This is a genomic window from Pandoraea sp. CB10b_02 (assembly GCF_002216225.1).
Lineage (GTDB): Bacteria > Pseudomonadota > Gammaproteobacteria > Burkholderiales > Burkholderiaceae > Pandoraea > Pandoraea nosoerga.
On sequence record NZ_NJGW02000002.1, the window covers coordinates 111995 to 168436 of the forward strand.

53 protein-coding genes, 1 tRNA gene and 1 other RNA gene (2 of these 55 only partly in view) are annotated in these 56442 nt (G+C 65.4%); 12 read left to right on the forward strand and 43 right to left on the reverse strand.

From position 1 onward, the window contains the following. The 4 genes from ispG to ndk all read right to left on the reverse strand — a co-directional run. On the reverse strand, positions 1 to 563 hold the 5' end (the start) of the coding sequence (gene ispG / locus CDN36_RS02275) for a flavodoxin-dependent (E)-4-hydroxy-3-methylbut-2-enyl-diphosphate synthase (RefSeq protein WP_150556948.1). The gene continues 718 nt to the left of window position 1, outside the view; 563 of the gene's 1281 nt are visible here — the first part of the coding sequence; its start codon is at positions 561 to 563; the stop codon falls past the left edge of the window. Positions 564 to 581: 18 nt separating this feature from the next. Then, positions 582 to 1640, reverse strand: a complete 1059-nt coding sequence (locus CDN36_RS02280; RefSeq protein ID WP_150556949.1) for a helix-turn-helix domain-containing protein — start codon at positions 1638 to 1640, stop codon at positions 582 to 584. A gap of 261 nt (positions 1641 to 1901) precedes the next feature. After that, positions 1902 to 3023 carry a dual-specificity RNA methyltransferase RlmN gene (gene rlmN / locus CDN36_RS02285; RefSeq protein WP_287495896.1) on the reverse strand — a complete coding sequence of 374 codons (1122 nt, stop codon included), beginning with the start codon at positions 3021 to 3023 and terminating at the stop codon, positions 1902 to 1904. Positions 3024 to 3082: 59 nt separating this feature from the next. Further along, positions 3083 to 3508, reverse strand: coding sequence for a nucleoside-diphosphate kinase (gene ndk, locus CDN36_RS02290; RefSeq protein ID WP_023596525.1), 426 nt, complete (start codon positions 3506 to 3508; stop codon positions 3083 to 3085). 403 nt (positions 3509 to 3911) lie between these two features. Between ndk and CDN36_RS02295 the strand changes: the two genes are divergently transcribed. Further along, positions 3912 to 4613 (forward strand): Bax inhibitor-1/YccA family protein, encoded by a 702-nt coding sequence (locus tag CDN36_RS02295; RefSeq protein WP_150556951.1) that lies wholly within the window; start codon positions 3912 to 3914, stop codon positions 4611 to 4613. A gap of 126 nt (positions 4614 to 4739) precedes the next feature. On the opposite strand, the gene rlmD is transcribed toward CDN36_RS02295, so the two are convergent. From rlmD to CDN36_RS02355, 12 genes are all read right to left on the reverse strand, one after another. Continuing rightward, entirely contained in the window at positions 4740 to 6314 is a 1575-nt protein-coding gene (gene rlmD / locus CDN36_RS02300) for a 23S rRNA (uracil(1939)-C(5))-methyltransferase RlmD (protein ID WP_287495897.1), read from the reverse strand. A 100-nt stretch (positions 6315 to 6414) separates the two neighbouring features. Beyond that, entirely contained in the window at positions 6415 to 7191 is a 777-nt protein-coding gene (locus tag CDN36_RS02305) for a 3'-5' exonuclease (protein WP_150556952.1), read from the reverse strand. Between the two features lie 93 nt (positions 7192 to 7284). Continuing rightward, positions 7285 to 8376: an RNA polymerase sigma factor RpoS gene (gene rpoS / locus CDN36_RS02310; protein ID WP_150556953.1), complete on the reverse strand. Its 1092-nt coding sequence runs from the start codon at positions 8374 to 8376 to the stop codon at positions 7285 to 7287. Between the two features lie 15 nt (positions 8377 to 8391). Beyond that, positions 8392 to 9069 carry a peptidoglycan DD-metalloendopeptidase family protein gene (locus tag CDN36_RS02315; RefSeq protein WP_287495999.1) on the reverse strand — a complete coding sequence of 226 codons (678 nt, stop codon included), beginning with the start codon at positions 9067 to 9069 and terminating at the stop codon, positions 8392 to 8394. Between the two features lie 85 nt (positions 9070 to 9154). Beyond that, positions 9155 to 10285, reverse strand: a complete 1131-nt coding sequence (locus CDN36_RS02320; protein WP_287495898.1) for a protein-L-isoaspartate(D-aspartate) O-methyltransferase — start codon at positions 10283 to 10285, stop codon at positions 9155 to 9157. Further along, entirely contained in the window at positions 10282 to 11043 is a 762-nt protein-coding gene (gene surE / locus CDN36_RS02325; RefSeq protein WP_150556956.1) for a 5'/3'-nucleotidase SurE, read from the reverse strand. The genes CDN36_RS02320 and surE overlap by 4 nt, the downstream gene beginning before the upstream one ends. A 124-nt stretch (positions 11044 to 11167) precedes the next feature. Next, positions 11168 to 11986: an ABC transporter permease gene (locus tag CDN36_RS02330; RefSeq protein ID WP_150556957.1), complete on the reverse strand. Its 819-nt coding sequence runs from the start codon at positions 11984 to 11986 to the stop codon at positions 11168 to 11170. Positions 11987 to 12007: 21 nt separating this feature from the next. Next, positions 12008 to 12145 carry a hypothetical protein gene (locus CDN36_RS02335; protein ID WP_174966464.1) on the reverse strand — a complete coding sequence of 46 codons (138 nt, stop codon included), beginning with the start codon at positions 12143 to 12145 and terminating at the stop codon, positions 12008 to 12010. A gap of 18 nt (positions 12146 to 12163) precedes the next feature. Then, on the reverse strand, positions 12164 to 12976 hold the full coding sequence (locus CDN36_RS02340) for an ABC transporter ATP-binding protein (RefSeq protein WP_150556976.1): 813 nt from the start codon (positions 12974 to 12976) through the stop codon (positions 12164 to 12166). Next, the gene (locus CDN36_RS02345; RefSeq protein WP_150556958.1) at positions 12976 to 14007 is read right to left on the reverse strand and encodes an ABC transporter substrate-binding protein; all 1032 of its coding nucleotides are present in this window, start codon (positions 14005 to 14007) and stop codon (positions 12976 to 12978) included. The genes CDN36_RS02340 and CDN36_RS02345 overlap by 1 nt, the downstream gene beginning before the upstream one ends. A 103-nt stretch (positions 14008 to 14110) precedes the next feature. Continuing rightward, complete coding sequence (locus tag CDN36_RS02350; protein ID WP_502920328.1) at positions 14111 to 15403, reverse strand: CaiB/BaiF CoA transferase family protein; 1293 nt, start codon at positions 15401 to 15403, stop codon at positions 14111 to 14113. Between the two features lie 295 nt (positions 15404 to 15698). Next, positions 15699 to 16424 carry a helix-turn-helix transcriptional regulator gene (locus tag CDN36_RS02355; protein ID WP_241013876.1) on the reverse strand — a complete coding sequence of 242 codons (726 nt, stop codon included), beginning with the start codon at positions 16422 to 16424 and terminating at the stop codon, positions 15699 to 15701. A gap of 379 nt (positions 16425 to 16803) precedes the next feature. On the opposite strand from CDN36_RS02355, the gene CDN36_RS02360 reads away from it, so the two are divergent. Continuing rightward, positions 16804 to 17241 carry a hypothetical protein gene (locus CDN36_RS02360; protein ID WP_287495900.1) on the forward strand — a complete coding sequence of 146 codons (438 nt, stop codon included), beginning with the start codon at positions 16804 to 16806 and terminating at the stop codon, positions 17239 to 17241. A gap of 23 nt (positions 17242 to 17264) precedes the next feature. Here CDN36_RS02360 and CDN36_RS02365 read toward each other — a convergent pair whose 3' ends face one another. From CDN36_RS02365 to CDN36_RS02395, 7 genes are all read right to left on the reverse strand, one after another. Beyond that, a complete protein-coding gene (locus CDN36_RS02365) occupies positions 17265 to 18596 on the reverse strand; it encodes a hypothetical protein (RefSeq protein WP_287495901.1) in 1332 nt (443 codons plus the stop codon). Between the two features lie 227 nt (positions 18597 to 18823). Next, positions 18824 to 19585 (reverse strand): peptidase C39, encoded by a 762-nt coding sequence (locus CDN36_RS02370; RefSeq protein WP_287495902.1) that lies wholly within the window; start codon positions 19583 to 19585, stop codon positions 18824 to 18826. 12 nt (positions 19586 to 19597) lie between these two features. Further along, the gene (locus tag CDN36_RS02375; RefSeq protein ID WP_241013875.1) at positions 19598 to 20308 is read right to left on the reverse strand and encodes a C39 family peptidase; all 711 of its coding nucleotides are present in this window, start codon (positions 20306 to 20308) and stop codon (positions 19598 to 19600) included. A gap of 55 nt (positions 20309 to 20363) precedes the next feature. After that, positions 20364 to 21743, reverse strand: coding sequence for a FapB/FapC family functional amyloid domain-containing protein (locus CDN36_RS02380; RefSeq protein WP_150556961.1), 1380 nt, complete (start codon positions 21741 to 21743; stop codon positions 20364 to 20366). Between the two features lie 30 nt (positions 21744 to 21773). Continuing rightward, positions 21774 to 22364 (reverse strand): FapB/FapC family functional amyloid domain-containing protein, encoded by a 591-nt coding sequence (locus CDN36_RS02385; RefSeq protein ID WP_287495903.1) that lies wholly within the window; start codon positions 22362 to 22364, stop codon positions 21774 to 21776. 41 nt (positions 22365 to 22405) lie between these two features. Beyond that, a complete protein-coding gene (locus CDN36_RS02390; RefSeq protein WP_287495904.1) occupies positions 22406 to 22918 on the reverse strand; it encodes a FapA family amyloid fibril periplasmic chaperone in 513 nt (170 codons plus the stop codon). A gap of 5 nt (positions 22919 to 22923) precedes the next feature. Next, the gene (locus CDN36_RS02395; RefSeq protein ID WP_287495905.1) at positions 22924 to 23541 is read right to left on the reverse strand and encodes a hypothetical protein; all 618 of its coding nucleotides are present in this window, start codon (positions 23539 to 23541) and stop codon (positions 22924 to 22926) included. Positions 23542 to 23612: 71 nt separating this feature from the next. Here CDN36_RS02395 and CDN36_RS02400 point away from each other — a divergent pair, with 71 nt between their 5' ends. Further along, entirely contained in the window at positions 23613 to 23909 is a 297-nt protein-coding gene (locus CDN36_RS02400; RefSeq protein WP_287495906.1) for a hypothetical protein, read from the forward strand. A 375-nt stretch (positions 23910 to 24284) separates the two neighbouring features. Here CDN36_RS02400 and CDN36_RS02405 read toward each other — a convergent pair whose 3' ends face one another. From CDN36_RS02405 to ffs, 5 genes are all read right to left on the reverse strand, one after another. Then, positions 24285 to 25643, reverse strand: a complete 1359-nt coding sequence (locus CDN36_RS02405) for a sigma-54 dependent transcriptional regulator (RefSeq protein WP_150556966.1) — start codon at positions 25641 to 25643, stop codon at positions 24285 to 24287. Between the two features lie 251 nt (positions 25644 to 25894). Further along, the gene (gene recR / locus CDN36_RS02410) at positions 25895 to 26494 is read right to left on the reverse strand and encodes a recombination mediator RecR (protein ID WP_150556967.1); all 600 of its coding nucleotides are present in this window, start codon (positions 26492 to 26494) and stop codon (positions 25895 to 25897) included. A gap of 39 nt (positions 26495 to 26533) precedes the next feature. Further along, positions 26534 to 26860: a YbaB/EbfC family nucleoid-associated protein gene (locus tag CDN36_RS02415; RefSeq protein WP_150556968.1), complete on the reverse strand. Its 327-nt coding sequence runs from the start codon at positions 26858 to 26860 to the stop codon at positions 26534 to 26536. 157 nt (positions 26861 to 27017) lie between these two features. Continuing rightward, positions 27018 to 28961, reverse strand: coding sequence for a DNA polymerase III subunit gamma/tau (gene dnaX / locus CDN36_RS02420; protein WP_287495907.1), 1944 nt, complete (start codon positions 28959 to 28961; stop codon positions 27018 to 27020). Between the two features lie 309 nt (positions 28962 to 29270). Next, an RNA gene (gene ffs / locus CDN36_RS02425) (signal recognition particle sRNA small type) lies at positions 29271 to 29369 on the reverse strand. A 292-nt stretch (positions 29370 to 29661) separates the two neighbouring features. Here ffs and trxA point away from each other — a divergent pair. The 3 genes from trxA (at position 29662) to CDN36_RS02440 (ending at position 32689) form a co-directional block, all read left to right on the forward strand. After that, positions 29662 to 29988 (forward strand): thioredoxin TrxA, encoded by a 327-nt coding sequence (gene trxA, locus CDN36_RS02430; RefSeq protein WP_150555127.1) that lies wholly within the window; start codon positions 29662 to 29664, stop codon positions 29986 to 29988. A gap of 190 nt (positions 29989 to 30178) precedes the next feature. Beyond that, entirely contained in the window at positions 30179 to 31441 is a 1263-nt protein-coding gene (gene rho / locus CDN36_RS02435) for a transcription termination factor Rho (RefSeq protein WP_023596554.1), read from the forward strand. Positions 31442 to 31678: 237 nt separating this feature from the next. After that, a complete protein-coding gene (locus CDN36_RS02440) occupies positions 31679 to 32689 on the forward strand; it encodes a hypothetical protein (RefSeq protein ID WP_287495908.1) in 1011 nt (336 codons plus the stop codon). A 191-nt stretch (positions 32690 to 32880) separates the two neighbouring features. Here the strand turns inward: CDN36_RS02440 and CDN36_RS02445 are convergent, their stop codons facing one another. Continuing rightward, entirely contained in the window at positions 32881 to 33936 is a 1056-nt protein-coding gene (locus tag CDN36_RS02445) for a Fe(3+) ABC transporter substrate-binding protein (protein WP_150555125.1), read from the reverse strand. A gap of 702 nt (positions 33937 to 34638) precedes the next feature. On the opposite strand from CDN36_RS02445, the gene CDN36_RS02450 reads away from it, so the two are divergent. Continuing rightward, positions 34639 to 35637, forward strand: coding sequence for a patatin-like phospholipase family protein (locus tag CDN36_RS02450; RefSeq protein ID WP_502920329.1), 999 nt, complete (start codon positions 34639 to 34641; stop codon positions 35635 to 35637). A 117-nt stretch (positions 35638 to 35754) separates the two neighbouring features. Here CDN36_RS02450 and CDN36_RS02455 read toward each other — a convergent pair whose 3' ends face one another. The 5 genes from CDN36_RS02455 to CDN36_RS02475 form a co-directional block, all read right to left on the reverse strand. Then, entirely contained in the window at positions 35755 to 36462 is a 708-nt protein-coding gene (locus tag CDN36_RS02455; RefSeq protein ID WP_287495910.1) for a C40 family peptidase, read from the reverse strand. Between the two features lie 319 nt (positions 36463 to 36781). Continuing rightward, positions 36782 to 38377: an ABC transporter ATP-binding protein gene (locus tag CDN36_RS02460; protein WP_150555123.1), complete on the reverse strand. Its 1596-nt coding sequence runs from the start codon at positions 38375 to 38377 to the stop codon at positions 36782 to 36784. Beyond that, a complete protein-coding gene (locus CDN36_RS02465) occupies positions 38374 to 39477 on the reverse strand; it encodes an ABC transporter permease (protein WP_370749962.1) in 1104 nt (367 codons plus the stop codon). Before CDN36_RS02465 ends, CDN36_RS02460 begins: the two co-directional genes overlap by 4 nt. A 1-nt stretch (position 39478) precedes the next feature. Further along, on the reverse strand, positions 39479 to 40534 hold the full coding sequence (locus tag CDN36_RS02470; protein WP_150555122.1) for a microcin C ABC transporter permease YejB: 1056 nt from the start codon (positions 40532 to 40534) through the stop codon (positions 39479 to 39481). A 97-nt stretch (positions 40535 to 40631) separates the two neighbouring features. Continuing rightward, entirely contained in the window at positions 40632 to 42569 is a 1938-nt protein-coding gene (locus CDN36_RS02475) for an extracellular solute-binding protein (RefSeq protein WP_287495911.1), read from the reverse strand. A gap of 501 nt (positions 42570 to 43070) precedes the next feature. On the opposite strand from CDN36_RS02475, the gene CDN36_RS02480 reads away from it, so the two are divergent. Beyond that, positions 43071 to 44012, forward strand: coding sequence for an aspartyl/asparaginyl beta-hydroxylase domain-containing protein (locus CDN36_RS02480; protein WP_287495912.1), 942 nt, complete (start codon positions 43071 to 43073; stop codon positions 44010 to 44012). Between the two features lie 118 nt (positions 44013 to 44130). Here CDN36_RS02480 and CDN36_RS02485 read toward each other — a convergent pair whose 3' ends face one another. The 8 genes from CDN36_RS02485 to cysS form a co-directional block, all read right to left on the reverse strand. Continuing rightward, positions 44131 to 45363: an MFS transporter gene (locus CDN36_RS02485; protein WP_287495913.1), complete on the reverse strand. Its 1233-nt coding sequence runs from the start codon at positions 45361 to 45363 to the stop codon at positions 44131 to 44133. Positions 45364 to 45498: 135 nt separating this feature from the next. Continuing rightward, positions 45499 to 45840 carry an FKBP-type peptidyl-prolyl cis-trans isomerase gene (locus tag CDN36_RS02490; RefSeq protein WP_150555119.1) on the reverse strand — a complete coding sequence of 114 codons (342 nt, stop codon included), beginning with the start codon at positions 45838 to 45840 and terminating at the stop codon, positions 45499 to 45501. 121 nt (positions 45841 to 45961) lie between these two features. Further along, a tRNA-Ser gene (locus CDN36_RS02495) sits at positions 45962 to 46055 on the reverse strand. Between the two features lie 221 nt (positions 46056 to 46276). Then, the gene (locus CDN36_RS02500) at positions 46277 to 47527 is read right to left on the reverse strand and encodes an aspartate kinase (RefSeq protein WP_150555118.1); all 1251 of its coding nucleotides are present in this window, start codon (positions 47525 to 47527) and stop codon (positions 46277 to 46279) included. Between the two features lie 248 nt (positions 47528 to 47775). Further along, the gene (gene tilS, locus CDN36_RS02505) at positions 47776 to 49266 is read right to left on the reverse strand and encodes a tRNA lysidine(34) synthetase TilS (protein ID WP_287495914.1); all 1491 of its coding nucleotides are present in this window, start codon (positions 49264 to 49266) and stop codon (positions 47776 to 47778) included. A 115-nt stretch (positions 49267 to 49381) separates the two neighbouring features. Next, positions 49382 to 50350, reverse strand: a complete 969-nt coding sequence (locus tag CDN36_RS02510; protein ID WP_206117224.1) for an acetyl-CoA carboxylase carboxyltransferase subunit alpha — start codon at positions 50348 to 50350, stop codon at positions 49382 to 49384. A gap of 154 nt (positions 50351 to 50504) precedes the next feature. After that, entirely contained in the window at positions 50505 to 51542 is a 1038-nt protein-coding gene (locus CDN36_RS02515) for a DNA-3-methyladenine glycosylase family protein (RefSeq protein WP_502920330.1), read from the reverse strand. A 163-nt stretch (positions 51543 to 51705) separates the two neighbouring features. Further along, a complete protein-coding gene (gene cysS / locus CDN36_RS02520; RefSeq protein WP_287495916.1) occupies positions 51706 to 53109 on the reverse strand; it encodes a cysteine--tRNA ligase in 1404 nt (467 codons plus the stop codon). A 265-nt stretch (positions 53110 to 53374) separates the two neighbouring features. Here cysS and CDN36_RS02525 point away from each other — a divergent pair, with 265 nt between their 5' ends. From CDN36_RS02525 to CDN36_RS02540, 4 genes are all read left to right on the forward strand, one after another. Then, complete coding sequence (locus tag CDN36_RS02525; protein WP_287495917.1) at positions 53375 to 54103, forward strand: tetratricopeptide repeat protein; 729 nt, start codon at positions 53375 to 53377, stop codon at positions 54101 to 54103. 96 nt (positions 54104 to 54199) lie between these two features. Continuing rightward, positions 54200 to 54829 carry a peptidylprolyl isomerase gene (locus CDN36_RS02530; RefSeq protein ID WP_150555112.1) on the forward strand — a complete coding sequence of 210 codons (630 nt, stop codon included), beginning with the start codon at positions 54200 to 54202 and terminating at the stop codon, positions 54827 to 54829. A gap of 44 nt (positions 54830 to 54873) precedes the next feature. Next, the gene (locus CDN36_RS02535) at positions 54874 to 55368 is read left to right on the forward strand and encodes a peptidylprolyl isomerase (RefSeq protein WP_287495918.1); all 495 of its coding nucleotides are present in this window, start codon (positions 54874 to 54876) and stop codon (positions 55366 to 55368) included. Positions 55369 to 55396: 28 nt separating this feature from the next. Then, positions 55397 to 56320, forward strand: coding sequence for a UDP-2,3-diacylglucosamine diphosphatase (locus CDN36_RS02540; RefSeq protein WP_287495919.1), 924 nt, complete (start codon positions 55397 to 55399; stop codon positions 56318 to 56320). A gap of 109 nt (positions 56321 to 56429) precedes the next feature. Here the strand turns inward: CDN36_RS02540 and cysE are convergent, their stop codons facing one another. Then, a protein-coding gene (gene cysE / locus CDN36_RS02545) for a serine O-acetyltransferase (RefSeq protein ID WP_287495920.1) crosses the window boundary here: on the reverse strand, positions 56430 to 56442 show its end. The gene runs 791 nt beyond the window's last position; the window shows 13 of its 804 coding nt (coding positions 792-804); its start codon lies beyond the right edge, outside the window; the stop codon is at positions 56430 to 56432.

Sequence of the window (56442 nt, forward strand, 5' to 3'; positions counted from 1 at the left end):
ACGCTCTGGGCTTCCCACGGGGTCGCGCGCGCGGCGTTCTCGTCCATGATGCGCGCGAGCAGCGACTGGTCCAGGCTGCCCCAGTTCACACCGATGCGCACCGGCTTGTCGTACTTGATCGCCATCTCGATCATCTGGGCGAACTGCGTGTCGCGCTTGGCGCCCTGCCCGACGTTACCCGGGTTGATGCGGTACTTCGACAACGCCTCGGCGCACGCCGGGAAGTCGGCCAGCAGCTTGTGGCCGTTGTAATGGAAGTCGCCGACGAGCGGCACCATTACGCCCATGCGGTCGAGCTGGTCGCGAATCGCCGGCACCGCCGCGGCGGCTTCCGGCGTGTTCACCGTGATGCGCACGAGTTCCGAGCCGGCCTGCGCCAGTTCCTTGACCTGAATGGCCGTGCCGATCGCGTCTGCCGTGTCGGTGTTGGTCATCGATTGCACGCGAATCGGCGAGTCGCCGCCGACCGTCACGAGCTGGCCGCCCCAGCGAATCGCGACCTTGCGCGACTGACGGCGCGGCGCCGGACCGCCAATGATCGGCATGCATTCTACAGAAGCCATGTTTACCCTCTTTCGGTCTTACTGGAGCGTCAGACGCGCCACGTTGCCCGCGTTGCGGGACTTGATCTCGACCGGTTGACCGTTGAATTCCAGCGACTCGACGCCCGCGACGTTACCCACGACGATCCTGAGCGGCGCATCGCCCGTAATTTCCTGTTCGGCACCTGCACGCATGAGCTGGGAGAAGAGCACCTTGCCGCTCTTCGAACGCACTTCGATCCAGCTGTCTGCCTTCAGGCGCAATGCAATCTTGCCATTGCCCGGCGTTCCCGCCACGGCAGCCGACGCGGCCGCCGGCGCCGATGCCGGCATGGACGCCGCCGTAGCCGCACTTGCGAGCCCCGCCACGACGTGTGTCGGATCGGCGGCGGCAATCAGCCCCGGGCCGGAGGGCGCCGCAGCGCTCGCCGACGCGTTGTTCGCAGCGTTGTCCGCGGCGTTGGCGTTGGCCGCGCCGTCTGCGCCCGGCGGCGTACCGTTCGCATCGGCGACGACCGGCTGGCTCGCCGGCTCGGCGGCATCCGTCGCGCCCTGCGTCGATGCGGCGCTTGCGAGATCGGCCGGCTCGGTCGCACCGCGTCCGGCCTTGTGATTGTTGCCGAAGTACCAGGCGGCGCCCGCAATGACCACCAGCGCCGCGAGCGCCCACGGCCACTTGGCCTGCGATGCGGCCACCGGCGAGCGAAAGCGCACGGGGCTCTTCGGAATGCTCGGCTGCCCCGACTGCGGCTGCGGGATCTCGATCGGCGGCGTGCGGCCGTAACGGCGCAGCGGCTCGATCATCGGCTCGGGGTCGCCACCGAGCATGCGCGCATAGCTGCGCACCACCCCCTGGATAAACGGAATTCCCGGCAAGGCATCCCACTCGCCGGCTTCGAGACGCTGGAGTTTCTGCACCGACACCTTGAGGCGCGCCGACACGTCTTCGATCGACATGCCGCGCTTTTCGCGCAATGCCGCCAGTTGCGCCCCCACCGGCGCTCCCAGCTCTGCCAATCCGGCGGCCGGTCCCTGCGACTGACCTTGGCCCTGAGCCTCGGCCTGTCCGCCTGCATCCGCCTGATTCTGGTTATCCATCGATACGCCCCCGTTCGTAAGCAGCCGCCCGCAGCGGCTGAGGATATGCTGACGACAGTCCCGCTACGTCACCGACCGTGCACTCGGCGTGAAGATCTGCGCGGCGCATCGGACGGTTCGGCGAGGAACTGACGGAATCGCGCGAGACGCGAAACGCGCCCCGCGCAAGGAATGCTGTAGTGCGAGACTGATCCGACGGGCGGCACGGCGCGCGCTGGGCCGACGGCCCTCGCCACGGTCCAAGCCCGCCCATGCGCAACCTCATACGGTACGCACCTCGACCGCGATTTTCCCGAATTTTCCTCGCTGCGCAAGCCGCGTGCGGTCTTGCACTTCGCCGGCGAGCTGACCGCATGCGGCGTCGATGTCATCGCCGCGCGTCTTGCGCACGGTCGTGACGAGGCCCGCGTCGAGCAGGATTTGCGCAAATCGCTTGATCTGCGGGTCCTTCGAGCGCAGCAGGCCGGACTCGGGAAACGGATTGAACGGAATCAGATTGAACTTGCACGGCACGTCCCGCGTGAGGGCAACGAGCTCGCGCGCATGCGCTTCGGTGTCGTTCACACCGTCGAGCATGCAGTACTCGAACGTGATGAAGTCGCGCGGCGCCACTTCGAGGTAGCGCTCGCACGCGCCCATCAGTTCGCGCAGCGGATATTTCTTGTTGAGCGGCACAAGCACGTCGCGCAGGGCGTCGTTCGGCGCGTGGAGCGAGACGGCCAGCGCCACGGGCAGCTCCTTGCCCAGGCGGTCGATCATCGGCACCACGCCCGAGGTCGACAGCGTGACGCGGCGACGCGACAGCCCGTAGGCGTTATCGTCGAGCATCAGGCGCATGGCGCCCACGACGTTGTCGAAATTGAGCAGCGGCTCGCCCATGCCCATCATCACCACGTTGGTGATGACGCGCTCGTTCTTGCCCTCGCGCCCCAGGTCGCGGCGCAACGCGAACTCGGCCATCCACAACTGGCCGATGATTTCGCCGAGCGACAGATTTCGCGAGAAACCCTGCTTGCCGGTCGAGCAGAACCGGCAGTTGACGGCGCAGCCCGCCTGCGATGAAACGCACAGCGTGCCACGCGTCTCCTCCGGGATGTAGACGGTCTCCACCGCATTGCCATTGCCCACGTCGAGCAGCCATTTGCGCGTGCCATCGGCCGACAAGTGGTCGGTGATGACCGCCGGCGCGGCGATCGTCGCACGCGTGTGCAGCTTCTCGCGCAGCGACTTGGCCAGATCGGTCATGCCGTCGAAATCGGCGGCGCCCATCTGGTGGATCCATCGCTGAAGCTGGCGGGCGCGGAACGGCTTCTCGCCGAGCGTGCCGCAATAGGCGGCCAGACCGTCCGGATCGTAATCAAGCAGATTCGTAAGGTTGGTCATGGCCGTAGTCCGTCAAACATCCCTTCGGTATCTTCCTGCTATCGAGCGACTGACGCGGCTTAGCGCGCGTAGACGTTCATGCCCGGGAAGAAGAAAGCCACTTCCACGGCGGCCGTTTCGGCGGCGTCCGAGCCGTGCACGGCGTTCGCGTCGATGCTGTCGGCGAAGTCGGCGCGGATCGTGCCCTTTTCCGCCTTCTTCGGATCGGTGGCGCCCATCAGTTCGCGATTCTTCGCGATGGCGTTTTCACCTTCGAGAACCTGGATCATGACCGGGCCCGACACCATGAAGTCGACCAGATCCTTGAAGAACGGGCGCTCCTTGTGCACGGCGTAGAACTGTTCGGCTTCAGCGCGCGACAGGTGCACCAGCTTGGCAGCGGCGATCTTCAGGCCAGCGCCTTCGAAACGGCTGTAGATCTGGCCGATCACGTTCTTGGCAACGGCATCGGGCTTGATAATCGACAAAGTGCGTTCGACTGCCATGAAAAACTCCAAAAAATTAAGCAGTTATATAACCAACATGAACCCGTAATTGTAGCACGAAGCCTGTTATGATGGGGACGGAACCTAGAGTACGCACACCGCTCAAACGCAGGACGGCCGGGCGATCCGGCTTTTCGGCAAGTTGATGCAAGGCGACGATTTCGATGCCCTCCCATGATGGAAGGGTCGCCCGGCGCACCCGTGGATTGAAATTGGGGTTTTTCGCCCAAATATTTTCGGAAACGTCCAGGCGATTTTCCGGACGTCCCGGAGTAAGCTTCAACTTGAGCGGCAAGCCAGACGAACGGCTGCGGGGGATTTGCCGGCATACGCCGGCATCGTATGCGTCAAATGGCGCCAGCCGGTCCCGCCGGCGGTGCAACGACCACGGAGAACTCAATATATGAACCAGGATTTCCAACGTTTCGGCTACAGCGGCGCCGGCGGCATCACGACCGTTCAGGTTCGCAACAAGGTGCTGCGCAATACGTACTGGCTGCTTGCCCTGTCGATGTTGCCGACGATCGCCGGGGCCTGGCTGGGCGTGACTTATGGCTTCGCGCTCTTCGCGGGCAGCCCGATGGTCAGCGTGATCGCGTTCCTCGCGATCGCGTTCGGTTTCATGTTTGCCATCGAGCGCTTCAAGAACAGCGGCGTCGGCGTGGCGCTATTGCTCGGCTTCACGTTCTTCATGGGCCTGATGCTCACGCGCTTGCTGAGCTTCGTGCTCGGCTTCTCGAACGGCGCGTCGCTCATCATGCTCGCCTTCGGCGGCACAGCGGTGATCTTCGGCGTGATGGCGTCGGTTGCCACGCTCAGCAAGCGCGACTTCAGCGGCCTGGGCAAGTGGCTGTTCATGGGCGTGCTCGTCATCCTGCTCGCCTCGATCGCCAACATCTGGCTGCAGTTGCCGGCGCTCATGCTCACCGTGTCGGTCCTGGCCATCGCCATCTTCTCGGCCTACATCCTGTTCGACGTGCAGCGCGTGGTAAACGGCGGCGAGACGAACTATGTCACGGCCACGCTGGCAATCTACCTCGACCTGTACAACATCTTCACCAACCTGCTTGCCATCCTCGGCGTGCTGGGCGGCAACCGCAATTAACATCTTCAATTAACATCTTTGGCGGCCGGCGCGGGCATGCCCCGCACCGGTGCCGAGACGAGAAAGCCAGTCCCGAGGGACTGGCTTTTTTGTTGGGCGGTCGCTCACGCTCGCGCCGGCGCGCCCTCAGCGCGCCCTCATTCCGCCCTCGTCCTCGTCGTGCTCGTGAATCACGCCAGCACCGCCTGCCGCGCCGCCAATCGCCTCGACGCCCTCATCCGGAGTGGCCGCTTCGCCCGTCACAGCGCCCGTCGAATCGTCGGCTGCCGACACGCGCATGCGCGGCACCCATGGCTTGCCAATACTCTCGTGCTCGAACACGGCCATCGATTCCACGTGCGACGTGTGCGGGAACATGTTGACAACGCCCGCGAGCGTCAGACGGTAGCCGGCTTCATGTACGAGCAGACCCGCGTCGCGCGCAAGCGTTGCCGGACTGCAGGACACATACACGATGCGCTTGGGCAATCCTTCGTAGCCCTGCTGCGCGAGCACCGCCAACGCCTTGGAGACGGCCAGCGCCCCCTCTCGCGGCGGGTCGATCAGGTAACGGTCGAAGGCGCCGAGCGCGCGGATATCGTCCGGGGTGATATCGAACAGGTTGCGGCAGGCGAACTCGGTGCGATCGGCCACGCCGTTGCGCTGTGCGTTGGCCAGCGCCCGCTCGGTTAGCGCCGTGCTGCCTTCGATGCCCATGACCGTGCCCGCACGACGGGCGAGCGGCAACGTGAAGTTACCCAGACCGCAGAACAGATCGAGCACGCGCTCGTTCGACTTCGGTTCGAGCAGCCGTAGCGCCCGATGCACGAGCACGCGATTGATCTGGTGGTTGACCTGCGTGAAGTCCGTCGGCTTGAACGGCATCCGGATCTGATATTCCGGCAGCGTGTAGTGCAACTCGGGCTCGAGGGGGTAGAACGGAACGGCCGTGTCCGGGCCCTTCGGCTGCAGCCAGAACTGGACGCGATGGGCGTGCGCGAACGCGCGCAGGATGTCTTCGTCCGCGGGCGTGAGCGGCTCGAGAATGCGCAGCACGAGCGCGGTCACATCCGCGCCGATTGCGAGCTCGATCTGCGGCAGTCGCTCGCGGATCGACAGCGACTCGACCAGCCGGCGCAGCGGCACGAGCATGTCCGAGACATGGCGTGGCAGCACTTCGCACGAGTCCATGTCCGCGACGTAGCTGCTCTTGCGCTCATGAAAACCGATGAGCACGCCTCCCTTCTTCGGCACATAGCGCACCGTCAGACGCGCGCGAAAACGGTAACCCCAGTCCGGACCCTGGATCGGGCGCAGCATCGCTTCGGCCTTCACCTTGCCCAGACGGGCGAGGTTGTCCTCGAGCACACGCTGCTTGATGGCAATCTGCGCACGTGGCTCCAGATGCTGCATCGAGCAGCCGCCGCATTTGCCGAAATGCGGGCATTGCGGCCTGGCGCGCGTGGGGCTGGCGCGCAGCACGTCGATGGCTTCGGCCTGTTCAAACTTGGGCTTGCGGCGATAGCTCAGGTAAGTGACGCGTTCGCCCGGCAGCGCGCCTTCGACGAAGATCACTTTGCCGGGCTTGTACTCCGGCGTGCCCGGCTCGCCCTCGGGCGCGGTGCGGCCGACGCCGCGCGCTTCCATGTCGAGCGATTCGATATCGATGATGCCGGGCTCGGCACCGGGCCGGCCGCGCGAGTTTCGGGAGGAGCGGGTCACGTATTCGTTCTCATGTGCGACAGCAAACCCGGCATTTTAATCGATTCGCACGCCGCTCATGTACACCGCTGCCCGAGATTCACCGCCGGCGCGCCGGGTTTCAGCCCCAGGCGTCGAGATATTCCTTCCAGTGCGGCGCGGATTCCTGGGCGAGCGATCGTTTGACGAAGTCGATTTCCTGCTCGTACTCCGCCTGGCGCAAACCGCCGCGCATCAATTGGTAGCGGCAGTACACCAGATAGGTGTTCACGACGTCCGTCTCGCAGTAATTGCGAATCTCGTCGAGCTTGCCTGCGCGATAAGCCTCCCACACCTTGCTGCCGTCCATGCCCAGCTTGCCCGGGAAACCGCAGAGTTTGGCCAGATCGTCGAGCGGTGCGTTCGCGCGCGCCTGGTACATCGCCAGCAGGTCCATCAGGTCGAGATGGCGCTGATGGTAGCGGCTGATGTAATTGTTCCACTTGAACTCGCGATCGTCTTCGCCCATGTCCCAATAACGCGGCGCGGCAATACCATGGATCATGGCGCGATAGTGCAGCACCGGCAGATCGAAGCCCCCGCCGTTCCACGACACGAGCTGCGGGGCGTACTTCTCGATCGTCCGATAGAAGCCCGAGACCAGCGCCGCCTCGCCGTCCTCGAGCGAGCCGAGCGACTTCACGCGAAAGCCGTCGCGATCGCGAAAGACGCACGAGATCGCCGCCACGCGCTGCAGATGCAACGGCAGGAAGTCGTGCCCCACCTTTTCGCGACGCGCGGCGAATGCCGCCTCGGCGACGGCGTCGTCGGACAGCCCGGTGTAGGCCGGCTCGAGGCGACGCAAGCCGTCGACGTCGGGAATCGTTTCAATATCGAAGACGAGTACGGGAGATGGCATGTGAAAACTCTGGGAAAAGGTCAACCGTGCGCCGCCCGGGATGCGCGTGGCACGGTGAAGTCGGGAAACGCCCGAGGCAATCGCCGTCGACGCTCAGAGCACGGCGTCCTTGCGCACGCCGTTCGACGCGAAGTAGCGCTTGAGCTTCACGAGCGCCTCCTGCTGGATCTGGCGTACACGCTCGCGCGTGAGCCCCATCTCGTCGGCCAATTCCTCGAGGGTGGCGGGCTCGACGCGATTGAGACCGAAGCGACGCTCGATCACGTAGCGATGCTTGGCCGACAGTCGCGAGAGCCACAGTCGCATGAGGTCTTCCAGCTCGCGATGCTGCACCTCCTGCTCCGGCGCTTCGCTGTGATCGTCTGAGAGCAGGTCGAGCAGACTGCTGCCCGGGTCGATTTCGAGCGGCGCGTCGAGCGACGCGACGTGCTCGTTGAGCGCCAGGATGTCGGTGATTTCTTCCGGCGTCTTGCCGGTCAGATCGGCAATGTCCTCGATGCTCGCTTCGCGCTGCTCGCCGCCGTCGATGTAGGCCGCGCTCTTTTCCAGATGACGCTTGGCGCGCAGCACCTGATTGAGTTCGCGAATCACGTGTACCGGCAAGCGCACGGTACGCGCCTGATTCATGATGGCACGCTCGATGCTCTGGCGAATCCACCACGTGGCATACGTCGAGAAGCGAAAGCCGCGCCCCGGGTCGAACTTCTCGATGGCGTGCATCAGGCCGAGGTTGCCCTCCTCGATCAGATCGAGCAACGGCACGCCGCGATTGAGATAGCCCTTGGCGATGCTGACGACCAGGCGCAGATTGCGCTCGATCATTACCTGACGCGCGGCGAATTCCCCGGCCTGCGCCCGCGTGGAGAAGTCGAGCTCCTCGGCCGGGGTGAGCAACGGCTTGACGCTGATGCGGTTGAGATAGTGCTGAACGGTGTCGGCCGTGAGCTCGGCCTGCAGGACGGTGCCGAAGTCGTCGGCGTCGGCGGACTTGCGCTTGCGTGCGGCGCCTTCGCCGACAACGTCCGCGGCGTCGGACGACGAAATGTCGTCATCCTCCGCCTCGCGCTCGTCGAAAGCGTCGTCCACATCCTCGTCCTGCCGGGATTGCCGATCGTCGATGTCCTGATCGGGCTCCGGGGCAGCGAGGTCTTCCTCTTGCGAAGTACGACGCTTTCTCTTGAGCATTCGACCCTGCCTAGTTTATTGAGGCGGCAAATACTTCATCGGATCCACAGGCTTGCCGTCGCGGCGCACCTCGAAGTGCAGCATCACGCGCTCTGCATCCGAGTTGCCCATTTCGGCAATTTTCTGACCCCGCGTGACGGAGTCGCCTTCCTTGACCAACAGTGTGCGGTTGTGCGCATACGCCGTCAAGAAGGTGGCGTCGTGTTTGATGATGACGAGGTTGCCGTAACCGCGCAGTCCGGCGCCCGAGTACACCACTTTGCCCGCGCCCGCGGCGTACACGGGGTTGCCCGCCTCGCCGCCGATGTTCAGGCCCTTGTTCTTCGAGTCGTCGAAACGGCCGATCACCGGTCCCTTGGCCGGCCACGAGAGTTGCAGCTCGCCGCTCGAGACTGCGCTCGGCGCGGCGGAGGCCGCACTGGCGGGCGGCTTCACGCGCAACACCTGACCGACTTCGATCTGATCAGGGTTCTGGATGTTGTTCCAGCGCGCAATGTCGCGATAGTTCTGGCCGTTCTCCAGCGCGATGCGATAGAGGCGGTCGCCCGGCTTGACGCGGTAATAACCCGCCGGCACCGGCGTATTGTCGATGACAGGCGCGGCGGCAGCCGCACTGCCATCGGTCGCCACACCGCCTACGGTACGGTCGACGACCGGCGCCCCGACTTGTCGCGATGCGCACGCTGCCAGCATGCTCAGCAACAGGACACTGGCGACGCGTTGTTGGAAACCCGCTCGCAAATTCACTCAAATCCTCCGCAGAATAGACCCGTCGGGCTTAGATGATGCCCGATTTTAAGGGGACGAATAACACCCTATCAAGCTGCGTCTCGCGCCACTGGCGCGCCCCGACGCGCTCGATCAGGGTCAAAATCTGTTGCTCGCCGCCCACCGGCGCGACCAGGCGCGCACCAACGGCGAGCTGATCGAGCAACGCATCCGGAATCTCCAGACCCGCCGCGGCGATCACGATGCCGTCAAACGGCGCAACGGCCGGCAGCCCCAGCCGTCCGTCGCCGTAATGCAGGCGAATGTTGGGCACCCGCAGGGGTCGCAGGTTGGCTTTCGCCCGCTCATGTAACGGACGAACCCGCTCGATGGAATACACCTCGCGCGCCACGCAAGACAGCACTGCCGCCTGGTAGCCGCAACCGGTGCCGATTTCCAGCACCTTCTCCAGCGTGCGCCCCCCCGCCAGCAGCAATTCGATCATGCGCCCGACCACGGAGGGCTTCGAAATCGTCTGGCCATGGCCGATGGGCAGCGCCGCGTCCTCGTAAGCCTGGTTGGCGAGCGCGGCGTCGACGAAACCATGGCGCGGCACCGTGGCCAGTGCGGCGAGCACGCCGGCGTGTTTGACGCCCGACGCGGCAACCCGTTCCGCCATGCGCGCCCGCACGCGCTCGGACGTGAGCCCGATGCCGTCGGGCGAGTTGGATGGCGGGGCCGTCCCCGCGCGAGCCGTAGCGGCCGCGGCCGTTTTCCTGGGCGCGGCGACGCGAGCGCGAGCGTCCGCACCGACCGCCCCGCCCTTCGATGCGCCGCCCGACGCCGGCCTTGGCGGCGCCTTCGTCCCATGGGGTGCCGGCTGCACATGGGGCGCCGACGCCGGGCGCGACAGCCCTTTGGGGGTGAGCGCATGCGCCGCGTGCGCACCGCCAGGACGCGCCGACGCACCGGCCATTGGCGTGGCCGCGGGGCGCAGGCCGTTGTGCCCCGCATGGTTGGATGTCGCCGCCGGCGCCTTGCCGCTTCCCTGACTTGTCGGCATCGCCGTGCGCATCATCGCGGCAGGCGGCGCCCCGGCGGGACTCGCCCGCGACGCCTTGTCGAGCGCCGGCGCCTTGCGTTGCCGGCGGGCCATCACTTCGGCCAGCGCAAGAGGAAAACGCTTGGGCGGTGTCGTCATCGTTGGGCCACCCCTGCGCTGGCCAGCCAATCGTGCACGACGCCAAGCCGTGCGGTATGCGTGAGATCCAGTTGCAAGGGGGTGACCGAGACGTAATCGTGCGCCACGGCGTGGAAATCGGTGCCTTCGCTGCTGTCGCGCGCATCGCCGGCCGGACCGATCCAGTAAATCGTTTCGCCGCGCGGATTCTCCTGGCGGATGACCGGCTGCGATTGGTGACGTTTGCCCAGACGCGTCGCGAGCGCGCCCTTGAGCCGGTCATACGGTATGTTCGGAACGTTGACGTTGAGCAGGAACGGCGCACCGAGCGGTCGCTCCATGTACCGCTCGATCACTTCGCGGGCCACGCGCGCGGCGCTCTCGAGGTGATCCCAGCCCTTGTTGACTTGCGAGAAGGCGAACGACGGGATGCCGAAGAGGAATCCCTCGGTGGCTGCGGCCACGGTACCGGAGTACAACGTATCCTCGCCCATGTTCTGCCCGTTGTTGATTCCCGAGACGACGATGTCGGGACGTTCATCGAGCAGGCCGGTCAGCGCCACGTGCACGCAGTCGGTCGGCGTGCCGTTGATGAACGAAAAGCCATTGCCCGCCTTGAACACCGAAAGCGGTCGTTGCAGGGTCAGAGAATTGGACGCACCGCTGCAGTTCTGTTCGGGCGCCACCACGGTAATGTCGCCAAGCGGCGCCAGCGCTTCGTAGAGCGCGGCCAGGCCCGGCGCCTGATACCCATCGTCGTTGCTGAGCAGGATTCGCATGCGGCAATTGTAACCGAGGAAAGGTGCGCCGATATGACGCCTTCGCGGCATCTGCCGGCCCACCGCCCCTGCCGGTCGGGCGTGCGCGGCATCGCCCGCCGCGGCCGCGCCCCGCCCAGATACTTCACATCTTCTCGGTTTCTCCGGCCTGCGGCTGCCAGACGAGCAGACGCCGCTCCACCACGCCGACCAGCCCGTCGAGCACGAGCGCGAACGCCGTGAGGATCAGCACCCCGGCGATGACCGCATTGATGTCGAACGTGCCCTCCGCCTGCAGGATCAGGTAGCCCACGCCGCGCGCCGAGCCCAGATACTCGCCGACGACCGCCCCGACGAACGCCAGGCCCACCGAGTTGTGCAGGCTCGAGAACACCCAGCTCGTGGCGCTCGGCAAATACACGCGACGCAGTAGCTGGCGCTGATTGGCGCCGAGCATGCGCGCGTTGGCGAGCACGACCGGGCTCACCTCTTTCACGCCCTGGTAGACGTTGAAGAAGACGATGAAGAACACCAGCGTCACACCGAGCGCGACCTTCGACCAGATGCCCAGGCCGAACCACACGCCGAAGATCGGCGCGAGAATCACGCGCGGCATCGAGTTGGCCGCCTTGATGTACGGATCGAGCAATGCGCCGGCGCCCGGCGAGAGCGCGAGCCACAAGCCGACGGCCAACCCCGCTACCGTGCCGATGGCAAACGCGAGCACCGTCTCGAGCAAGGTCACACCCAGATGCAGATAGATTTCCCCGCTGGCGAACCACTGCCAGATCTGGAGCAGCACCTTCTGGGGCTCGCCGAAGAAGAAGGCTGCCTTGTCAGGGCTGTCGAAGTAGAACGCCGGCAGCAGCGTGGGGCTCGTGAGCACGTACCACACGAGGAAAGCCACCACGAGCAGCAGCCATTGCCACAGGCGCAAGTGCCGCATGATCGAACGATTACGCATGACGAACGAATTCCGGAAATATCAGACGAGCGATCCGAGCGGCCCTCGCACGAGCCAGTCGAACAGGCCGAAGCCATCCGGCAGATCGAACCAGTCCACCCAGTCGAGCCAGCGCAGCCAGCCGCATGCGCTCATCAGGAAGCCGGTGATTTGCCACATGGCATGCCATATCATGTTTCAGACCGCCTTCAATTGCTGGGCGTAGCCCTTGAGCACTTCTTCGCGCAGCACGTCCCAGATCTGGGCGTGCAGTTCGGTAAAGCGCGGGTGGTTGCGGATTTCCGCCACGTCGCGCGGACGCGGCAGATCGATCCGGAACTCGCCGATCGGGTGCGTGCCCGGCCCCGCGGCCAGCACCACGACGCGATCGGACAGCGCAATCGCCTCGTCCAGATCGTGCGTGATGAACAGGACCGCGCGACGCTTGGCCGCCCACAGCTCCAGCAGTTCGTTCTCCATGAGCTGGCGCGTCTGGATATCGAGCGCCGAAAACGGTTCGTCCATCAGAATGATGTCCGGATCCAGGATCAGCGTCTGGGCCATTGCGACGCGCTTTCGCATCCCGCCCGAGAGCTGATGCGGATAGCGATCGCCAAAGCCGCCCAGCCCCACGCGCTTGAGCCACTCCTGCCCGCGCGCCGCCGCTTCGTCAGGCGGCACGCCGCGAAACTCGAGGCCGGCCGTGACGTTGTCGATCGCGTTGCGCCACGGCATCAGCGCTTCGGCCTGAAACATGTAGCCGGCGCGCGCGTTGATGCCCTTGAGCGGTTCCCCGAAGACCTTCACCGTGCCCGAGGACGGCGCGAGCAGCCCCGCGGCGACGTTGAGCAACGTCGACTTGCCACAGCCGGTCGGGCCCACGACCGACACGAACTCGCCCGGCGCAATGTCGAGCGACGTGTCGGCCACGGCCGTGTAGCGCTTTGCCCGATCGTCGCGTGCGACGAAGGTGCATGTAATGCTGTCGAAACTGAGAGCCGGCGCAGTCATCATTTGTACTTGGCGTCGGCCTTCCTGGTGAATTCGTTCGTAAACGTCTTCGACAGATCGATCGACTTGCCCTTGACCGTCTCGTCGAACGCCTGCAGCGTGCGCAGCGCCGTGGCCGGACCGTCGGCGGGAATCAGCCCGTCCGGTGAAATGGCTTCTTTCACGCGGCCCCACGCATCGAGATACAGCGCGCGGTCGCCGAGCAGGTAAGCGTCGGGCACCGTCTTGATCAGGTCCGAAGGCCCGGCCGTCTGCAGCCAGCGCAACGCACGCACCATCGCATTGGTCAGCGCCTGCGTGGTGTTCGGATGCTTCTGAATGAACGACTCGTTCGTGTAGAGGCAGCCGGCCGGCATGTTGCCGCCGAACACCGACACCGTTTCCTTGAGCGTGCGCGTGTCCGAAATCACGCGGATTTCCTTGTCGCGCTCGAGCATGGTGATGACCGGATCGAGGTTGACGATCGCGTCGACGTTGCCCGAGCGGATTGCGGCGAGTGCGCCGGACGAGGCGCCCACCCCGACGAAGGCGACTTCGTTCGGTTTCACGCCGCCCTTGGCGAGCACGAAGTTGGCCATGATGTTCGTCGACGAACCCGGCGCCGTGACGCCGATCTTCTTGCCGCGCAAGTCGGCCACCGACTTGTAGTTCGGCATTGTCTTGTTCGACACGCCGAAGACGATCTGCGGCGCACGGCCCTGCAGCACGAACGCACGGATGTACTGGTTCTTGGCCTGCAGCAGGATCGTGTGTTCGTAAGCGCCCGAGACCACGTCCGCGCTGCCGCCGACGAGCGCCTGCAGTGCCTTCGAGCCGCCGGCGAAGTCCGAGATCTCGACGTCGAGCCCTTCGTCCTTGAAGTAGTTCAGTCGTTCGGCGATGGTAAGCGGCAGGTAGTAGAAGAGATTCTTGCCGCCGACGGCGATGGCGACCTTGGTCTTCTCGGGCTTGCCCTGCGCGAAGCCAGGGCGAATGCCCGCTCCGATGAGGCCGGTGGCGGCCAGTGCCGTGACGAACTGACGTCTTTGCATGGTGATTGTCTCCGTGGTTGCAGCGTGCTTTCTTTGTGTGACGTGCTTTATTCACGGAATGCGAACGGCGTTGCATCCCGTGGTCCCGCGCATTGCGAACGGCTCAGATCACGCCGTTCTCGCGCAGTGTCTTGATTTGCCCGGCATCATAACCCAGTTGCGCGAGCACCTCGTCGGTGTGCGCGCCAAGCGCCGGGCCAAGCCATTGGGTCTCGCCGGGCGTGTCCGAGAGCTTCGGCGTGATGTTCGGCAGATCGACGGGCGTGCCGTCCGGCAACGTATGGCGCTGAATCATCTGGCGTGCAATGAATTGCGGATCCGCGAACATGTCAGCCACCGTATAGATGCGACTGGCCGGCACGTCGGCGCCCTGCAAGACGGCAAGCGCCTCGTCGATCCGGCGCTCGCGCGTCCAGGCACCGATCGCCTCGTCGATTTCCTGCGTGCGCGGCACCCGTCCGTCGTTGTGCGCGAGCGCAGGATCTTCGGCCAGGTCGGCGCGGCCGATCGCATACATGAGCCGCCGGAAGATCGGATCGCTGTTGCCGCCCACGACGATCATGCCGTCGGCGCAAGCATACGTGTTCGATGGCACGATGCCTGGCAGCGACGCGCCGGTGCGCTCGCGCACCATTCCGGCCACGCTGTACTCCGGCACCACGCTCTCCATCAGGTTGAAGACCGCTTCGTAGAGCGCGACGTCGACCACCTGCCCGCGCCCGCCGTTCACGTTGCGATGATGCAGCGCCATCATCGCGCCGATGACGCCGTGCAGCGCTGCAATGGAGTCGCCGATCGAGATGCCGATGCGCGGCGGCGGCAAGTCGGGATAGCCCGTGATGTGACGCAGCCCGCCCATCGACTCGGCAATCGCCCCGAACCCGGGACGATCGCGATACGGACCGGTCTGCCCATAGCCCGAGAGCCGCACCATCACGAGCCCGGGATTCTCGGCCGACAGCGCTTCGTAGCCCAGCCCGAAACGTTCGAGCAAACCGGGCCGGAAATTCTCCACTACGATGTCGGCCTGCGCCGCGAGCTTGCGCACGATCGCCTGGCCTTCGGGCGCCTTCAGATTGATCGTGACGGACTTCTTGTTGCGCGCCTGGACAGCCCACCAGAGCGACGTGCCTGCCGCGTCCGGATGCAGCTTGCGCCACTTGCGCAGGGGATCGCCATGCTGCGGATCCTCGATCTTGATGACCTGCGCGCCGAACTCGCCGAGCATGCGGGCGGCGAACGGCCCGGCGATGAGCGTGCCCAGCTCGAGCACCTTCACGCCGGCCAGCGCGCCGCGCGCGGGAGGCGCGCCCGCGGCGGCTTGGCTGGCGTTTTCGGAAGCGGTGCCGGCGGCGGCGGATTCACCGCGATGCGGCAAGGCAGATTCGAGCGGCATGGACGGCCCGGACGGCCCGGACGGCTTGGACGGCTTGGACGGCTTGGACGATTTGGACGACTTGGACGACTTGGACAACGCGTAGGCTCCTGTGCCGCGTCGACAGCGATGGCCGTCGACTTCCAATCACGGCCCGAGCGGGCTGCGACGTAAAAATGGGTGGCAAACGAAGGTCGTATCGTAACGCGCCGGCCCGCCTTCGGCCAACTGCATGGCAACAGATCGGGGAAAGCGCCGAGACGATCCGGCGAAAATTCCGATCGCGGGGCGAGCGCCGCCCGCCGCGTCGGTCGATTCACGTCTCGAACAGATGTCGCGCGCCGCGCTGCGCCGCGATATAGATGGCCTCGCCGCGATTGCGAGCGCCGAGCCGCCGGTACAGCGCCGACACGTGCGTCTTCGCGGTGCCTTCGGAGATCACCAGTTGCTGACAGATCGTCTTGATGGACAAGCCGCGTGAGAGCAGCGCCAGAATTTCGTATTGCCGCTGGGAGATGCCGAGCAACGCGGATTCGGCCAGTTGCGTCGCCTTGTCGCCACCCAGCGGAAACACCGGCAGACGAGAGAGGGGCAAGGCTTCGCCGAGCGCCTCCTGCCGCCACAGCACCAGCAGCGCCGAGAGCGCCTCGTCTGGCACGAAGCGTCCGCCCGAGAACGCCAGATCGAAGACCGAACGAACCCGCGCGACGGAACTCGGCCACGGCAGGCAGGCGGCCACGCCCGCCTGGAACCAGCGGATGATCTCATCGGGAAAACCCGCATCGCCGATGACGATGACCGGCACGGGCGGCGCACATTCGGCCGCTGCCGCACACAACGCGTCGAGCGCGGGGGTGCGCGCCACCGCCTCGTCGAGCACGAGCGCGCGGCGCGACGGCAACTCGCGCAGCCAAACCCAATCCTGCGTCGTGACCTCATCGACCTGACGCAGGACCGGCGACGTCGCGCTCGCTTCGGTATGCAACGCGACCTGCAGGCCACCCATCCAGCCGGCAGCCTCACCCACGACCAGCACACGCATGGTTTCCCCTGTCATTACGGTCGGCCCCGCGCCGCCGCCCCGCTTCTTGTACGCCCGCCGCATCGCTTCTTCGCGGCCCGCCAGGATGTTGTCGTGTGGGCGGGCCGAGGCAAAAACCGAAGCATGCTTCGAGCGTTCGCCACGGGGTCGACGCGTCAGGCGCCGTCTCGCTTTGAGCGCAGTTTATGCGCGAAGCCCGCATGGCGGCGAGTCCCGGATCGCCGGATTCCGACCGTTGTTGCCTCTGCGCGACAAACCGCGATTTGCGTAAATCGATTACTGAATTCTCGGATTCCGCTATTACTTTTTCCTCTTTCCTTTCTCGAATCGCGCAATAGAATACAAGCAGTGCTGGGAGGATGGAGCCGGGGGGCACGCCATGTTCAAGATCACCATCAATGCGTCGCGCACCGCCATCGCCTGCCTGGCGGGCGCCTGCTTTGCGAGTCCGGCCCATGCCGAACTGACGGGCGCCGGCGGCATGCCGGTCGCCGTGAGCGACGCGTTGCTCGCCACCACTCGCGCGGCCAACCTCCAGGGCGGCCTCGTCGGCAATGTCGGCGGCGCACCATCGGTCGGCATCGCGCCGGTCAACGCCACACCTACGAGCGCAAACAACGTGCGTCTGTGGGACGAAGTGATCCCGCCCGCTCCCTCTCCAAAGCCCACTCAGGCGTCGCTCACCGTGCCGGGTCAGCCGCGCACGCTTGCCGTCAGCGCGCTGTCGGCGCAGGTCGGCGCGGCTGCCGGCATGCAGTCGACGAGCCTGCGGGTCAACACCAATTCGGGCCGCATGCCGCCCGGCTTCCCGCGCTGAGCCGCGGCGCCGAGCGCCCGTTATCAGAACGTGTACGGGAAACGCACGCCGATCACATAGTTCGGCGCGTCCGGCGACATGCCGGCGTTCACGTAGCCATTCACCGTCCAGTGCCTGTTGATGGCGTAGTTGATGCCGAAGTTCAGCGACGCCGCGTTGGTCGCGCTGCCCGCCACCGTGGTGTAGCCGCTGCCCGGCGTTGCCGTCTTCGTCGCGCGCGAAATCGCCGTCGAATAGGAGATCGACAGCGCCGTCTTGTCGTTGAGCGCCAGCGCCATGCCGGCGCCCACCTGAACGATGTCGCCGAGCTTGACCTTGGCGGGCTGCGTCGTTCCCTCGATGGTCGAGATATCGTCGAAGGTGCGCGCGAAGTTGTACGTGTACGCCACGTTGGCGAACAGCACGATCGGATCGTAGGTGCGCAGGAACGACAAGCCGGCCGTCACGGCCCAGATTCCGTTACCGGTCGGCAGACGCGACGGGGTCGTGAGGTTGTTGTTGCTCGGATCGGGCGTGCCGAGCTTGATGCCGAACGGCGAGGTGCCGGTCGGCGCGGTCACGCGCAATGACGCCACGACGTCCGGCCAGTTCGCATTTTCCTTGACCAGTTGGTAGTACAGGGACGCATTGACGTCGCCGATATTCGCCGAGTTCTTGCTGATGTCGCTGATCGACGAGGCGGCCCCGCCCGCGCCACCGGAGATGAAGTCCGAGTTGCGGTACAGATACGGCACGTCGAACGCCACACTCAGACGGTCGTTGATCCCGTAGCGCGTGTTGACGTCGAAGGTCCACACGTTGGCCTTCGTCTGGCCGAGGTTCAACTGGCCGAGGAAGATGGCGTCGAGCGCGAGAAAGCCGCTCAGCACGAGTTGGCGGCGATCGTAGTAGCTGTAGCTGATGCCCGCATCGATGGTGAGCTTGCGGTCGAACAACGGTGCATGCTGCGCCTGCACCACGGCCTCTTCGGCGGGCGTGCGTTGCGCCTCGGTCTCGCTCTTTTGCATTTGCTGCGTGGCGCCGATCGGCGTGGCGGTGACGGGGCCGGCCGCGCCAGCCGCGCCGCCGCCGGGCGTGCCGGCGGAGCCGGCGGCCGAGCCGTCACCGGGCGAGACCTGCGCGATCTGCGCCGTGTCCCACGCGGTCAGGCCGCGCCCGCGCTGCGCCATCTCGATATCCGTGAGGCGCTGCTTGAGAGAAGAAATTTCCCGCTGCTGCCGGTCGACCATGTCCATCAACATCTGGAGACGGTCGTCCGGCGATGGGTTCGTATGCTCCTGAGCCTGGGCCGATAGCGTGAAAAGCAGTACCCCCAACGGAATAGCGGCAACGGGAAAAAAACGGTGAGTGTTCATGATCCCCCCCGGGTAAAGGTGCACACGGGCATCCGCGCGCAATCCAACAAACACGTGTTTCCGACTACGGTTGACCTTGCTGCCCGACTGCGGAGTGATGCGTGCGAGACCCGGGATGACACGTTCGGGGCGAACCCCCGGCTCGCCGACATCACCTTCTTTGTTCGCCGCCGGTACGCTGCGGCGATGCCCCACTTATCGTTGTCGTTCGAATCGGCGCCGGCACCTCACCGGCGGATGCCGATCACGTTGGCCAGCGCGCTTTGCACGCCGGCCTGCCGCAATCCGGCGGACGTGAGCGGACCGGTCTGCAGATTGAGCTGCATCGTGTTCATGACCTGCTGCGCGTTGCCCGCGACCTGCACGACCTGCATGATCTGGTTCATGGCCGCGCCGGCGCCGCCCGCCACGCTCTGGCCGAGATTGCCGTTCGGCGTGTTGAGCGAAATCTGCATGCCGGCCGAGGAGATCGCCACGCTTGCGTTGAGATTGCCGAGCGTGGTCTGCGAGCTGTTCGTCCCCTGCCCGCTTGCCGGTACAAGCGCGGTGATCGAGATGCCGGGCGCGAACTGGATGACGGCCTTGTTCAATGCGTTGTTCGCGTCGCCTGCGACCTGCGTGATCTGTGCGACACCGTTCACGAGCACGCTCGTCGGGCCCGCAACGGTCTGCGTGAGTGGCCGCGCGGCGTTCGCGAGGCCGGGAATGATGCCGGTCGAGGCGCCCGTGCGCACTTGATAGCCGGAACCGTTCTGGCTGACGTCGAGCACGCCGGTGGCCATCAGGCTCGCGCCGGTCGGCATCTGCCATTGGGACTGCATGACGAGCTGAAAGCCCGTGATCATGTTCTGTTGCGCGTACTTACCGGTCGCGTGCGAGAGCACATCATCGCTCACGGGCGTCCAGCTCTCGGGCACCACGCTCGCGGCAAACGCCGGCACGGCGCTTGCCAGCAGCGGAATGGCCAGCATCGGGACATATCGGTTCATGATGTTCTGATCTCAAAACAGGTCCGCCCGGATGATGCCGAAGTCCACCATCGGGGTCGGTGACGTCCCGGTCGCCAGCGCGCTGTCGCGCAGCTTGGTTGCCAGGGATTCGTTTCCTTTGAGCAGCGGTGAATCCTCCAGAAACGGCTTGCCGATGACCGCCAGTACCAAGCCGTTCCATTGCTTGGCGAAATCGGCCTGCTCGATGATGCGATTGCCCAGCGCCGGATCGGAGACGAACACGCGTCCTTCCTTCGCCGCCCTGATGACCACAAAGTGTTGATAGCCGTTGACGTCGATGAGCGCGATGACCGGAATCTTCAGGTCGTAGAGCGCACTCACGTCGACTTTGAAACCTCGCCCCTCGAGCCCGAGCGTCTCGACGAACTTCTTCATGTCGAGCATCGAGAAGCCATTCTTGATGACGGTTTCCGGATTGGAGAACACCATCATTCGCTGGATCATTTCGGTCTCGGGAATGTCGATCCCGTAGCCATAGCGCAGCAGCGTCGCAAGCGCCGCGGATCCGCAACTGAAGTCGTATTCCTGCTGGACCAGATTCACGTAGTGCATCGACTTGAACGAGCGCATCTTCTTGACCGCCGGTACTCCGGTAGAAGACTCCAGGCTCACCGATGCATACTGCGCGTGCCCGGCCACGCTTGCGCACGCCAGAGCGCAAACCGTAGCGATCCTTACCACGGCACGACGCGCATCATTCATGACTGACCTCATGAAAAAACCGGTCCGGGAGACTTCCCCGGACCGGTCGCGTACCTCACTTGATTGCCGAGATCGAGAGGCTGTTGGTCTGAACGTTGCCGATACCCGAGGCCACGTTCACGCCCACGTTGCCGCTCGCCCAGGTGAGCGCACCATTGCCGACCGTCGCATTGGCGATGAAGTCGCCCGAGGCCTTCATGCTGGCCGACTGGTCGCTTTGCGCCGTGGCATTGGCGGCGCCACCCTTATGCCAGCCGCTTCCGCCTTGCGAGACTGCCGCGGCCAGGTTGTTCGACTGCACGTTGCCGATACCCGAGGCCACGTTCACACCCACGTTGCCGGTCGCGCCGGCCAGCGCGCCATCCCCCACGCTCGCCTTGACGTAGAACTGCGAGATGCTCGCCGAGCCCTTCGACGCCTGGTTCGCGAACACCTGTGCCGAGGCATACACCGGCTGGGCGTTGAGCGAGGCGATCGCCACGTTGTTGGCCTGCACGTTGTCCGCGCCCGCCGCCACGTTCACGCCGATGTTGCCGTTGGCGTTAGCCAATGCACCGTTGCCCACCGACGCCCCCATGGTCTGGTATTGCGCCGTGTTGACGTGGTAGGTGAGCGCGCCCTTGGTCCAGGCGGTCGACTTCGTGTACGTGTCGGTGAAGCCCCACAGCGCCGCCGCCGCGATCGAGTCGGCCGATACGGAGTAGTTGCCATGGTTGAGCGTGGCGTGGAAGGCCGCATCGAAGCTCTTCTGCGTGTTCAGGAAGCCTGCCGCGAGGAAGCCGGCTGCCTGCTGCGACTGCTGAGCATAGGCATAGCCACCCCAGGCGGACGCCTGACCCGCGCCGAAGTTGCCGGCGAGATAGCCGCCGTACAGGGCCGCCCCGCCCGGCAGCGGAAGAACGCCGCCGCCCAGGATGAAGCCGCCGCCGGCGATGTTCGAATACTGATACCCGCCGCCCGCGACGAATCCGCCCGAACCGGAGCTCGACTGCCCAGCCACATAGGCCGCGCCGGCCTGGAAGGCCTGGCTCGTGTTCAGGTGGCCGTTGGCGCTCGCGTTCACCCACGACGTGGAGTCGTCGAAGTGCTTGGTGGTCTTGCTGGCGAGGAAGTAGGCGCTGCCCTGGTTCGACACCGTCGTGGTCTTCGAGTCCACGCCATACGTCACCTTGCCCGTCACATAGCTGCCGAGCAGCGGGCCCTTGAGGTTGACGTTGTGAACGTCGGCGACCTGATTGCTCTGCACGACGGCGTTGCCGGTGTTGTCCACCGTCACGCAGCCACGAATGCCGATCAGACCGAAGATGCCGACCAGGTTCAGGACGTTGGTTTCGTTGCCGATGAACGAGAAGCTGTATTGCTGGTGATTGGGCGACGCCATGGCGGAACCCGTTGCTACCAGCAGTGCAGCCGCTGCAATTGCTTTCGTTTTCATGACCATCTCCTTGACGAGAGAGTTACCCAGTTAAAAAGATGTGCCCGCCGGGGGACGGAGCACAAAAACATTTGCGGTTACATTGCCTATCCCAGCCGACTGGTTCACCTGCAACACCCCGCTCACCCCGCGAAACGCGTCACCGGAAATCGATGCCGTGCGGAACTGATCGTTGAGGTTGTTGTGCCCAGCCGGGCCACCCTTGGAGATCGCAGCGGATAGTGCCGTATCCGATACGCTCGCCACTCCAGACGCATCGCCGACCACAATCACGGTCGCGTTGCGTTGAAGATTGCCGGCACCGCTCGCCTGGTTGATCTGCATCAGCCCCGAGGTGCCTGAAAATGCGTTGCCCTGAATCGCGGCGCTGGCCGCGCCGGTCGTGGTCGTGACGAGCGCCTGCTGCTGGGTGCTGCTCGCGCCGGCCGTTACCGCGCCGCCGGTCGCAAGCACTGCGCTGCTCGCCTGCACGTTGTTCACGCCGGCCGCCTGGTTCACGCCCAGGGCGCCGGAAACGCCCACGGCGACGCCGTTCTCGACGGTGGCGTGCGTGCCGGCGAGCTCGCCGTTCACGATCCACACGTCATCGGCGAAGGCCGCGGCGGCGAAGACCGCCACCATGGCCGCGGCGGCGGCGCGAAGCGCGCTCGTCTGAACGGGGCTCATTTGGCCGCTCCGGCAGCACTGATGCTCGTGAGCGGCGCGAGCGCGGAGCTGATCACCGACGGCACCAGCGTGCCGATGCTGCCGACGCCGCCCGAGCCGCCCATGGCGCCGGCGAACCCACCGCCCACGCCGTTCGACGTATTCAGGGCGTTGCCGCCGCGCGCGTTGCCGACGAGCACGCCCATCACCGGGCTGATGCCGGACTGCACGGTGCTCGTGATGAGCCCGGCCGAGCCGTGACCGGTGAGTTCGTTGTCGGTGACCTGTTTGACGGCGCCCATCGCGGTATTGAACGGGCCGGTCGGGAAGGCCGGGACGGCAATGCCGATCGGGTTCTGCTCGCGCGGCAGGCCGCGATACGCGATTCGCGGGCCGATATTGCGCTCGATCACGAGATCGCCCGGCGTGGCCGGCTCGGCCCGCACGCTGCCCGGGAGCATCGCCGGCGCCACGGCCACGAGCATCGTGGCGAAAAGGCTGCCGGCATGCGCGGCTGAGAATTGGGTCATGTCGTTCACCGCGTGGTGTAGGTCACACGCGTGACCTGGACATTGTTCACGCCGTTCGACAACTGCTGCGGACGCGGCGTCGGGGTCACGGCGCCGGGCAGTTCGTCCCACAGCGTCACGCCGTTGGCGAGCGACATGCCCGGCGACTTGAGCATCATGCCGCCCTGCAGATTGCGCCCGCGCTGGCTGCGCAGTTGTTCGTCGTCGATACGGGCAGCCGCGAAGGGAACGCCGGCGACGCCGGCGGCGGCGAGAGGTTCCTTGTCGTCGACGCCGGCGGGGCTTGCGATATTGGCCGCGGCCGAAACGTCGTCTGGCGTAACCTGCAGCGCAACCGGCGCGTCGACGATGACGAGGGCGGCTTGCGCATCCGACATGGATGCGGACGACATGGACGACATGGACGACGTGGGCAACATGGACGATGTTGCGCCCATCGGTGCGCCGGGCATTGCCGAGCCCGTGAGCATCGCCAACTGCATGAACGGCGCGCGCACGGCGGGCACGACTTCCTGGGCTTGTGCAGGGGCTGCGCACAGACCGAAGGTCACAGCGACGGCAGCGGCAAGCGCGCCAGCGCCTTGTCGCACTCGGTACTGCAGGTCGGTAGTGAGAATTCGCATCGTCGTGCCCTCCTTGCCGGGCTCAATAAAGCGACTTCCGTGCCACGCGAGCTAAGTGACTGAAATCATTGATGGAAAATTTTTTGCTCGTGCCGTCGTTGCACCCATGTGCGCGAAAACGTTTCAGCATTGATACGTCGGCCCCGGCGAGCCGCAGATGCCATGTCATCGGCGCCATTCCCAAGCATCCCGAACGACGAATGATGTCGGCGCGTTCAGCGATGCGTCGCGCCGACGCCCGTCGCGCAATGGTCTCGTGTGTCGGTTTCGCGGCAAATTCGAACACCCCCCGCCTGGCGACACGCCAGCGTCATGAACTCGGGCGCAACGCCGCGCCCGCGCTTTGCGCGCGGATGTTTCATCTTTGATGTGCCCGCGCGACACTGCGCGTTACGCGATTCGCGAAGTACATCGCGTCGTGACACACGCGCGCGGCGAAGCATCGCCGTCGATCACGCGTGACGTCGCCATCGACGCGTGCTCGTCGGACACCACTGCGCAATGCGTATGGAGAAGCGAAAAAAATCGAACGTGCGCGCGCGTCGCCATTGCCCGTCGTTATTGACGATGGCAGGATTCGCGAAACGCGAGCCAGGGGAAGAAATCGCTAGAAATTCGAGGGATTGCGCGCGAAGGATCGGGGGGCCAGGAAGCAGGAAGCAGGAGCGCGATCGTCAGGAGCCCAAAAAGAAACGACCGCCCTGTTCATCACAGGACGGCCGCCCTCTCTTCGCCAGAAGACATCAGGCCGGCACGCCCGATTCGTCACCCCGCAATCCATACCGGCACATGAGCCGATACAGGGTAATGCGTGAAATACCCAACTCCGCAGCCACGTCCGTGAGGCGGTGACAGTGGCGCAGCAAAGCCTGCTCGATGGCCGTTCGTTCGGCCTCCGCGCGAATCTCTTCGAGCGTGCGCACCATCGTCGGAACCCACGGCAGCAGGTCGAGATCCTTGGCCGAGATCATGCGGCTGTCGGCCATGACGATGGCGCGGCGCACGCGATTGATCAGCTCGCGCACATTGCCCGGCCAGTGGTATTCGTACATGGCCTGCACGGCGCACTGCGTGAAGCCGCGGATCTTGCGATGGTTGTCGCCCTTGAACCGCTGCAGCACGTGATGGGCCAGGATCTCGATGTCCTGGCCGCGCGCGCGCAGCGGCGGCTCGTCCACGCGCAGCACGCACAGACGATGGTACAGATCCATGCGAAAGCGCCCTTCCTTGACGGCCGCTTCGAGATCGACGTGCGTCGCCGAGATGATGCGCACGTTGACCGGAATGACCTCGTGGCCGCCGAGCCGCTCGATGGCGCCCTGCTGCAAGAAGCGCAGCAGACTGGCCTGGCTCTCGATGGGCAGGTCGCCGATTTCGTCGAGAAACAGGGTGCCGCCGTTGGCCGACTCCACACGGCCGATCTTGCGCGCGTTCGCGCCGGTAAAGGCGCCGCGCTCGTAGCCGAACAGTTCGGACTGCATCAGGTGCGGCGGAATCGCGCCGCAGTTGATCGCCACGAACGGCCCCTTGGCGCGCAAGGAGCGCTCGTGAATCGCCACCGCCGTCAGTTCCTTGCCCGTGCCGGACTCGCCCGAGATGAACACGGGGGCGTCGGTATTGGCGACTTTGCGGATGGTGCGAAAGAGCTGCTGCATCGCCTCGCACGTGCCGACCATTTCCTGATCGCCGCCAACTTGCGGCGTGATGATCGGTACATCGGAGAGCGATGCCATGCCCCACGCGTGACCGATCGAATGAGCGATCTGATCGTTCGTGCAGGGCACGTTGATGTAGTCGAAGCAATAGTCGCGAATCAGACGGCGAATGGCCGTGGTCGTGAGCTGCTCCGGATTCGTCGCGGCCACCCAGCCGACCGTGGCGGGTTGCATGCAGGACTCGAACGCCCCCATCTCGCGGTCGCTGTAACCGCTCGCCAGGTCGATGAGTGCTGCGCTGGTGACCCCCGGGTTGAGAATGCGACTCACGTCGCTGGCGCTTTTGGCCGGCATCACCTGCCAGCCCTGCTCCCCAAGGAACGACAGCAGGCCATCGTTGTGCTTTCGGGAAGCGTAAATCAGGGTGCGCCCGGTATCGTTAGCCATACCTTAACTCCCTGCCTAAGCAGTGCCTGCGCGCATTTGTCGGGTCTCAGACCGGATCGGCGCGACAGGAATACGGCCCCACGCCGCTTGGGAGTTTTCTTTTGTTCCCCGTGTCGTTGGGTCCCCCGAGTCGGCAGGTTCAGTCTAGAAGACCGGGTTGGGGGCAGAAATAGCGAATAACAGCTAATCCGATTGGATGAGAGGAGCAGTACCTACGCGCAAGCACGCCGGCAGTCACGCGCACGTCATGCTCAGAGCGTATGCCTGTCGAGCACGGCACGGGCGATCGTGCCGGCATCCACGTACTCGAGTTCGCCGCCCACGGGCACGCCGCGGGCGAGCCGGCTCACGCGCAATCCGCGTGCCTTGAGCATCTGCCCGAGGTAGTGGGCCGTGGCTTCGCCTTCGTTGGTGAAATTGGTGGCGAGCACGACTTCCTTGACCACGCCGTCGGTGGCGCGACGGATCAACTGCTCGAAATGAATCTCGCCCGGGCCCACGCCGTCGAGCGGCGACAGATGGCCCATGAGCACGAAATACAGCCCCTTGAAGGTCATCGTCTGCTCGAGCATGTTCTGGTCGGCGGGGGTCTCCACCACGCACAGCAGGCTCGTGTCGCGCTCCGGATCGAGGCACGTCTCGCAGATTTCGACTTCGGTAAACGTGTTGCAGCGCGCGCAATGGCGAATCTGCTCGGACGCATGCACCAGCGCTTCGCCCAGCCGCACCGCGCCCTTTCGGTCGCGCTGCAGCAGGTGATAGGCGATGCGCTGCGCGGACTTCGGACCGACACCCGGCAACGCGCGCAGCGCGTCGACGAGTTCCTGAAGGCTCGAGAGCTGGGGGGGCATGCGTCGTCTTCTACGTCTCTATTCGGGGAGCCGCGCCGCTCAGAACGGCATCTTGAAACCCGGCGGCAGCGGCAGGCCGGCGGTCATGCTGCCCATCTTCTCCTGCGCGGTGGCTTCGGCCTTGCGCACGGCGTCGTTGAACGCGGCCGCCACGAGGTCCTCGAGCATGTCCTTGTCGTCGGCCAGCAGGCTCGGATCGATGGTTACGCGTCGCACGTCGTTCTTGCAGGTCATCACGACCTTGACGAGACCGGCGCCCGACTGCCCTTCGACTTCGATCTGGGCGAGCTGCTCCTGCATCTTCTTCATGTTTTCCTGCATTTGCTGGGCCTGTTTCATCAGGCCGGCGATATTTCCTTTGAGCATCTTGACTCCTGAGTAAATCGAGTGGGTCGAATGGTTCGAATGGTTCGAATGGTTCGAAACGGGTCGATGGATCGAATGGGAAAGCCCGCGAAGCGTGTAACGCGCGTTTGATGGTGAAATTCCACAAAGCGGCGCCGCTTCGCGCAAGCAGACTTGCTTATTGTACCGGGCGAATGCTGTTGGGCAGGATTTGTGCGTCGAATTCCTCGATCAGCTCGCGCACGAGCGGGTCCTCGGCGATGGCCTGCTCGGCCGCGCGCTGGCGGGCCGCCGCCGCTTGCGCCGCGAGCGACGCCGCCGTCGTGCCGACCTGCCCCACTTCCACGTGCAGTTGCACGTCCGCGCCGAAGTGCTCCGTGAGCACCTGGCGCAGCTTCTCCGCCGTAGCGGCGTCGGCCAACTGGCGCAATGGCACGCGCAGATGCAGCGTGCGGCCGGCGACCTCGGTCAGCTCGCTCTGAAACGCCAGTTGCTGAGCCAGGCCGCGTGCAGGCAACTCGGCCGCGAGTGCGGGCCATTCACCGGTGAAAACCGGCGCCACGCCCTCGGCTTCGCGATAGACGCAGGCGCGAGGCGCGGGCGCAGGCTCCGGCGCCGCGGGTCCGGCAGGCTCGGGCTCCGGATCGGCGCCCGCGGGGGCGTCGTCCGACGCGCGAGGCGCGCCGGCACGCGGGGCCGGTGTCGCGCCGCCGGAGGTCCTGCCGCCTGCGCCCTTGCGTCCGGCGTTGAGTGCGGCCAACGCCGCGCGCGCCGGCGACATTGGCACACCGTCGGTCGGTGCGCTGCTGCGCGCGGCCGGGGCTCGCCGGGCTTCCGGCTGAGCCGCGGGCGCTGCGCAAACCGTGGCAGCGGTGGACGCAGTGGAAGGGCCGGCGGCCGCAGGCGAATGCGGCGTGCCCGCGGGCGGGGCCGAACGCGCCGGCCCGCCCGTCGACGCACGCGGCGAAGCGGCGGTCGACGGACGCGTGGCGCCCGCGGTCTGCGGCGTCGGCGGCTCGGCCAGCGTGCCGCCGGCGAGCAACGGCGTGAATGCCGCCATGCGCAGCAAGGCCATCGAAAAACCGGTGTATTCGTCGGGCGCGAGGCCGAGTTCGCCGCGCGCGCGCGTGGCGATCTGGTAGTAAAGCTGAACCGCTTCCGGCGAGAAAGCCTCGGCCAGACGACGCACGTCCGCCGCTTCCGGCCAGTCGTCGGAGACCGCCTGCGGCGCGAACTGCGCCAATGCAATTTTGTGCAGCAAACTGCCGAGATCCTGCAATCCGGCGGCAAACGAAAAGCTGCGCTCGGCCATTTCGTCGGCGATCGCCAACAAATCGGTGCGGGATTCGTCCTTGAGCGCGTCGAGCAGGCGCACGAGCACGCTCTGGTCGATGGCCCCAAGCATGCCGCGCACGGCCGACTCGGTGAGCGGGCCGGCCGCATAGGCGATGGCCTGATCGGTGAGCGAGAGCGCGTCGCGCATGCTGCCGCCCGCCGCCTTGGCGAGCAGGCGCAGCGCCTGCGGCTCGTTCTCGATGCCCTCTTCGCCGAGAATATTCGTCAGATGCGACACGATATGGCCCGCCGGCATCTGCTTCAGATTAAATTGCAGGCAGCGCGAGAGCACGGTGACTGGAATCTTCTGCGGATCGGTCGTCGCCAGAATGAACTTGACGTGCGCGGGCGGCTCCTCGAGCGTCTTGAGCATCGCGTTGAAAGCGTGCCCGGTGAGCATGTGCACTTCGTCGATCATGTAGACCTTGAAGCGCGCGTCAGCCGGCGCGTAGACCGCCTTTTCCAGCAGCGACGTCATCTCGTCGACGCCGCGGTTGGACGCTGCGTCCATTTCGACGTAGTCGACGAAACGGCCCTCGTCGATGGCGCGGCACGCCTTGCACACCCCGCACGGCGCTGCCGTGATCCCCGTCTCGCAATTGAGCGCCTTGGCCAGAATGCGCGACAACGTAGTCTTGCCGACGCCGCGCGTACCGGTAAACAGATAGGCGTGATGCAGACGCTGTTGCTCGAGCGCGTGCGTCAACGCACGCACGACATGCTCCTGGCCCACCAGGGTCGAGAAGCCTTTGGGGCGCCATTTGCGCGCGAGTACTTGATAGGTCATGCCAAATTGTAACAGTTCGGCGGTGGGCGTCCGCCCCGACGTCGACGCCCTATCGGACGGCATCCGGGCACAAAATGCGAGGGCTATCGGCGCGATAGAAAAAAATGTTGGGCGATTCTACCAAGCCGTTTTGTCCCACGCGAGGCGCGGGCGCGCTATCGAGACGATCGCCCGCGGGGCGGGGCAATGCCGTGGCCGCAGGCCAATGCCTGCCGGTCGCGCCTAAGGCGTCCATGGCGCCAGCGCCATCGAGCGAGAAGGATGAAATTGCGCAGAACGCGCGGAGAACATCGATAAAACAAGGGAATAGGTGACGAGCCTGACCCTCGGCACTGGCAGAAAACGGTTGTGGCTGCTTCGTTCCCGACCTGACCAGATTGGCCGCGCCGCCATGCGAGGAGGCCCGTCAGCGACAGATTCTACCAGAGTCGACGCGTGAGCAGAAGCCTATTTCCCGCGCATTGCACGACAATCCCGGCCCGAAAGGCCTGCCACGCGCGTGGCCCGGCGCGCGCAAGGGTTTGCGATTTCCGCTAAGATGAGCACAAACTGCATTGGCAGGTGCTATTGAAGCCTGCGATTGCAGCCTCCATATGGAGAATGCACGCGAAGGCCTCCGGCCGGGCGACATCTCCAGCGCCGGTGAAGGCGAGCGTTTTCACCCGGCGTTTCCGAATAGTCAGACGAGGCAACAACACTCATGAGCGACAACATCAAACATATTTCCGACGCCAGCTTCGACGCGGACGTTCTCAAGTCCGACAAGCCGGTGCTTCTCGATTTCTGGGCAGAGTGGTGCGGCCCGTGCAAGATGATCGCCCCGATCCTGGAAGAAGTGGCCAACGACTACGGCGACAAGGTCCAGATCGCCAAGCTGAACGTCGATGAAAACCAGGGCACCCCGGGCAAGTTCGGCATTCGCGGCATTCCCACGCTGATCCTGTTCAAGAACGGCGCGGTGGCCGCGCAGAAGGTCGGCGCCCTGTCGAAGTCGCAACTGACGGCATTCCTCGACAGCCACCTGTAATCCCGGCTCGACGGCAACCGCCGGGGCCCATGTCGCCGCAGTGCGACACCCCGGCGGCGAGCACGCGGCGCAATGCTTGCGCCCGACGCTGCTTGCTATATAATCCGGCCAAAAGCATCCCAAAGTTCTTCGAGCGTTCGCTCACTTTTCCCTGATCCTTCACTTGTCGTCCAGTGGACGGCACCTCCGTATGCATTTATCCGAACTAAAGTCCCAGCACGTCTCCGAACTGCTTGAAATGGCGAACGGTCTCGAGATCGAGAACGCAAACCGCCTTCGCAAGCAGGAGCTGATGTTCGCCATTCTGAAGAAGCGCGCAAAGTCCGGCGAAACCATCTTTGGCGACGGTACGCTCGAAGTGCTGCCGGACGGCTTCGGTTTCCTGCGCTCGCCCGAGACGTCGTATCTGGCCAGCACGGACGATATCTATATCAGCCCGTCGCAGATCCGCCGCTTCAACCTGCACACCGGGGACACGATCGAAGGGGAAGTGCGCACGCCGAAGGACGGCGAGCGCTATTTCGCGCTGGTGAAGGTCGACAAAGTCAACGGTCATCCGCCCGAGGCCTCGAAACACAAGATCATGTTCGAGAACCTCACGCCGCTGCACCCGAACAAGCCGCTGCTGCTCGAGCGCGACATTCGCGGCGAAGAGAACGTGACGGGCCGCATCATCGACATGATCGCTCCGATCGGCAAGGGCCAGCGCGGCCTGCTGGTCGCCTCGCCGAAGTCCGGCAAGACGGTGATGCTGCAGCACATTGCGCACGCCATCACCGCCAACCACCCGGAAGCCAAGCTGTTCGTGCTGCTCATCGACGAGCGCCCTGAAGAAGTGACGGAAATGCAGCGTTCGGTGCGCGGCGAAGTGATCGCGTCGACGTTCGACGAACCCGCCACGCGCCACGTGCAGGTCGCTGAAATGGTGATCGAGAAGGCCAAGCGCCTGATCGAAATGAAAGAGGACGTGGTGATTCTGCTCGACTCGATCACGCGTCTGGCGCGCGCCTACAACACGGTGATTCCGGCCTCGGGCAAGGTGCTCACCGGCGGTGTGGACGCCAACGCGTTGCAGCGCCCGAAGCGCTTCTTCGGTGCGGCGCGCAATGTCGAAGAAGGCGGCTCGCTCACGATCATCGCCACGGCGCTCATCGAAACGGGCAGCCGCATGGACGACGTGATCTACGAGGAATTCAAGGGCACCGGCAACATGGAAGTGCATCTGGAGCGCCGCCTCGCGGAAAAGCGCGTCTACCCGGCGATCAACCTGAACAAATCGGGCACGCGCCGCGAAGAGCTGCTCATCAAGCCGGAAATCCTGCAAAAGATCTGGGTGCTGCGCAAGCTCATCTACGACATGGACGAGGCCGAGGCAATGGAATTCCTGCTTGGCAAGATCAAGCAGACGAAGAACAACGCCGAGTTCTTCGACCTGATGCGTCGCGGCGGCTGATTCCGCCTCGCGCATCGAACGAAAAAAGCCGCGACGCGTCGCGGCTTTTTTCATGGCGTCCGCGCCGACGCCCGATATGCTCGCCCACCCCGCGTCATCCGCCGTCTTCTTCGTTGGACGATGGCGCCCCCCCGCCAGCGTCGCGACGCGGCTCGTCATGGCGACTGTTATATGATGGGACGTACCGCGCGCTGGCCGCCGGCACGCTCCCCTGCCGTTCCCGAAGGAGAATTTGCAATGTCCGAGCAAGATGATTTGATGGCGGAAGCCTTTGCCCACCTCGAAGCCGGCGACCCCGAGTCCGCGCTGGAAATCGGCAAACGGCTCGAGTCGATGCAGTACTCGGGCGCCTACGAGGTGCAGGCCATGGCCTATGCCGACATGGACGAGATGGAACAGGCGGTTGCCGTGCTCGAAGCCGGCGTCGCGCATGCACCGGGCGTCTGGCTGCTGTGGCAACTGCTCGGCAACTACCGCTCCGACCTCGGGCGCTTCCCGGCCGCCATCGAGGCCTATGAGGCCGCCGCCAATTGCGCGCCGGACGAAGATCTGGTGATCGTCGACTTCAACCACGCCAACGCCCTTGCGCGCCACGGCGACTACGCGGCCGCGCAAACGCGTCTGGATCGCGTGCTGGAAAGTCCGCATCTCGCGCAAGCCGGACGCGCCTTCATCGAGAACGCCATCGCCCTGCGCATGCATCTGTTCAACGCGCAGGGCGAACCGCAGGCAGCGATCGACACGTACCAGACGCTGCACAACGCCGAACATGACGAGGAAGGCAGCAACGTGTCGATGGCCGACGTGCTGGCCGAACTCTCGCTCGCCCACAAGCAGGCCGGCGACAATGGCAAGGCGCTGGAAGTCGCCCTGCAGGCCGTGCAGTGCTACAAATGGAGCGACTCCGCCCTGTGGGCGCTGCGCGCGGCACGTGAAGCGCAATCGGATACGGCGCGGGCCATGCATCTGATCGTCGAGGGCCAGTGGCACGAGCCGCTGGAAGACGAGGATCCCGACGGCCCGGCGCCCGAATTCGTGACCACCTACGACGTCGTGGCCGACGACGAAGCCGAAGCGCTGCGTCTGATCGCCGAGTGCGAGCCGCCGCAGGTTCGCGAGTCCCTGCGCATTGCCGAGACACATCCTGCCGATCACGACAATCACGGCGAGGAGCCGCCTGCGCAGTACAAGGGCGTCTATGCCACGGGCGACTACCACATGTATCAACCCGGCGACGACGTCGACTGATATCGGCTCTTGACGCACGCGCGCACGCAGTAAAACGGCGTGCGGTCTTCACAACGCAGAAGGGGCACCGAAATTTCGGTGCCCCTTTTTTCCGGTGCATCGCCCCATCGCGCACGAGGGGCGTATCCCGTGCGCCGGACAGCCAGCGGAAGTCGCTCGCGGCGACTTCCGGCCGAACGGCGAACGTCGCCTTATTTGTAGCCGGCGCGATCGAGAATGCGCTGCGCTTCCGGCAGATTCTTGGCGATCGTGCCGATGGGCACGTCTTCAGCCTTGAATTCGCCGAGCGAGGCGAGCGCCGGGTTGTCGACCTTCGTCGTCGGCACCGCCGGCCACTCGTTGTTGCCGTTGGCGAAATATTGCTGCGCTTCGTCGCTCGCCAGATACTCCAGGAACTTGACGGCATTCGCGTGGTTCGGCGCATGCTTCGCAATGCCGGCGCCGGCTACGTTCACATGCGTACCCTTGCCTGCCTGATCGGGCCAGATGAAACCGACTTTCGACATCAGCGCCTTGTCTTCGGGCTTCTCCGAGCGCGCCATGCGCACGTAGTAGTACGAGTTCGCGAGCGCCACGCCGCACTCGCCCGTCGCAACGGCCTTGATCTGGTCGGTGTCGCCGCCGCGCGGTGCGCGCGCGAAATTGGCGACCATGCCTTCGGCCCACTTCTGCGTGGCCTGCGCACCATCGCGCGCGATCAACGCACCGACGAGCGAGAGCATGTACGGATGCGAACCCGAGCGTGTGCACACCTGGCCCTTGTGCTTCGGATCGGCGAGCGACGCATAGGTCTGCACCGACTTCGGATCGACCTTCTCCTTGTTGTAGACGATTACGCGAGCGCGCGTGGAAAAGCCATACCAGTCGGTGCCCGAGGGGGTGCTCGCGGCGTGCAGCTTGGCGGGAATGCGCGCGTCGAGCGTCGCCGAGCGGGTCGGCTGGAACAGGCCCGCTTCGTCGGCCTTCGCAAGACGCGCGGCGTCGACCATCAGGATCACGTCGGCGGGGCTCTTGGCCCCTTCGCTCTTCAGACGCTCGAGCAATGCCGCGTCGTCCGCCTCGATCCGGTTGATCTTGATGCCGGTCTGCTTGGTGAACGTGCCGTAGAGCTGTTCATCGGTCTGATAGTGACGCGCAGAGTACAGATTCAGCACGCCGTTGCTCTGCGCCTGTGCACCGAACGCGGCGGCCATTGCAGTGCCGAGCACCGTCAGTCGCGCCAATTGTCCGATCGTCTTCGCCTTCATGGGCCATTCCCCCGCAATCATGGTTTCGTAGGAGGGAACAGCATAATGAAAAATCATCTTCAACGCAAATGATTCCCATTCTCATTATTTTCGATGTTCACTATTCGGTTCGGGAAGATGCGCGAAGCCAGAAACTGGTGAGAAACGAGCGGGGGGCGAGCAGGACGCGCGGTGGTGGCACCGCGCCGGAGCCCGCGGTTGTGCGTCGCGCATGGTCGGCGGCACGGAAAACGCCGCCGGCGGGCCGCCAGATCGCCTCGGCAGCATGGCTGCAGGGGGGGGTGGCGGGGGGGTGCCGGATACGGAAAACACCACCACGGCAGTCGCGGGGGATAAGACGGGCGACCGCCACAAAGGTTCCACGACGTGTTACCGCGCTTCGATGCCCCTCTCCAAAAGTGAACTGATATGCGCCCGCGGCGCTCCAATCGCCGTAAAATTGCGCGTCGACGCCAAGCGGCAGCCCGATATCCGAACGATGAACGGCGCCGCACGCGTTTGTCCTGCCCTGTTGGAGTTCTCCCCTTGCTGTCGCTGCTTCGATTCGTGCGCCGTGCGGACCACCCGTCCGCTGGCGACACCCCCGCCTTGCCGTCCGCCTTGCCGTCCACCCAAAGGTCCGTCCGGCCGTCCGCCCTGTTATCCGGTTTGCCCCCTGCTGCCTCGCGCGCGGTCTCGCCTGCCGAGGCCGCGCCGCCGGTCATCAAGGGAACCGCCGCGTTTCGCACCACGCTGAGCGCGCTCGCCGCGGCCGTCATCCTGGCGGGCTGCGCCAGCGCACCGCCGGTCGACACGTCGTCCGGCGCACCGACCTCGCCGCCCGTCGCGCAGGTCCCGCCCGCCACACCGAGCGTTCCTGGCGCACCGCCGAAAATCGTGCGTCCGCTCAAGATCGGCCTCGCGCTGGGCGGCGGGGCCGCGCGTGGCTTCGCACACGTGGGCGTGATCAAGGCGCTGGAGGCGCGCGGCGTCCATGCGGACATTGTCGTCGGCACCAGCGCGGGCAGCGTGGTGGGCGCGATGTACGCGTCCGGCCTGAACGGCTTCCAGCTCAACCGCCTTGCCGCGACGATGGACGAGGCGTCGATCAGCGACTGGACGATGCCGTTTCGCTCGCGCGGCATGTTGCGCGGCGAGGCGCTGCAGTCTTACGTCAACAAGGTGCTCAAGGACCGGACGATCGAGCAGATGCCGCGCCAGTTGGGCATCGTGGCCACCGACCTGCAGAGCGGCGCGCCGATTCTGTTCCGCCGCGGCAATACCGGCCAGGCGGTGCGGGCCTCGAGCAGCGTGCCCGGCGTGTTCGAGCCCGTGCATATCGGTTCGCGCGACTATGTGGACGGCGGCCTCGTAGCTCCCGTGCCGGCCGAGTATGCCCGCCAGATGGGCGCCGATTTCGTGATTGCCGTCGACATCTCGGCCAATCCCGCGGTGCAGGCGACACAGGGCCAGTTCGACATTCTGATGCAGACGTTCACGATCATGGGACAGTCGATCAAGCAGTACGAACTGGAGAAGAACGCGGATGTGGTGATTCGCCCGTCGCTGGCGAAAATGAGCGCCTCGGACTTCCAGGGCCGCAACCGTGCGATCCTGGCCGGCGAGGAAGCCGTCGCCAGGATGTGGCCGGAAATCCAGCGCAAGCTCGCCGAAGCACAATCGCGCGCGACGGCAAGCAGCGCGCAGCAGGCCGCTCGCTGATGCGACATGAGGCGGGCCCGCGCAAAGGCGGAGGGGCCGGCCTCCCCCCAAAAAGAAATGCCGCCCGAGGGCGGCATTGTCCTTTGTGGCGACCCCGCTGGCGCGCGGCACGCTCGCTTACATCGGATGATCGTTCTTGAACAGTTGCTCGACGCGAGAGAGTTCGGCGCTGGCCTTGAGCGTCTCGACGCGACGCGCGCCGTTGTAGCGAGCCGACCAGTACGATTCGCGCAGGTCTTCCACGCGGATCTTGCCGCCGGTGGCCGGCGCGTGCACGAACTTGTCGCCGCCGATGTAGATGCCCACGTGCGAGAAGCTGCGGCGCATCGTATTGAAGAACACCAGATCGCCCGGCTTCAGGTCCGTCTTGGCGATGCGCTCGCCCACCTGACTCATCTCTTCCGAGCGGCGCGGCAGCACGAAATTGAGCGTATCCTGGAACACATAACGCACGAAGCCGCTGCAATCCAGACCGCTGTCCGGCGTATTGCCGCCGTATTTGTAGCGCACGCCGATGTAGTTGAGCGCGCCGAGCACGACGTCCGAGGCCTTGTCCGTCACGTTCGACAGCAGCTTTTGCGCGCGTTGCACACGCGACGCTTCCGCGACGGCCTGTGGCGCGTCCGAGGTGGTATTGAGCGTGGAGGAAGACGGGGAAGACGGGGAAGCGCTGGCGGCCTGGTTGGCGGCGGCAGCGGCACGGGCGGCGGCCGTCGGGCCGTTGTTGTAATCGTCAGCCTTCGCCGTCAACGAAGCGGTAACGAGGCCAGCGGCAGTGAACGCGAGAAGGAGTGTCTTGCGGGTGCGCGGAGGGATCGTCTGCATTGGTCGCCGGGTCGTGTGTGTCGGTAGGCCGATGAGTAGCTCGTCAGGTGTAACAGGAGGCTGCCGTGTCGAACACCTTCGAGTCGCGCCCGGCGGACCTGCCACCGAACCGGCGTCTTAACTTGACGCGTTAACTCGTTGAATATTCAACTTAATTGGTACGCGATAGTAATGTGAACGTCACATGATGTCAAAAGGTAATAGAAAAAAACAATCAACACAATCGGAAAATTTTCATTAACAATCAAGGTTTTGCGATTTAACCGACGTTTCCCGACGTTGCACGACGTTTCGCCCTTATGCCTCTTGCGTCACGCCCCTAGAGCATGGCTGCCGCGACCAACTCGCGCGTGTAATCGTTCTGCGGATCAAAAAATACCGATTCCGTGTCGCCCTGCTCCACCAGACGCCCGTCCTTGAACACCAGCACGCGGTGCGCCATGGCGCGCATGACGGCCAGATCGTGACTGATGAAGAGGTAGCTGAGGTTGTACTTGATCTGCAGTTGCGCGAGCAGATGGAGCACCTGCTGCTGAATCGAGACGTCGAGCGCGCTCGTCGGCTCGTCGAGCACGAGAATCTGCGGATCGACGACAAGCGCGCGCGCAATGGCAATCCGCTGCCGCTGACCGCCCGAGAACTCATGCGGATACCGCGACATGGCGCGCGCATCGATGCCGACTTCGCGCAGCACGTCAGCCACGCGCGCACGGCGCTCGTCCTCGGTCAGTTGCGGGCGATGCAGCGCCAGCCCCTCGCCCACGATCTCCTCGATGGTCATGCGCGGCGAGAGTGAGCCGAACGGGTCCTGAAAGACGATCTGCATGCGCGAGCGCAGCGTGCGCCGCGCCGCGCCACGATACGCCGAGAGCGGCTCGCCCTGAAACTCGATTTGCCCTGCGCTCGTGCGTTGCAGCCCGAGCAGGGCCATCGCCAGCGTCGACTTGCCCGAGCCCGACTCGCCCACGACACCCAGCGTCTCGCCCTGCCGCAGCGCCAGATCGACCGGATGCACGGCCCGGAACCGTCCACGCCGGAACCAGCCGCGCACGCCCGGCTGCGCGCTCGCATAGTCCACCGCCACGCCGCGCGCCTCGAGCAGCACCGGCGCGATCGGCAACACCGGGTGAATCTCGCGCTGCGGCCGGCTGTCGATCAGCCGCCGCGTGTACGGATGTTGCGGATCGGAGAACAGCGTCTGCGTGTCCGCGCATTCGACGAGCACGCCCTTCTCCATGACCGCCACGCGCTGCGCGAAGCGGCGCACCAGATTCAGGTCGTGCGTGATGAGCAGCACTGCCATGCCGCGCTTCTCGGCGGCGTCGCGTTGCAGCTCGAGCAGCAGCTCGATGATCTGCGCCCGGATCGTCACGTCGAGGGCCGTGGTCGGTTCGTCGGCCAGCAGCAGCTTCGGCCGGCAAGCGAGCGCCATCGCGATCATGGCGCGCTGCCGCTGCCCGCCGGAGAGCTCGTGCGGGAAGTGCGCCACGCGCCGCTCCGGCTCGGGAATGCCCGTGCGGCGCAGCAGTTCCACGGCGCGCGCCCTGGCATCCTTCGCGCCGAGCCCTTCGTGCAGCACCAGCGCTTCGGCGATCTGCTCGCCGATCGGATACAGCGGATTGAGCGCGGTCATCGGCTCCTGGAAGATCATCGCGACGTCGTTGCCGCGCACGCCTCGCATCGAGCGCTCGCTCAGCGACGCGAGATCCTCGCCGTCGAGCACAATGCGCCCCTGCACCTGCGCGTCCTGCAGCAGCCGCAGAATCGCCAGAGCCGTCACGCTCTTGCCCGATCCCGATTCGCCGACGAGCGCCACGCGTTCGCCGCGCCCGATGGCAAGGCTCACGTTCTTCACCGCTTCGGTATCACCGAAGCGCACCGACAGATTTTCGATACTCAGCAATGGGGTGCTCACATCGCCCCCCCGGCCGCAGCCTGCTTGTCGGCCACGCGCGTGTCCAGGGCATTGCGCAGCGCATCGCCCATGAACGTGAGCAGCAACAGCGTGAGGACGAGCACGACGAACGTGGCGAGCGAGATCCACCAGGCGTCCAGATTCGCCTTGCCCTGATTGAGCAGTTCGCCGAGGCTCGGCGTGGGCGGCGGCACGCCGAGGCCGAGAAAGTCGAGGCTCGTGAGCGCGAGGATCGCACCGCTCATGCGAAACGGCAGGAAGGTGATGACAGGCGTCATGCTGTTGGGCAGTACATGGCGGCGAATGATCTGCCAGTTCGAGAGCCCCATCGCGCGCGCGGCACGCACGTAGTCGAGTTGCCGGTTGCGCAGGAATTCGGCGCGCACGTAGTCCGACAGTCCGATCCAGCCGAACAGCGAGAGCAGCACGAACAGCAACCACAGGTGCGGCTCGAAGATCGACGCGAAGATGATCAGCAGATACAGCTCCGGCAGCGAGCCCCAGATTTCGATGAGGCGCTGCAGCGTGAGATCGATGCGCCCGCCGTAAAAGCCCTGCACCGCGCCGGCGAGCACGCCGAGCAGCGTGCCCGAGACGGTGAGCGCCAGCGCGAAGATCACGGACAGCCGGAAGCCGTAGAGCAGGCGGGAGAAGACATCGCGCCCGCGGTCGTCCGTGCCCAGCCAGTTCTCGCGCGAAGGCGGCGCGGGATTCGGCGCCTTGGAGAAGTAATTGATGGTGTCGTAGTGATAGCGCACCGGCGGGTAGATCGCGAAGTTCTCGCCCGCGCGAATGCGTTCTTCGATAAACGGATCGAGGTAATCGGTCGGCGTGGGGAAATCGCCGCCGAAGGTCGATTCGGGGTACGTCTTGACGAGCGGGAAGTACCACTGCCCTTCGTAGCGGACGACCCACGGCTTGTCGTTGGCGATGACCTCGGCGAACAGGCTGATGCCGAACAGCACCACGAACGCGACGAGGCTCCAGTAGCCCAGCCGGTGGCTGCGAAAGCGCCGCCATACGCGCCAGCGCGGCGAGCGCGAGGGCGGCGAATGCAGGGGTGACGACGGGTGCTGCTGTGGCGTGGCGAATCGGGTCACGTCAGTGCTCCAGTCGATCGAATTGAATGCGCGGATCGACCAGCACGTAGCACAGGTCGGAAACGAGCTTGGTGATCAGCCCGATGAGCGTGAACAGGTACAGCGAGCCGAGCACGACCGGGTAGTCGCGGCGCTGCACCGACTCGTAAGACAGCCGGCCTAGCCCGTCGAGCGAGAACAGCGTTTCGATGAGCAGGCTGCCCGCAAAGAACGCACCGATGAAGGCCGCCGGAAAACCGGTGATGAGCGGGATCAGCGCATTGCGGAATACGTGCTTGAACAAGACCTTGCGCTCAGAGAGCCCTTTGGCGCGCGCGGTCAGCACGTATTGACGGCGGATCTCGTCGAGGAACGCGTTCTTGGTGAGCATGGTGACGACGGCGAAACTGCCCACCACCGACGCCGTGACCGGCAGCGTGATGTGCCACAGATAGTCGGCGATCTTCGCGGGCCACGACAGCTCACTCCAGTTGTCCGACACGAGCTCACGCAGCGGGAAGAGCTGCCAGAACGTGCCGCCGCCGAACAGCACCAGCAACAGCACGCCGAGCACGAAGCCTGGGATCGCGTAGCCGACGAGGACGACCAGACTCGTGAGCATGTCGAAGCGCGAGCCGTTGCGCACCGCCTTGGCGATGCCCAGCGGCACCGATATGAGGTAGGTGAGGAAGAACGTCCACAAGCCGAGCGAGATCGACACGGGCAGCTTCGAGACGATCAGCGACCAGACGCTCCGGTGATGGAAATAGCTCTGCCCGAGGTCGAATTTCGCGAAGCGCTTGAGCATGAGCCAGTAACGCTCCATGGGCGTCTTGTCGAAACCATATAGCGCCTTGATCTGGGCGAGCTGCTGCGCATCGATGCCGTGACGTCCGCGATAGTTGCTGCCGCCGCCACCGCCGCTCGCCTCGCCGCCCCCGCCGCGCCCCTTGAGCTCGAGCATGACCTGCTCGACCGGCCCGCCCGGCACGAACTGGATGACCACGAAGGTCAGCGTGATCACGCCGAGCAACGTCGGGATCATGATCAGCAATCGTTTGAGTATGTAGGACCACATGGTGAGATGGCAGCTCCTGTCGGTACGCGACGCTCACGCACGGGGCGACGGCATCGGGTTCGCGGGCATCGACGTTCGGATCGGCGCGTGCATGGCGTCAACGTGCGGATGAGGATGACGAGGAAGGGGAGTGTGAACCTGATGAAGCGGATGGCGCGGACGCCGGCGCCGCCGGCGGCGAAGCCGTCTTGCCCCTCGCCGCATTCTCGTCCCACCACGTCGACACCAGCCAGCCCTCGGCCGTGTAGTAGAGCGGCAGCTTGTCCGGGAAGCGCAGGTTGCGCTTGTAGGCCATGCGATGCGTCGACGAGAACCAGTGCGGCACGATGTAGTAGCCGTTCATCAGCACCCGGTCGAGCGCACGTGCGGCGGCCACGAGGTCTTCATAGGTGTGCGCGCGCACGAGCTCGCCCATCAGGGCGTCGACCGCCGGGTCCTTCAGCCCGATGACGTTGTCCGAGCCCTCCACATCGGCCGACTGGCTGCCGAAGCGATCGAGCAACTCGGTGCCCGGGATCTGCGCGTCGGGAAAACGCAGCGAGATCATGTCGTAGTCGAACGTCTCGATGCGCTTCTGATACAGCGCGAAGTCGGTCTGCCGGAAATTGAGCGTGATGCCGAGCTTCGCGAGGTTGCGGCTGTACGCCGAGGCGACCGGCCCCATCGCGCCGCCATCGTCGAGGAACTCGAACACGAACGGCTCGCCCTTCGCGTTGCGCAGCGCGCCGTCGCGGTAGGTCCAGCCTGCCTGTGCGAGCAGCGCCCGCGCCTCGCGCAGGTTCTCTCGCAGGCTCGCCGGCGGATTCGTCGCAGGCTGCTCGACCATCGGCCCGAATACGGCCGGATCGAGCTTCCTGCGCAGCGGTTCGAGCAGCTTTAGCTCCGCCTCGCTCGGCATGCCGCGCGCGGCCAGGTCGCTGTTGCTGAAATAGCTGTAGATGCGCTGGTACTGGTTGTAGAACAGTTGGCGGTTGAGCCATTGAAAGTCGAGCGCGAGATCGAGCGCGCGACGCACGCGCACGTCCTTGAAGAGCGCACGGCGGGTGTTCAGGATGAAGCCCTGCATGCCCGCGGCATTGCGGTGCGCGAATTCGCGCTTGACGAGCTCACCGTCGCGAAAACGCTTGCCCACGTAGCTGCGCACCCAGCTGCGCGCGCGATATTCGGTAATGGCGTCGAATTCGCCCGCCTTGAAGCCCTCGAGCCGCACGATATCGTCCGAGTACAGCTTGTAGACGATGCGCTCGAAGTTGTAGGCGCCGCGCCGCACCGGCAGATCGTTGCCCCAGTAATTCGGATCGCGGCGGAACGTGATGCGCCGTCCGCCATCGTAGGACTCGATCAGATATGGCCCGCTCGCGATCGGCGTCTCGAACGTGAGCGCGTCGAACTTCGTGCGCTTGCCGTCGGGGCCGACGCCCCACTTCGGCGAGAACACCGGCACCGTCGCCACGAGCAGCGGCAAGTCGGGGCTCACGCGCCGAAAGTCGAAACGCACGCGCCGCTTGTCGAGCACGCTCACGCCCTTCACGTCCGCGAGCATCACTTTGAAGCCCGGCGCCGCCTGCGGGCTGAGCAACGTGTCGAACGAGTACTTGACGTCCTGCGCGGTGACCGGATCGCCGTTGTTAAAGCGTGCGGCGGGGTTCAGATGGAACGTGACCGACGCGCCGTCGGGAGCGACGGCGATGTCGTCCGCGAGCAGACCGTACACGGTGGCGGGCTCGTCGGCGCTGCCCGTGCCCAGCGTCTCGAACATGAGCGCGAGCACGCCCGGCGGGGCCGTACCGCGCAGTGTGAACGGGTTGAACTTGTCGAAACTGGTGCGCCGGTCGGGGTTGCCGAGCGTGAGCGTGCCGCCGCGCGGCGCATCGGGATTGACGTAATCGAAGTGGGTGAAGCCTGGCGGATACTTCGGCTCGCCGTATTGGGCGATGGCATATTTGGCCTGGGCCGCGGGGGACGCCAGCGTCCCGGCGAGCGCAAGCGCCGCACACACGGCGAGCCGGCGGCAGCCAAGCGCGGCGCGCGGCATTGCCGCAAGGGCGGTCGACGGCTTGCCGCGGGCCGCAACGCTCGGGTTTGCCGCGGACGCGGCAGTGGCAATGGCGGATGCACGACGTGCGAGAGACGCGGCGGGCGCCGAGGACGCTGAATACGCTGAATACGCTGAATACGCCGAAGGTGCCGAAGCAGCCAAAGAAGCCTGAGAAGTCACGAAGGCCTTGAGCCTGCCCCCGATCATGTGTGGATGCCGTATTGTTCGCGCGTTCATGCGTCTCCCGTACTCGTCGCCGAGCGCCAGCCTCTGCGGGGGCCCGGACGCATCCGGCCCCTGCCCTCGTCGGTCCCTGGCCTCGCGTCCTCAGGACCTCTTGCAACGCCTCGTAACCGCAAGCTCACGCACATTTGCCGCACGACGCTTGGCGGCGAGGCCGGACCGCGCGACAATTGTACCCAAAAGCCCGGCGTTCACCGCACTGAAAGACACATCCGCGCCGGCCCGGTTCCCCCCTATCCGCCCTGGAGGCCGACGTTGAGTGCTACACGATCGCCCGTGCAGAACCCCAACCGTACCCTGCCCCGCTGGCTCGCGAAGTGCTTTTTCCACTGTGTTGAAGCAGCGCAACGGCGCATTGCCCGCAGCTCACTGGTCGGTGACAAACCCATCTTCGACAACGCGCAGTTTCCGTGGGTTGCCGCACTCGAAGCGCAGGCGCCGGCCATCGCGCGCGAACTGGAAGCCGTGCTCGCCACGCCGGGTCGCCTGCCCGCCTTCCACGAGATCTCTCCCGACGTCGCCACCATCACGCAGGATCACCAGTGGCAGACCTTCGTCTTTCTCGGCTACGGCATGCGCGCGCATCGCAATCTCGCGCGCTGTCCCGCCACGGCCGCAGCGCTCGAGGGCATTCCGGGCCTGCGCACGGCGTTCTTCTCGATCCTGTCGCCGGGCAAGCAGATTCCGTTGCACCGCGGCCCGTACAACGGTGTGCTGCGCCTGCATCTCGCGCTGAAAGTGCCGCGCGAGCGCGAGAAATGCTGGATCGAGGTGGACGGTCAGCGTTACGTGTGGCAGGCGAATCACGCGGTGATCTTCGACGACGCCTATGCGCATCAGGTTCACAACGACACCGACGAGACGCGCGTGGTGCTGTTCGTGGATTTCGAGCGGCCGTGCAGGCCGCCGGTGTCGTGGCTCAACAAGCTGCTGCTCTCGTTCGCCCCGCTCACGCCGGAGCTTCAGCAGGCGAAGACGAATCACGAGAAGTGGGAACGCGACTATTACGCGACGCAAACGCCGACCGACGATGCGGCGCATGCGTCGTCGGCCTCCACGCCGGAGCGTGCCACCGCTCGCGCCGCTGCCGCCTCGCCCACGGCGGTGGCAAATTCATCGGACGCTTCGCGCGCGAATGCCACGCCGGGCGACGCGCATCGCACCGAGCCGGTCGTCGACGAACGCGCACACGGGTGAGCCGTCCGTCGCCTCGCCCCCGCGTTCTGCGTCGCGACACAAAAAAAGGCCAGCGAAAATATCGCTGGCCTTGACCCGGAACGCCGCCGGCGCGCAGCCGGGGCGGTCGCGAACGACGTTACGGCTGCCGTCCCGGCTGCGCGAGCGCATCATGCGCGGGCGGCGGCACGAAGTTCGCCGCAAGCACCGCCACTACCGCCGCCGCGGTCATCGCCCCGATGCCGAGCGCCGCGTCGCCGAAATGCAGATACGCGAGCTTCATCGCTTCGATCACCGCGACCGCAACCACGATGGTGATCATGCTGAGCATGCCGGCAATGGTCGCGCGATTTGGACTGTCGACGGCGAAGAGCGACTGGCGATACACCACGCCGTAGCTCATGCCCATGCCGAACGCGTGCAGCGACGTGCCCACGAGCAATGCCGGGTACCCCGGCGCGAGGATCGCGGTGCCGATGAGCGACACGGCCGCTCCGATCAGCATCGCGGCCACGCCCGTGGCGAGCAGCCGGCCGTTCGACCAGCGCCCGACCTGACGCGCGAGCAGCACGTTGCCCAGGATCAGCGCCCCGAACACCGGCACCTGCAACATGGCGTATTGCATCTGCGACATGCCCGCGCGTTCGATCAGGAACACTGGACCGAGCGCGATCCACGTAAGCAACGGCGTCACGGCGATCCCCGTGAGTACCGCACCGCGCCAGAAGCGTGCGCTCGAGAGCGGCAGCCTGTAGCCGGCCCACAGGTGCCTCGCGTTCAACGCGTTGCGATCATGCCGCGAGAGTTCGGGCATGGTGCGGTACAGTCCGATGAACGACCCCACGGCCACGATGGCGATCAGCCAGAAGATGCTGCGCCACGGCCAGTACGACACGACGGCCGCGCCTGCGAGCGGCCCGAACAGCGGCGAGAGCAGCGACACGTTCGCCATGAGCGCCATCACGCGCACGGCGGTCTTCTCCTCGAAAGCCTCGTGCACGGTCGGATAACCGACGGTCAGCACGAAGCAGCAGCCCATGCCCTGCAGGAAGCGCAGCACGATGAACTGCGGCATGGTGCGCACGTAGTGCATCGCCAGGCACGCGAGGACGAACATGCCGAGGCCGCAGAGCAGCACGCGACGACGCCCGAAGCGATCGGCCAGCGGGCCGAGCAGCCACTGCAGGCTGGCGTTGCCGAGCATGGCGGCCGTGAGCGCGAGCGTGGTCATGTCGGCCGACGCGCCGAATTCGCGCGTGACGAGCGGCATGCCCGGCATGATCATGTCGTTCGAGATGTAGACGGCAAACTCGAAGAGAACCAGCGAGAACGGAAACCAGAATCTTGAAACAGGCGTTGCTGAGTGAGACACCTCGTGAAGGCTCCTTTGCGTCCCTCGCGCTCGTGACGAAGCGAAGGCTCACGTAAAAAGACAACACCCCCGATGCCTGCGAGGCACCGGGGGTGTCTGTTGCACCGCCGTGCATCATGCACGGCATTCGATGGGTCAGACGTCCAACAGTTCGACCTCGAAGACCAGCGTCGCGTTGGGCGGAATCACGCCGCCGGCGCCGCGCGCGCCGTAGCCCAGTTCGGGCGGGATGACCAGCTTGCGCTTGCCGCCGACTTTCATGCCGGCAACGCCTTCGTCCCAACCGCGAATGACCATGCCGCCGCCGAGCACGAAGGCGAACGGATCGTTGCGATCCTTGCTGGAATCGAACTTCTGGCCGTCGGTGAGCCAGCCGGTATAGTGAACGGTGACGGTCTTGCCCGGGGTGGCTTCGGCGCCGTCGCCCACTTGCAGATCGTCGTATTGCAGGCCGGAATCGGTGGTGATGATCGACATCGTTGTCCTCGCTCGAAGAAGAGATGAAATCGACGCGCGAGATATCGCCAACGCGCGAACTCGGGAAAGAAAAAACCCCCGGCTCTCCGCGAAGAGCCGGGGGTGTTCCGCCAAGGCGACTTGGCGGAGACGGAGGGATTCGAACCCTCGATCCAGGTTTTGGCCCAGATGCTCCCTTAGCAGGGGAGTGCCTTCGACCTCTCGGCCACGTCTCCCAAACTTGTCGTCACATCAGGGAGGTGATGTAACGAAGGCGTGATATTACCTACTGTTCGCGATGCCGTCAAACATTATGCGCATCGAAATCCAACTTTTTTTGCGCGCCTGTCATGCGCCCGACACGTTTGGAGATATTTCCCCGCATCGTGAGGGCAAAATCGCGTCTCGCGCCGCATGCACGCGCGCGCACGCGGCGCGATTTTGCCCGACGTCCCGCTCAGGCCTGATCGAGCTCGAACGCCTTGTGCAGCGCCCGCACGGCGAGCTCCATGTACTTCTCGTCGATCAGCACGGAAATCTTGATTTCCGAGGTGGAGATCAGCTGGATGTTGATACCCTCTTCGGACAGCGTGCGAAAGGCCTTGCTCGCGATACCGACGTGCGAGCGCATGCCCACGCCGACGATCGACACCTTGGAGACCTTCGGATCGCCCACGACTTCGGCCGCGCCGATGTGGCCCTGCACGTCGCTTTGCAGCAGCGCCATGGCGCGCTGGTATTCGCCGCGCGGCACCGTGAACGTGAAGTCGGTCTTGCCGTCCACGCTCAGGTTCTGGATGATCATGTCGACGTCGATGTTCGCGTCGGCGATCGGGCCGAGGATCTGGTAGGCGATGCCCGGACGATCCGGCACGCCGCGCACGGTGATCTTGGCCTCGTCGCGCTGGAATGCGATACCCGAGATGATGGCCTTTTCCATTTGTTCGTCTTCCTCAAAAGTAATCAGCGTGCCCGAGCGCGCTTCTTCGTCGAGCGCGATCATCGGGTCGGTCAGGCTCGACAGCACGCGAGTCTTGACCTGGTACTTGCCGGCGAATTCCACCGAACGGATCTGCAGCACCTTGGAGCCGAGGCTGGCCATTTCCAGCATCTCCTCGAAGGTGACCTTGTCGAGCCGGCGCGCCTCGTCGACCACGCGCGGGTCGGTCGTGTAGACGCCGTCGACGTCGGTGTAGATCAGGCACTCGTCGGCCTTGAGCGCAGCAGCCACGGCCACGGCCGAGGTGTCGGAGCCGCCACGGCCGAGCGTGGTGACGTTGCCGTTCGGATCGATGCCCTGGAAGCCGGTGATGACGACGACGCGGCCGGCGTTCAGATCGGCCATGACGCGCGTGTCGTCGATTTCGGAAATGCGGGCCTTGGTGAAAGCGCTGTCGGTCTTGATCGGTACTTGCCAGCCGGCATAGCTCACGGCGTCGACGCCCGCTTCCTTGAGCGCGAGCGCCAGCAGGCCGACGCTCACCTGCTCGCCGGTGGCGGCAATGGCGTCGAGTTCGCGCGGATCGGGTTGGGCCGAAATCTCTTTGGCGAGGCCCAGCAGACGATTGGTCTCGCCGGACATGGCCGACGGCACCACCACCATCTTGTGACCGGCCTTATGCCACTTGGCCACGCGCTTGGCGACATTCTTGATGCGCTCCACCGAGCCCATCGACGTGCCGCCGTATTTGTGTACGATCAGAGCCATAACATTGCTAACACATTGATTTAAAACCGTTTATGAATCCTGCGCGGGCACCTGACATGAGGGGCCGGTGACGTTTCGATTCGCGGAACTTTTGATTATCGCACGAATGTATCGCGATGGAGGCGGTTTGGCGCAGATTGCACTGTGTGCGGTATCGCCGGCGGCATCCGGCAGCAGATTCTGCTGTTTTTCTCCGTGTGGACGGCGTGTTATGTGCGCATGGCGCCCCCCCCCCAAGTCGCACCCATTCACGCTTCGTCCCGCCACGTCATCGTCCATCGCGCCCCGCCGCCCGCCTTTTCCTGCGCCACGCCGTCGATGCCCAAGCGCGGCACGAAGACGATTTCGTCACCCTGCCACACGACGGGCACATGCCGCAGCCAGGCGGCCACGCCCCGATGCTGAAACCAATGCTTGAGCGAACGTGAATGGCCCGCCGCGTGCTCGCGCCAACGCTCGCCCCCCACACGCGCCCGGGCGACCAACGGCTTCGCGCGCAACGCGGCCTCGTCGATCGACGCCTCGCACGCTTCGCCCGCCGGCGCCGGGGCGAACACCACGCTTCCCTGCCATTGTGGCAAACGCCACTCGCGCTGCCCCGTCCAGTGCAGCACCACGTCGTCCTCCACGCCGTCGGCACGCGCATAGTCATACACGGGCGTCCACTGCAGCACGTCCCGGTACAGCCGCAACACCGCATCGCCATGCGGCAGAGTGAGCGACGCGTCGGGCTGCGCGTCGCGAATCTGACGCACCCACTCGTCGAGCCGCGCCTGCGGCGGCATCGCCAATCCTTCGCGCGCCACCCAATACCGCAACAGGTTGGCCAGCCGCCCGGCGTCGAGCGCCTGCACGGCGCTTCGCTGCAACGCCGCGCGCCCCGCCTCGTTCGGCTCGCCCGCCGCGACCACGGCAGCACGCTCGAAATCGAGCTGGGCCAGTTGATCGAGCAGCGATTGCGCCTGCGCCGCATGCCGCGCGAATCGTGCCAGCGTCTCGCGATACGCCGGCACATGCGCGGCGATCGCCGGCATCACGTCGTGGCGCAACGCATTGCGCAAGTGCTGGCGATCGTCATTGGAGGGATCCTCGACCCACGCGAGCGAACGCGCCTTCGCATACGCGCGCATCGCCTCGCGCGACACATCGAGCAGCGGACGCAGCAGTCGCACAGTGCGTGCGCTGCGTCCGACCACGGGCAGCGCGCCATGCGCGGACATTGCCGCCACCCCCGGCAATCCCGCGCCGCGCAACATCTGCAACAGCACGGTCTCGGCCTGGTCGTTGGCATGATGCGCCGTGAGCAGCCACGTGGCGCCATACGCCTCGCAACCCTCGGCCAGTGCTTCGTATCGGGCCGCGCGCGCCGCGCCTTCGATGCCCTGCTTCGCGTTGCGCGGCACCGTGACATGCTTGAGCACGAATGCGAAACCACGCAGTTTCGCCTCTCGTGCGCACACGGTCGCCCACTCGTCGGCATGCTCGGACAACCCATGGTGAACGTGAATTGCCAACGGTTGGGCCACGATCTCGCCGGCCGCGCGGCGCGCCTGCACCCAATGCGCGAGCGCATCGAGCAGCACCATCGAGTCGAGGCCGCCGCTCAACGCGAGCGCAAGGCGCGGGACGTGAGCGGGCGCGGCAGGGGTGGCAGGGCCAGCAGAGGTAGCGTTGGGCGACGGGCAAGACGCAGGGCAGACGACGTGCGCCGAAAGCGCGAGGCGCAAAGCGACGTCCATATGTGCCACTGCCGCGTCGCATCGGGCAGATGCGAACGCGGCAGCGGATGATTCTTGATGCGGCGTCGGCGCCGGCGTCATCGCCACGACGGGCGACGACGCACCGCCTGGCGCTTTACTTCGCGCCGGCTTCCTTGAATTTGCCATAGCTCATCAGACGCTCGAAACGGCGCTCGAGCAGTTCCTTGTGGCTCATGCCCTGGAACTGACGCAGCGAATCGGCCAGCGCACGCTTGAGCATGCCGGCCATGCCGAGCGGATCGCGATGCGCGCCGCCGAGCGGCTCGTTGACGATCTTGTCGATCAGCCCCAGCGCCTTCAGGCGATGCGCCGTGAGACCCAGCGCTTCGGCCGCTTCGGGCGCCTTGGCCGCGCTCTTCCACAGAATGGACGCGCAGCCTTCCGGCGAAATCACGGAATAGGTCGAGAACTGCAGCATCATGACCGTGTCGGCCACGGCCACGGCCAGCGCGCCGCCCGAACCGCCCTCGCCGATGATCGTAGTGATCAGCGGCGTCTTCAACTCTGCCATCACGTACAGGTTGTGACCGATGGCCTCGGACTGGCCGCGCTCTTCCGCGTCGATGCCCGGATACGCACCCGGCGTATCGACGAACGTGAAAATCGGCAGCCCGAACTTCTCGGCGAGCTTCATCAGACGCATGGCCTTGCGATAGCCCTCGGGACGCGGCATGCCGAAATTGCGCAGCGCACGCTCCTTGGTGTCGCGCCCCTTCTGATGGCCGATCACCATGCAGGCCTGGCCGTTGAAACGCGCCATGCCGCCCACGATGGCGTGATCGTCCGCAAACGTGCGGTCGCCATGCAGTTCGTGAAAGTCGGTGAAGATGTCGCGCACATAGTCGAGCGTGTAGGGACGCTGCGGATGACGCGAGATTTGCGAAACCTGCCAGGGCGACAGGTTGGTGTAGATGTCCTTGGTGAGCTGCTGGCTCTTCTTTGAGAGGCGCTCGATCTCTTCGGAAATGTCGACGGCTGAATCGTCCTGCACGAAGCGCAGTTCTTCAATCTTCGCTTCGAGTTCGGCGATCGGCTGTTCAAAATCCAAAAAGGTGTTCTTCATCAGGTTTCCCCGGAAATGCGGCAGCGTATTGTACCGCCGGCAACGCCCGGCCGGTCGAGATAGGCAACTTTCATCGCCACATGACCCGCAATAGACGCGAATAATGAATCAATGAGACGGAATGGACGCGGATTATACGTCCTTCGCTGAACAATCAGTATTGAACCGGCACCGGCTCGAGACTGCGCCACATATACCAGGTGGCAACGGAGCGCCACGGCTCCCAGTTGGCGGCCACTTCACGCGCTTCGCTGCGAGTGACGGGCTCTCCGCTGAAGTAGTTGACGCTGATCGCGTTGATGAGCCCGACGTCGTCGAGCGGCAGGACGTCCGGGCGCAGCAGGTTGAACATCAGGAACATTTCGGCCGTCCAGCGGCCGATGCCGCGAATGCCGGTCAACTCGGCGATCACGGCCTCGTCGTCCATGCTCGCCCAGGCGTCCACGTGCAACGCGCCCGACTTGAAGTGCGTCGCCAGATCGAGAATGTACTCGGCCTTGCGCCGCGACAGGCCGCAGCCGGCAAGCGCGTCGTGCCCGGCCTTGATGAACTGCGCCGGCGTGAGCCGTGGGCAGATCGCCACGACCCGATCCCACACGGCCTGCGCCGCCTTGACGGAAATCTGCTGGCCGACGATCGAGCGCGCGAGCGTGACGAACGGCTCGCCGCGACCGGTCAGATGCGCCGGGCCGAACTGCGGAATGAGCTTCTTGAGAATGCGGTCGCGCTTCATCAGATCGGCGCACGCCTGATCCCAGAACGCGGGACGCGTCGCCCCTGGGGCGACCGGCAACGGCACCACGCCGGCGACCTTCGCCTCGACGATCTCGCCTTCGATGCGCTCGATGGCGGGCGTGACGATGCGCGTCTCGCCGTCGCGCTTGGCGATGACGCGGCGCGTGGAGGCCGTACCGGAAGCGGCCGGCACTCCCGGTTTCGACGTCACCTTGCGTGCGACCTTGGCGCCCGGCAGCACACCCGGCTTCCCGCTCGCCCGGGGCGCGACCTTGCCGGCAGTGCGCGGCGTCGCTTCCTTCGGACTCGCCGGCTGCGCACGCTTGCGCGCCGGGCCTGCCGCAGCCGCCGCTCCCGCCCCCGCCCTCGCTTTGGTCGCTTTGGTTGCCTTGGCGGTCTTCGTTGCCGGCGCTTCCTCCACAACGCGCGTGGAAGTCTTGCCCGCCGCGACCGCGATGCCGGTTCCGGAGCGCTTGGAGACCGGTGCGCGGCGAGCGCCGTCGAGCGGCGCTGCCGGCTTGGTCGTCTTCGTCGCGCGCTGGGTCGACGCGGTCTTGGTCGCCACCTTCGCGGCCACGGATTTACGAGTCACCATGAGTTTTTGCCTCGATGCGTCGCGCTCACGCACGACGCCATTCGGTGGCGCCTCCGGGACGATCTTCCAGCACGATGCCCTCGGCCAGCAATTCGGCACGGATGCGATCGGCCTCCCCAAAGTTGCGCTCGCGCTTGGCCCGTGCCCGCGCCTCGATGCGCGCCTCGACGGACGCGCGCAGCGCATCGCCGTCGCCCGCCGCCTCGCCGCCGGCCGCTCCCTGCAGGAACGTCTGCGGATCGCGGCCAAGCAGCCCGAGCGTGCCCGCAAGCCCCTGCAGCTGACGCACGAGCGCGCGATCGCGCTGCTTGTTGATTTCGCCGGCGAGTTCGAACAGCACCGAGATGGCCACCGCAGTGTTGAAGTCGTCGTTCATGGCCGCCGCGAAACGCTGCGCGAACGGCTCGTTCCAGTCGAGCGGGGCGCCGTCGCCCTGCACGTCCTTGAGCGCCGTGTACAGACGCGTCAGACCGCCGCGGGCATCTTCCAGGTGCGCGTCGCTGTAATTGAGCGGGCTGCGATATTGCGCACGCAGGATGAAAAAGCGCACGACCTCGGCGTCGAACTTCGCCAGCACCTCGCGAATCGTGAAGAAGTTGCCGAGCGACTTGGACATCTTCTCGTTGTCCACGCGCACGAAGCCGTTGTGCATCCAGTAATTCACGAAGGTCTCGCCCGTCGCCCCCTCGCTCTGCGCGATCTCGTTCTCGTGGTGCGGGAACTGAAGATCGGCGCCGCCGCCGTGAATGTCGAAATGGTTGCCGAGCAGCTCGCAGCTCATGGCCGAGCACTCGATATGCCAGCCAGGACGGCCCCGCCCCCACGGCGAGGCCCACTTCGACTCTTCCGGCTCGGCGTCCTTGGCGCGCTTCCACAACACGAAGTCGAGCGGGTCCTGCTTGGCCGTATTGGCCGCCACGCGCTCGCCCGCGCGCAGGTCTTCGATGGACTTGCCCGAGAGCTGACCATAATTGGCGAACTTGCGCACGGCGTAGTTCACGTCGCCGTCTTCGGCCTGATAGGCATAGCCGTTGCGCTGCAGCATGCCGATCATGTCGACCATCTGGCCAATGAACTCGGTCGCGCGTGGCTCGTGATCGGGACGCTGCACGCCGAGCGCATCGGCGTCTTCGTGCATGGCCGCGATGAAGCGCGTGGTGAGCTCGCGCATCGTCTCGCCGTTTTCCACGGCGCGCTTGATGATCTTGTCGTCGATGTCCGTGATGTTGCGCACGTAGGTCACGCGATAGCCGAGCGTGCGCAGCCAGCGCTGCACCATGTCGAACACCACCATCACGCGCGCATGACCGATGTGACAGTAGTCGTACACCGTCATCCCGCAGACATACATGCGAACTTCGCCGGGAACGAGGGGTACGAACGGCTGTTTGTCTCGCGCGAGCGAGTTGTAGACGCGGAGTGAATCCATAGATAAGCGCTTGACCATCGTCGCAGCGGGCGGCAGCAGCGCCGGACGCTGCGACGATGTCGTCGACGCCGGCGCACGATCGAAACCGTGCGAGCGAACGCGACATCGCGAGGCGGGCTGCGCGCCGTGCGGTAGAAAAAACGAACCTGCGAACCGCATCCGCCGCCAGCAGGACAAATGGCGCGGGTCGGGCGCAGGTGTTTTGTTAGAATGCGGCCGAGTATAGCATCTCTTGCGCACCTCTCAGGTATCCCAAGCACCCACTATGACGCAACCCAGCCGGTCACTTTCGCACCCCGCAACGCGCCTTCTCTCCCGACGCCGCTCACCTGCCGCAGCCGCACGCCGCGCGCGCTCGCTCGCGCTCGTCGGCGCGACGCTCGGCCTCGCAGGCGCGCTGTTCGCCCTGCCGGCCGGCGCGCAGGCGATCATCGATCCGCCGCCGCCCGCACCGCTGCAAACGCCGCAGCAGGCAAGCGAGTCGGCCATCAACAAACTGGTCGACAAGGGCAACTTCGGCGAAGCGCTCGCGAAGATCGACGAACACCTCAAGCAGTATCCGCGCGACGCGCAGGTGCGCTTCACACGAGGACGCGTGTTGATGGAGATGGGCCGCAACGCCGAGGCGATCGACGCCTTTACCGCGCTCACGCAGGACTTCCCCGAACTGCCCGAGCCCTACAACAACCTGGCCGCGCTCTACGCTCAGGCCGGCGAATACGACAAGGCGCGCGCCGCGCTCGAGAGCGCGATCCGCAACAATCCGGGCTTCGCCGTGGCGTATTCGAACCTGGGCGACGTCTACGCGAAACTCGCGCAGCAGGCTTATCAGAAGTCGCTCAAGCTCGCGCCCACGGCACGCGTGTCGAACCGCGAGAAGATCCTCTCGAACATGCTCGCGCCGCAGCGCGCCGCCCCGGTCAGCCAGGCGCCCTCCGCGCCCAAGGCCGGCGACGACGCGGCGCTGCGCAACGTCGGCAAGTCGGGCAACTAGACCTTTCGCGGCCTCTCGAACCGGCGCCCTCGTTCATCGCCCGTTCGCCCTTCATTCGTCGTTCCTTCCTCCTTCATTCATTACGGAGACAAACGCATGTCCTTTCCGAATCGCCTGCGTCGCACGCTGCTCACCGGCGCGCTCGCCGCTGCAGCGTTGGCCGGCGCGAGCGTGAGCGCCTTCGCGGACTCGCCCCCGAGCGCAGCGGGCGCCGCCACGCAGCAGGCGCAACCGCGGGTGCAGTTCAAGACGTCGGCCGGCAGCTTCGTGGTCGAGCTCAACCCCAAGGCGGCGCCGAAGACGGTCGAGAACTTCCTGCAATACGTGAACTCGGGCTTCTACAACGGCACGATCTTTCACCGCGTGATCAACGGCTTCATGATCCAGGGCGGCGGCTTCACGCCCGAGATGTCCGAGAAACCCACGCGCGCGCCGATTCCGCTCGAGTCGCAAAACGGCCTGAAGAATGCGGCCGGCACCATCGCCATGGCACGCAGGTCGGACCCGAATTCCGCCACCGCGCAATTCTTCATCAATGTGAAGGATAATGCGGGCTTGGACTACCCCAACCCGGACGGCTACGGCTATGCCGTCTTCGGCAAGGTGGTGGCCGGCATGGACACCGTCGAGAAAATCAAGGGTGTCGCCACGACCAGCAAGGGTGTGTATCAGAACGTGCCGGCAACGCCGGTCGTCATTGAATCGGCCAGCGTCGTCAAACGCTGAACTCCTCCGGCCTGCCGGGACCATTTCATCAGAAGGAAAGCATCATGGTTGAACTGCACACCAATCACGGCATCATCCGTATCGAGCTCGACGAAGCCAAGGCCCCGAAGACGGTCGAGAACTTCCTGAACTACGTGAAAGCCGGCTTCTACGACAACACGGTGTTTCACCGCGTCATCAACGGCTTCATGATCCAGGGCGGCGGTTTCGAGCCGGGCATGAAGCAAAAGAGCACGCAGGCGCCGATCGACAACGAAGCCAACAACGGCCTGAAGAACAGCAAGTACACGCTGGCCATGGCCCGCACGAACGATCCGCATTCGGCCACCGCCCAGTTCTTCATCAACGTGGCCGACAACGACTTCCTGAACCACAGCTCCCCCACGCCGCAAGGCTGGGGCTACGCCGTGTTCGGCAAGGTCGTCGAAGGCCAGGAAGTCGTCGATGCGATCAAGGGCGTGAAGACCGGTTCGAAGGGCTTTCATCAGGATGTGCCGGTCGAGGACGTCGTGATCGAGAAGGCCGTCATCGTCGCGTAAGCACCCTGCCCGCTCACTGCGACAATCGATGCCGGTATCGACTGCGCGGTGCCCGCAATGCCCCGTGACACCACGGGGCGACGGGCCCGCGCTTTTCATTTCCGACCTTCACCTCTCGCCCGCTCTGCCGCGCACGGTGCAAGTGTTCGAAGACTTCCTGCGCGGTCCCGCGCGCGAAGCGTCCATCCTTTTCATCCTCGGCGACCTGTTCGAATACTGGGTGGGCGACGACATGCTCGGCGCCGACATGCCCGTCTCGGGCCGCGACGCGCCCGCCGCCTCGACCACTTCCGCCTCCGCCACCACGACCGAGCCGCTTGGCGCGTTCGCGCGGCGCATGACCGCCGCGCTGGCCGAGCTCGCGGCCAGCGGAGTGCCGATCGCCGTCATGCGGGGCAACCGCGACTTTCTGCTCGGCGAGCGCTTCGCACGCGCTGCCGGCGCGGTGATGCTCGACGATCCGTGCGTGTTCTCGTTTCTCGGCCAGGCGCTCGTGCTCAGCCACGGCGACCAGTTGTGCACCGACGACGTGGGTTATCAGCGTTTTCGCCGCGTGGCGCACTCGCCGCTGGGCAAGGCGTTTTTCCTCGCGCTGCCGCTACGGGCGCGCATGGTGCTCGCCGATCGCATCCGCCGACGCAGCGCCGCCCGGGGCGCTCACCGGATGGCGTATGCCGACGCCAATCAGCACGCCATCCACGCCTTGCTCGACGCCGCAGGCGAGCGCACGCTCGTGCATGGCCACACGCATCGTCCGGCGCGCCATGCCGACGGGCGTCGCGTGCGCTGGGTGCTGCCCGACTGGGAGTTCGACGTGACGCCGCCTCGCGGCGGCTACCTGCAATGGGACGCTCGCGGCCTGCGCGCCGTCGATCTGGCGCCCAGCACGTCGGGCCTGCCGGCCGCCGACGCGACTGACACCGACACCGACACCGACACCGCCGACGGGTAAGCCGTCCGCACGAAAGTACGAAAGTACGAAAGTGCGAAATGAAACCAAGCGAAGCGACCCGTCATGACGGCGGGCCGCTTCGCTTTGACCGTGCCGCGCGCGATGCGCTTCACATTTCCTGG

What these genes read in the sequence shown, in the direction of transcription:
- CDN36_RS02280 (WP_150556949.1), bottom strand. Translation starts at nt 1,640, where the DNA reads ATGGATAACCAGAATCAGGCGGATGCAGGCGGACAGGCCGAGGCTCAG.
- rlmN (WP_287495896.1), bottom strand. Translation starts at nt 3,023, where the DNA reads ATGACCAACCTTACGAATCTGCTTGATTACGATCCGGACGGTCTGGCC.
- ndk (WP_023596525.1), bottom strand. Translation starts at nt 3,508, where the DNA reads ATGGCAGTCGAACGCACTTTGTCGATTATCAAGCCCGATGCCGTTGCC.
- CDN36_RS02295 (WP_150556951.1), top strand. Translation starts at nt 3,912, where the DNA reads ATGAACCAGGATTTCCAACGTTTCGGCTACAGCGGCGCCGGCGGCATC.
- CDN36_RS02305 (WP_150556952.1), bottom strand. Translation starts at nt 7,191, where the DNA reads ATGCCATCTCCCGTACTCGTCTTCGATATTGAAACGATTCCCGACGTC.
- rpoS (WP_150556953.1), bottom strand. Translation starts at nt 8,376, where the DNA reads ATGCTCAAGAGAAAGCGTCGTACTTCGCAAGAGGAAGACCTCGCTGCC.
- CDN36_RS02315 (WP_287495999.1), bottom strand. Translation starts at nt 9,069, where the DNA reads ATGCTGGCAGCGTGCGCATCGCGACAAGTCGGGGCGCCGGTCGTCGAC.
- CDN36_RS02320 (WP_287495898.1), bottom strand. Translation starts at nt 10,285, where the DNA reads ATGACGACACCGCCCAAGCGTTTTCCTCTTGCGCTGGCCGAAGTGATG.
- surE (WP_150556956.1), bottom strand. Translation starts at nt 11,043, where the DNA reads ATGCGAATCCTGCTCAGCAACGACGATGGGTATCAGGCGCCGGGCCTG.
- CDN36_RS02330 (WP_150556957.1), bottom strand. Translation starts at nt 11,986, where the DNA reads ATGCGTAATCGTTCGATCATGCGGCACTTGCGCCTGTGGCAATGGCTG.
- CDN36_RS02335 (WP_174966464.1), bottom strand. Translation starts at nt 12,145, where the DNA reads ATGTGGCAAATCACCGGCTTCCTGATGAGCGCATGCGGCTGGCTGCGC.
- CDN36_RS02340 (WP_150556976.1), bottom strand. Translation starts at nt 12,976, where the DNA reads ATGACTGCGCCGGCTCTCAGTTTCGACAGCATTACATGCACCTTCGTC.
- CDN36_RS02345 (WP_150556958.1), bottom strand. Translation starts at nt 14,007, where the DNA reads ATGCAAAGACGTCAGTTCGTCACGGCACTGGCCGCCACCGGCCTCATC.
- CDN36_RS02350 (WP_502920328.1), bottom strand. Translation starts at nt 15,403, where the DNA reads ATGCCGCTCGAATCTGCCTTGCCGCATCGCGGTGAATCCGCCGCCGCC.
- CDN36_RS02355 (WP_241013876.1), bottom strand. Translation starts at nt 16,424, where the DNA reads ATGCGTGTGCTGGTCGTGGGTGAGGCTGCCGGCTGGATGGGTGGCCTG.
- CDN36_RS02360 (WP_287495900.1), top strand. Translation starts at nt 16,804, where the DNA reads ATGTTCAAGATCACCATCAATGCGTCGCGCACCGCCATCGCCTGCCTG.
- CDN36_RS02365 (WP_287495901.1), bottom strand. Translation starts at nt 18,596, where the DNA reads ATGAACACTCACCGTTTTTTTCCCGTTGCCGCTATTCCGTTGGGGGTA.
- CDN36_RS02370 (WP_287495902.1), bottom strand. Translation starts at nt 19,585, where the DNA reads ATGAACCGATATGTCCCGATGCTGGCCATTCCGCTGCTGGCAAGCGCC.
- CDN36_RS02375 (WP_241013875.1), bottom strand. Translation starts at nt 20,308, where the DNA reads ATGAATGATGCGCGTCGTGCCGTGGTAAGGATCGCTACGGTTTGCGCT.
- CDN36_RS02380 (WP_150556961.1), bottom strand. Translation starts at nt 21,743, where the DNA reads ATGAAAACGAAAGCAATTGCAGCGGCTGCACTGCTGGTAGCAACGGGT.
- CDN36_RS02385 (WP_287495903.1), bottom strand. Translation starts at nt 22,364, where the DNA reads ATGGTGGCGGTCTTCGCCGCCGCGGCCTTCGCCGATGACGTGTGGATC.
- CDN36_RS02390 (WP_287495904.1), bottom strand. Translation starts at nt 22,918, where the DNA reads ATGACCCAATTCTCAGCCGCGCATGCCGGCAGCCTTTTCGCCACGATG.
- CDN36_RS02395 (WP_287495905.1), bottom strand. Translation starts at nt 23,541, where the DNA reads ATGCGAATTCTCACTACCGACCTGCAGTACCGAGTGCGACAAGGCGCT.
- CDN36_RS02400 (WP_287495906.1), top strand. Translation starts at nt 23,613, where the DNA reads ATGGAAAATTTTTTGCTCGTGCCGTCGTTGCACCCATGTGCGCGAAAA.
- CDN36_RS02405 (WP_150556966.1), bottom strand. Translation starts at nt 25,643, where the DNA reads ATGGCTAACGATACCGGGCGCACCCTGATTTACGCTTCCCGAAAGCAC.
- recR (WP_150556967.1), bottom strand. Translation starts at nt 26,494, where the DNA reads ATGCCCCCCCAGCTCTCGAGCCTTCAGGAACTCGTCGACGCGCTGCGC.
- CDN36_RS02415 (WP_150556968.1), bottom strand. Translation starts at nt 26,860, where the DNA reads ATGCTCAAAGGAAATATCGCCGGCCTGATGAAACAGGCCCAGCAAATG.
- dnaX (WP_287495907.1), bottom strand. Translation starts at nt 28,961, where the DNA reads ATGACCTATCAAGTACTCGCGCGCAAATGGCGCCCCAAAGGCTTCTCG.
- trxA (WP_150555127.1), top strand. Translation starts at nt 29,662, where the DNA reads ATGAGCGACAACATCAAACATATTTCCGACGCCAGCTTCGACGCGGAC.
- rho (WP_023596554.1), top strand. Translation starts at nt 30,179, where the DNA reads ATGCATTTATCCGAACTAAAGTCCCAGCACGTCTCCGAACTGCTTGAA.
- CDN36_RS02440 (WP_287495908.1), top strand. Translation starts at nt 31,679, where the DNA reads ATGTCCGAGCAAGATGATTTGATGGCGGAAGCCTTTGCCCACCTCGAA.
- CDN36_RS02445 (WP_150555125.1), bottom strand. Translation starts at nt 33,936, where the DNA reads ATGAAGGCGAAGACGATCGGACAATTGGCGCGACTGACGGTGCTCGGC.
- CDN36_RS02455 (WP_287495910.1), bottom strand. Translation starts at nt 36,462, where the DNA reads ATGCAGACGATCCCTCCGCGCACCCGCAAGACACTCCTTCTCGCGTTC.
- CDN36_RS02470 (WP_150555122.1), bottom strand. Translation starts at nt 40,534, where the DNA reads ATGTGGTCCTACATACTCAAACGATTGCTGATCATGATCCCGACGTTG.
- CDN36_RS02475 (WP_287495911.1), bottom strand. Translation starts at nt 42,569, where the DNA reads ATGCCGCGCGCCGCGCTTGGCTGCCGCCGGCTCGCCGTGTGTGCGGCG.
- CDN36_RS02490 (WP_150555119.1), bottom strand. Translation starts at nt 45,840, where the DNA reads ATGTCGATCATCACCACCGATTCCGGCCTGCAATACGACGATCTGCAA.
- CDN36_RS02500 (WP_150555118.1), bottom strand. Translation starts at nt 47,527, where the DNA reads ATGGCTCTGATCGTACACAAATACGGCGGCACGTCGATGGGCTCGGTG.
- tilS (WP_287495914.1), bottom strand. Translation starts at nt 49,266, where the DNA reads ATGGACGTCGCTTTGCGCCTCGCGCTTTCGGCGCACGTCGTCTGCCCT.
- CDN36_RS02510 (WP_206117224.1), bottom strand. Translation starts at nt 50,350, where the DNA reads ATGAAGAACACCTTTTTGGATTTTGAACAGCCGATCGCCGAACTCGAA.
- cysS (WP_287495916.1), bottom strand. Translation starts at nt 53,109, where the DNA reads ATGGATTCACTCCGCGTCTACAACTCGCTCGCGCGAGACAAACAGCCG.
- CDN36_RS02525 (WP_287495917.1), top strand. Translation starts at nt 53,375, where the DNA reads ATGACGCAACCCAGCCGGTCACTTTCGCACCCCGCAACGCGCCTTCTC.
- CDN36_RS02530 (WP_150555112.1), top strand. Translation starts at nt 54,200, where the DNA reads ATGTCCTTTCCGAATCGCCTGCGTCGCACGCTGCTCACCGGCGCGCTC.
- CDN36_RS02535 (WP_287495918.1), top strand. Translation starts at nt 54,874, where the DNA reads ATGGTTGAACTGCACACCAATCACGGCATCATCCGTATCGAGCTCGAC.
- CDN36_RS02540 (WP_287495919.1), top strand. Translation starts at nt 55,397, where the DNA reads ATGCCGGTATCGACTGCGCGGTGCCCGCAATGCCCCGTGACACCACGG.